This is a genomic window from Haloleucobacter ellipsoideus, assembly GCF_052491725.1.
Genome location: NZ_JBQWAR010000016.1, coordinates 56413 through 112976, shown reverse-complemented (window position 1 = coordinate 112976; position 56564 = coordinate 56413). Strand labels below are relative to the sequence as shown.

General features: G+C 61.2%; 53 protein-coding genes and 1 tRNA gene (2 of these 54 only partly in view). 33 read left to right on the top strand and 21 right to left on the bottom strand.

What is annotated here, in order from left to right; genetic code table 11:
• Positions 1–585, bottom strand: partial view of an aldo/keto reductase gene (locus ACT6QG_RS04985; protein ID WP_444976475.1) — the 5' portion only. 459 nt of this gene lie to the left of the window's left edge; the window shows 585 of its 1044 coding nt (coding positions 1–585); its start codon is at positions 583–585; the stop codon falls past the left edge of the window.
• A 155-nt stretch (positions 586–740) separates the two neighbouring features.
• Positions 741–2093 (bottom strand): 30S ribosomal protein S12 methylthiotransferase RimO, encoded by a 1353-nt coding sequence (rimO, locus tag ACT6QG_RS04980; RefSeq protein WP_444976474.1) that lies wholly within the window; start codon positions 2091–2093, stop codon positions 741–743.
• Positions 2094–2278: 185 nt separating this feature from the next.
• Between rimO and ACT6QG_RS04975 the strand changes: the two genes are divergently transcribed.
• From ACT6QG_RS04975 to rpsD, 4 genes are all read left to right on the top strand, one after another.
• Positions 2279–3343 (top strand): enoyl-CoA hydratase/isomerase family protein, encoded by a 1065-nt coding sequence (locus tag ACT6QG_RS04975; protein WP_444976473.1) that lies wholly within the window; start codon positions 2279–2281, stop codon positions 3341–3343.
• Positions 3340–3771 carry a DUF6163 family protein gene (locus ACT6QG_RS04970; RefSeq protein ID WP_507237414.1) on the top strand — a complete coding sequence of 144 codons (432 nt, stop codon included), beginning with the start codon at positions 3340–3342 and terminating at the stop codon, positions 3769–3771. Before ACT6QG_RS04975 ends, ACT6QG_RS04970 begins: the two co-directional genes overlap by 4 nt.
• Before the next feature lie 578 nt (positions 3772–4349).
• Entirely contained in the window at positions 4350–6767 is a 2418-nt protein-coding gene (locus ACT6QG_RS04965) for a DUF3141 domain-containing protein (protein WP_444976471.1), read from the top strand.
• A 284-nt stretch (positions 6768–7051) separates the two neighbouring features.
• On the top strand, positions 7052–7669 hold the full coding sequence (rpsD, locus tag ACT6QG_RS04960; RefSeq protein ID WP_444976470.1) for a 30S ribosomal protein S4: 618 nt from the start codon (positions 7052–7054) through the stop codon (positions 7667–7669).
• A 146-nt stretch (positions 7670–7815) separates the two neighbouring features.
• On the opposite strand, the gene ACT6QG_RS04955 is transcribed toward rpsD, so the two are convergent.
• A complete protein-coding gene (locus ACT6QG_RS04955) occupies positions 7816–8139 on the bottom strand; it encodes a DUF1476 domain-containing protein (protein ID WP_444976469.1) in 324 nt (107 codons plus the stop codon).
• A gap of 343 nt (positions 8140–8482) precedes the next feature.
• Here ACT6QG_RS04955 and purC point away from each other — a divergent pair, with 343 nt between their 5' ends.
• The 8 genes from purC (at position 8483) to ACT6QG_RS04915 (ending at position 16888) form a co-directional block, all read left to right on the top strand.
• Positions 8483–9277: a phosphoribosylaminoimidazolesuccinocarboxamide synthase gene (gene purC / locus ACT6QG_RS04950; RefSeq protein ID WP_444976468.1), complete on the top strand. Its 795-nt coding sequence runs from the start codon at positions 8483–8485 to the stop codon at positions 9275–9277.
• Positions 9278–9418: 141 nt separating this feature from the next.
• The gene (gene purS, locus ACT6QG_RS04945; protein WP_444976467.1) at positions 9419–9661 is read left to right on the top strand and encodes a phosphoribosylformylglycinamidine synthase subunit PurS; all 243 of its coding nucleotides are present in this window, start codon (positions 9419–9421) and stop codon (positions 9659–9661) included.
• A gap of 195 nt (positions 9662–9856) precedes the next feature.
• Complete coding sequence (purQ, locus tag ACT6QG_RS04940) at positions 9857–10555, top strand: phosphoribosylformylglycinamidine synthase subunit PurQ (RefSeq protein ID WP_444976466.1); 699 nt, start codon at positions 9857–9859, stop codon at positions 10553–10555.
• Positions 10556–10582: 27 nt separating this feature from the next.
• Entirely contained in the window at positions 10583–12796 is a 2214-nt protein-coding gene (gene purL / locus ACT6QG_RS04935; protein ID WP_444976465.1) for a phosphoribosylformylglycinamidine synthase subunit PurL, read from the top strand.
• 26 nt (positions 12797–12822) lie between these two features.
• The gene (locus ACT6QG_RS04930) at positions 12823–13062 is read left to right on the top strand and encodes a BolA family protein (RefSeq protein WP_444976464.1); all 240 of its coding nucleotides are present in this window, start codon (positions 12823–12825) and stop codon (positions 13060–13062) included.
• Between the two features lie 126 nt (positions 13063–13188).
• Entirely contained in the window at positions 13189–13527 is a 339-nt protein-coding gene (gene grxD / locus ACT6QG_RS04925) for a Grx4 family monothiol glutaredoxin (protein WP_444976463.1), read from the top strand.
• A gap of 46 nt (positions 13528–13573) precedes the next feature.
• Positions 13574–13891, top strand: coding sequence for a hypothetical protein (locus ACT6QG_RS04920; RefSeq protein WP_444976462.1), 318 nt, complete (start codon positions 13574–13576; stop codon positions 13889–13891).
• A gap of 213 nt (positions 13892–14104) precedes the next feature.
• A complete protein-coding gene (locus tag ACT6QG_RS04915) occupies positions 14105–16888 on the top strand; it encodes a valine--tRNA ligase (protein WP_444976461.1) in 2784 nt (927 codons plus the stop codon).
• Between the two features lie 254 nt (positions 16889–17142).
• Here the strand turns inward: ACT6QG_RS04915 and ACT6QG_RS04910 are convergent, their stop codons facing one another.
• From ACT6QG_RS04910 to ACT6QG_RS04885, 6 genes are all read right to left on the bottom strand, one after another.
• Positions 17143–18717 (bottom strand): bifunctional aminoglycoside phosphotransferase/ATP-binding protein, encoded by a 1575-nt coding sequence (locus tag ACT6QG_RS04910; protein ID WP_444976460.1) that lies wholly within the window; start codon positions 18715–18717, stop codon positions 17143–17145.
• A gap of 80 nt (positions 18718–18797) precedes the next feature.
• Positions 18798–19262: a hypothetical protein gene (locus tag ACT6QG_RS04905; protein WP_444976459.1), complete on the bottom strand. Its 465-nt coding sequence runs from the start codon at positions 19260–19262 to the stop codon at positions 18798–18800.
• A 7-nt stretch (positions 19263–19269) separates the two neighbouring features.
• Positions 19270–19902, bottom strand: a complete 633-nt coding sequence (locus ACT6QG_RS04900; RefSeq protein ID WP_444976458.1) for a hypothetical protein — start codon at positions 19900–19902, stop codon at positions 19270–19272.
• A 49-nt stretch (positions 19903–19951) separates the two neighbouring features.
• A complete protein-coding gene (locus tag ACT6QG_RS04895; RefSeq protein ID WP_444976509.1) occupies positions 19952–21016 on the bottom strand; it encodes an NAD(P)-dependent alcohol dehydrogenase in 1065 nt (354 codons plus the stop codon).
• A gap of 221 nt (positions 21017–21237) precedes the next feature.
• Positions 21238–22341 (bottom strand): lysine-2,3-aminomutase-like protein, encoded by a 1104-nt coding sequence (locus ACT6QG_RS04890; RefSeq protein WP_444976457.1) that lies wholly within the window; start codon positions 22339–22341, stop codon positions 21238–21240.
• An 89-nt stretch (positions 22342–22430) separates the two neighbouring features.
• Positions 22431–22916, bottom strand: coding sequence for a group III truncated hemoglobin (locus ACT6QG_RS04885; protein WP_444976456.1), 486 nt, complete (start codon positions 22914–22916; stop codon positions 22431–22433).
• A gap of 270 nt (positions 22917–23186) precedes the next feature.
• Between ACT6QG_RS04885 and ACT6QG_RS04880 the strand changes: the two genes are divergently transcribed.
• The 4 genes from ACT6QG_RS04880 to ACT6QG_RS04865 all read left to right on the top strand — a co-directional run bounded on the left by ACT6QG_RS04880 (position 23187) and on the right by ACT6QG_RS04865 (position 27182).
• Positions 23187–23858, top strand: coding sequence for a protein-L-isoaspartate O-methyltransferase family protein (locus tag ACT6QG_RS04880; RefSeq protein WP_444976455.1), 672 nt, complete (start codon positions 23187–23189; stop codon positions 23856–23858).
• Positions 23859–24016: 158 nt separating this feature from the next.
• Positions 24017–25405, top strand: a complete 1389-nt coding sequence (locus ACT6QG_RS04875) for a TolC family outer membrane protein (protein ID WP_444976454.1) — start codon at positions 24017–24019, stop codon at positions 25403–25405.
• A gap of 108 nt (positions 25406–25513) precedes the next feature.
• On the top strand, positions 25514–26260 hold the full coding sequence (locus tag ACT6QG_RS04870; RefSeq protein WP_444976453.1) for a DUF2497 domain-containing protein: 747 nt from the start codon (positions 25514–25516) through the stop codon (positions 26258–26260).
• A 145-nt stretch (positions 26261–26405) separates the two neighbouring features.
• Positions 26406–27182, top strand: coding sequence for an SGNH/GDSL hydrolase family protein (locus tag ACT6QG_RS04865; protein ID WP_444976452.1), 777 nt, complete (start codon positions 26406–26408; stop codon positions 27180–27182).
• 141 nt (positions 27183–27323) lie between these two features.
• On the opposite strand, the gene ACT6QG_RS04860 is transcribed toward ACT6QG_RS04865, so the two are convergent.
• The 4 genes from ACT6QG_RS04860 to ACT6QG_RS04845 form a co-directional block, all read right to left on the bottom strand.
• Positions 27324–27400: transfer RNA gene (locus ACT6QG_RS04860), tRNA-His, on the bottom strand.
• A 296-nt stretch (positions 27401–27696) separates the two neighbouring features.
• Positions 27697–29004, bottom strand: a complete 1308-nt coding sequence (purB, locus tag ACT6QG_RS04855; RefSeq protein ID WP_444976451.1) for an adenylosuccinate lyase — start codon at positions 29002–29004, stop codon at positions 27697–27699.
• A 132-nt stretch (positions 29005–29136) separates the two neighbouring features.
• Positions 29137–30429 (bottom strand): DNA polymerase IV, encoded by a 1293-nt coding sequence (locus ACT6QG_RS04850; protein WP_444976508.1) that lies wholly within the window; start codon positions 30427–30429, stop codon positions 29137–29139.
• 34 nt (positions 30430–30463) lie between these two features.
• The gene (locus ACT6QG_RS04845; RefSeq protein WP_444976450.1) at positions 30464–30790 is read right to left on the bottom strand and encodes a DUF3572 domain-containing protein; all 327 of its coding nucleotides are present in this window, start codon (positions 30788–30790) and stop codon (positions 30464–30466) included.
• Between the two features lie 86 nt (positions 30791–30876).
• Here ACT6QG_RS04845 and ACT6QG_RS04840 point away from each other — a divergent pair, with 86 nt between their 5' ends.
• Positions 30877–31245, top strand: a complete 369-nt coding sequence (locus tag ACT6QG_RS04840) for a response regulator (protein ID WP_444976449.1) — start codon at positions 30877–30879, stop codon at positions 31243–31245.
• Positions 31246–31564: 319 nt separating this feature from the next.
• Here ACT6QG_RS04840 and ACT6QG_RS04835 read toward each other — a convergent pair whose 3' ends face one another.
• On the bottom strand, positions 31565–32743 hold the full coding sequence (locus ACT6QG_RS04835) for a GNAT family N-acetyltransferase (protein ID WP_444976448.1): 1179 nt from the start codon (positions 32741–32743) through the stop codon (positions 31565–31567).
• A gap of 11 nt (positions 32744–32754) precedes the next feature.
• Positions 32755–33219, bottom strand: coding sequence for a RidA family protein (locus tag ACT6QG_RS04830; RefSeq protein ID WP_444976447.1), 465 nt, complete (start codon positions 33217–33219; stop codon positions 32755–32757).
• Between the two features lie 134 nt (positions 33220–33353).
• Here ACT6QG_RS04830 and ACT6QG_RS04825 point away from each other — a divergent pair, with 134 nt between their 5' ends.
• Positions 33354–34214, top strand: a complete 861-nt coding sequence (locus ACT6QG_RS04825; RefSeq protein WP_444976446.1) for an EipB family protein — start codon at positions 33354–33356, stop codon at positions 34212–34214.
• 18 nt (positions 34215–34232) lie between these two features.
• Here ACT6QG_RS04825 and trhO read toward each other — a convergent pair whose 3' ends face one another.
• From trhO to rpmG, 3 genes are all read right to left on the bottom strand, one after another.
• Positions 34233–35219: an oxygen-dependent tRNA uridine(34) hydroxylase TrhO gene (trhO, locus tag ACT6QG_RS04820; protein ID WP_444976445.1), complete on the bottom strand. Its 987-nt coding sequence runs from the start codon at positions 35217–35219 to the stop codon at positions 34233–34235.
• Positions 35220–35287: 68 nt separating this feature from the next.
• Positions 35288–37048, bottom strand: coding sequence for a glycosyltransferase family 2 protein (locus tag ACT6QG_RS04815; RefSeq protein WP_444976444.1), 1761 nt, complete (start codon positions 37046–37048; stop codon positions 35288–35290).
• 237 nt (positions 37049–37285) lie between these two features.
• Positions 37286–37453 (bottom strand): 50S ribosomal protein L33, encoded by a 168-nt coding sequence (rpmG, locus tag ACT6QG_RS04810; RefSeq protein ID WP_444976443.1) that lies wholly within the window; start codon positions 37451–37453, stop codon positions 37286–37288.
• A gap of 329 nt (positions 37454–37782) precedes the next feature.
• Between rpmG and secG the strand changes: the two genes are divergently transcribed.
• The 5 genes from secG (at position 37783) to parC (ending at position 44506) form a co-directional block, all read left to right on the top strand.
• The gene (gene secG, locus ACT6QG_RS04805; protein ID WP_444976442.1) at positions 37783–38157 is read left to right on the top strand and encodes a preprotein translocase subunit SecG; all 375 of its coding nucleotides are present in this window, start codon (positions 37783–37785) and stop codon (positions 38155–38157) included.
• Positions 38158–38266: 109 nt separating this feature from the next.
• Entirely contained in the window at positions 38267–39895 is a 1629-nt protein-coding gene (pyrG, locus tag ACT6QG_RS04800) for a CTP synthase (protein ID WP_444976441.1), read from the top strand.
• Positions 39896–40310: 415 nt separating this feature from the next.
• Positions 40311–41186: a VOC family protein gene (locus ACT6QG_RS04795; protein ID WP_444976440.1), complete on the top strand. Its 876-nt coding sequence runs from the start codon at positions 40311–40313 to the stop codon at positions 41184–41186.
• Positions 41187–41311: 125 nt separating this feature from the next.
• Positions 41312–42178: a 3-deoxy-8-phosphooctulonate synthase gene (kdsA, locus tag ACT6QG_RS04790; protein ID WP_444976439.1), complete on the top strand. Its 867-nt coding sequence runs from the start codon at positions 41312–41314 to the stop codon at positions 42176–42178.
• Between the two features lie 90 nt (positions 42179–42268).
• Positions 42269–44506 (top strand): DNA topoisomerase IV subunit A, encoded by a 2238-nt coding sequence (gene parC / locus ACT6QG_RS04785; protein ID WP_444976438.1) that lies wholly within the window; start codon positions 42269–42271, stop codon positions 44504–44506.
• Positions 44507–44596: 90 nt separating this feature from the next.
• Here the strand turns inward: parC and ACT6QG_RS04780 are convergent, their stop codons facing one another.
• Positions 44597–45175 (bottom strand): flavodoxin family protein, encoded by a 579-nt coding sequence (locus ACT6QG_RS04780; RefSeq protein ID WP_444976437.1) that lies wholly within the window; start codon positions 45173–45175, stop codon positions 44597–44599.
• Positions 45176–45436: 261 nt separating this feature from the next.
• Here ACT6QG_RS04780 and ACT6QG_RS04775 point away from each other — a divergent pair, with 261 nt between their 5' ends.
• The 10 genes from ACT6QG_RS04775 to ACT6QG_RS04730 all read left to right on the top strand — a co-directional run bounded on the left by ACT6QG_RS04775 (position 45437) and on the right by ACT6QG_RS04730 (position 54279).
• Positions 45437–45751 (top strand): FtsB family cell division protein, encoded by a 315-nt coding sequence (locus ACT6QG_RS04775; RefSeq protein ID WP_444976436.1) that lies wholly within the window; start codon positions 45437–45439, stop codon positions 45749–45751.
• A gap of 160 nt (positions 45752–45911) precedes the next feature.
• Positions 45912–46925, top strand: a complete 1014-nt coding sequence (gene pdhA / locus ACT6QG_RS04770) for a pyruvate dehydrogenase (acetyl-transferring) E1 component subunit alpha (protein ID WP_444976435.1) — start codon at positions 45912–45914, stop codon at positions 46923–46925.
• 174 nt (positions 46926–47099) lie between these two features.
• Complete coding sequence (locus ACT6QG_RS04765) at positions 47100–48485, top strand: pyruvate dehydrogenase complex E1 component subunit beta (RefSeq protein WP_444976507.1); 1386 nt, start codon at positions 47100–47102, stop codon at positions 48483–48485.
• 11 nt (positions 48486–48496) lie between these two features.
• Entirely contained in the window at positions 48497–49849 is a 1353-nt protein-coding gene (locus tag ACT6QG_RS04760) for a pyruvate dehydrogenase complex dihydrolipoamide acetyltransferase (protein WP_444976434.1), read from the top strand.
• A gap of 138 nt (positions 49850–49987) precedes the next feature.
• Positions 49988–50575 carry a nucleoside 2-deoxyribosyltransferase gene (locus ACT6QG_RS04755; RefSeq protein ID WP_444976433.1) on the top strand — a complete coding sequence of 196 codons (588 nt, stop codon included), beginning with the start codon at positions 49988–49990 and terminating at the stop codon, positions 50573–50575.
• A gap of 60 nt (positions 50576–50635) precedes the next feature.
• Positions 50636–52051: a dihydrolipoyl dehydrogenase gene (gene lpdA / locus ACT6QG_RS04750; RefSeq protein WP_444976432.1), complete on the top strand. Its 1416-nt coding sequence runs from the start codon at positions 50636–50638 to the stop codon at positions 52049–52051.
• A gap of 124 nt (positions 52052–52175) precedes the next feature.
• A complete protein-coding gene (locus ACT6QG_RS04745; RefSeq protein WP_444976431.1) occupies positions 52176–52451 on the top strand; it encodes a GlsB/YeaQ/YmgE family stress response membrane protein in 276 nt (91 codons plus the stop codon).
• 10 nt (positions 52452–52461) lie between these two features.
• Positions 52462–52719: a GlsB/YeaQ/YmgE family stress response membrane protein gene (locus ACT6QG_RS04740; RefSeq protein WP_444976430.1), complete on the top strand. Its 258-nt coding sequence runs from the start codon at positions 52462–52464 to the stop codon at positions 52717–52719.
• A 123-nt stretch (positions 52720–52842) separates the two neighbouring features.
• Positions 52843–53799 carry a lipoyl synthase gene (gene lipA / locus ACT6QG_RS04735; protein WP_444976429.1) on the top strand — a complete coding sequence of 319 codons (957 nt, stop codon included), beginning with the start codon at positions 52843–52845 and terminating at the stop codon, positions 53797–53799.
• Between the two features lie 6 nt (positions 53800–53805).
• Complete coding sequence (locus ACT6QG_RS04730; protein ID WP_444976428.1) at positions 53806–54279, top strand: type II toxin-antitoxin system RatA family toxin; 474 nt, start codon at positions 53806–53808, stop codon at positions 54277–54279.
• A gap of 70 nt (positions 54280–54349) precedes the next feature.
• Here the strand turns inward: ACT6QG_RS04730 and ACT6QG_RS04725 are convergent, their stop codons facing one another.
• Together ACT6QG_RS04725 and ACT6QG_RS04720 are read right to left on the bottom strand one after the other, a co-directional pair.
• The gene (locus ACT6QG_RS04725; protein WP_444976427.1) at positions 54350–55534 is read right to left on the bottom strand and encodes an acetate/propionate family kinase; all 1185 of its coding nucleotides are present in this window, start codon (positions 55532–55534) and stop codon (positions 54350–54352) included.
• A gap of 83 nt (positions 55535–55617) precedes the next feature.
• Positions 55618–56564 carry the 3' portion of a bifunctional enoyl-CoA hydratase/phosphate acetyltransferase gene (locus ACT6QG_RS04720; protein WP_444976426.1) on the bottom strand. 412 nt of this gene lie beyond the right edge of the window, so only the last 947 of its 1359 coding nucleotides appear in the window; its start codon lies off the right edge, out of view; it ends in the stop codon at positions 55618–55620.

Here is a 56564-nt window from a genome sequence, read left to right as displayed (position 1 = left end):
CTCCGCGCCCAGCAGATAGCGGTGAAGACCCCATGAGGTTTCATTGGAAACGCCGATATGGCGAACCTTGCCGGCCTTGACCAGATCACCCAGCGCCTCGAGTGTTTCCTCGATGGCAACCTCCGGAGCCCCATCGCGTTCGGAAGGGGCCGTGGAGCCGAACAGCGGGATATCACGATCAGGCCAGTGGACCTGATAGAGATCGATATAATCCGTCTGCAGGCGCTTGAGAGAGCCCTCGACAGCCTCGCGGATATTGGCCGCATCAGGACGCGCCGGGCTTTTATCCGCGCGATACCATGTGTTCTGGGTGCGTCCCACCACCTTGGTGGCCAGGATGACCTTGTCGCGGTTGCCGCGCGCCTTCAGCCAGGTGCCGATGATCCGCTCGGTGGAGCCCTGTGTCTCCGGCCGCGGCGGAATGGAATAGAGTTCTGCCGTGTCAATGAAGTTGATGCCGCGTTCCAGCGCATAATCAAGCTGGGCGTGGCCTTCCGATTCCGTGTTCTGCTGGCCGAATGTCATGGTGCCAAGCGTGATGGACGACACCTTGATGTCGGTGCGCCCAAGGGGGCGGTAATCCATGGAAATGCTCCGGGCTGGTGGGCCGGTACGGGACCGGCAACGGGCTGGTGGGAGAATGCGCGGAGCATAGAGCAGTTCACGCCGGAGCGGAACCGTACGGTCAATGGTATTTCAGTAGCACAGAAGGGACGGCGGGGCCTGCGCCCCGCCATATGTCACGCCCCGACAGCCGTCCCTGCCAGATCATAGGCATCCGAGGCGGTGATCTTCACCGTGGCGATCTGCCCGATCCGCATCGGCCGACGGGAGGATACGCGCACCGTGCCATCAATCTCGGGCGCATCGCCCATGGTGCGGCCAATGGCGCCACCGGGCACCAGCTTGTCGATGATGACCTGCTGGCGGGTGCCGACCTTCTTCTTCAGCAGACGGGCGGAAACAAGCTGCTGGGCGCGCATGAAGCGGTCATAGCGCTCGGCCTTCACCTCTTCCGGCACCGCATCCGGCAAGGCATTGGCTGCCGCACCCGAGACCGGCTCGAACTTGAAGCAGCCGGCGCGCTCGATCTGCGCTTCCTCAATGAAATCCAGCAGTTCCTGGAACTCGGCCTCTGTCTCGCCGGGGAAACCGACAATGAAGGTGGAGCGCAGGGTCAGGTTCGGCACCGCCTCACGCCAGGCCCTGATACGGGCAAGGGTCTTCTCCTGAGATGCCGGGCGCTTCATGCGCTTGAGCACACCGGGGCTGCCATGCTGAAGGGGCAGGTCGAGATAGGGCAGTACCTTCCCCTCGGCCATCAGGCGCATGATGCCGTCCACATGCGGGTAGGGATAGACATAATGCAGGCGCACCCATGCCCCCAGCTCACCCAGTGCCTCGGAAAGATCCACGAAGCGGGCGGCGACTTCCCTGTCCTGCCACATGCTCTGGGCGTAGCGCAGGTCCACGCCATAGGCGGACGTATCCTGCGAGATGACCAGCAGCTCCTTCACCCCGGCCTTCACCAGCTTTTCCGCCTCGCGCAGCACCTCATTGGCCGGGCGCGAGACCAGATCCCCGCGCAGGTTCGGAATGATGCAGAAGCTGCACCGGTTGGAGCAGCCCTCGGAAATCTTCAGATAGGCATAGTGGCGCGGGGTGAGCTTGATGCCCTGTTCGGGCACCAGATCCAGAAACGGATCATGCGCCGGCGGTACGGCGGCATGCACGGCCGCCAGCACGCTTTCATATTGCTGCGGGCCGGTCACGGCCAGCACGCCGGGATGGGCGGCGGTGATCTCTTCCGGGTTCGCGCCCATGCAGCCGGTGACAACCACCTTGCCGTTTTCCGCCAGCGCCTCGCCAATGGCGGAGAGGCTTTCGGCCTTGGCGCTGTCGAGGAAGCCGCAAGTGTTCACAATCACGAGATCAGCGCCATCATGCTTGCGCGTGAGCTCATATCCCTCCGCTCTCAGGCGAGTCACGATGCGTTCGCTATCCACCAGCGCCTTGGGGCAGCCGAGTGAGACAAAAGAGATGCGGGGCGTGGGCTTGTGCGTGCCCAGAGGGCTTTCGATCGTGTCAGCCATGGGGCGACTTCTTTTGAAATGTAATGAGGAAAGGGCAGGCGTTAAGGGAGAGCGGGCCTGCCGTCAATCCTGTTTACCGCATTGCCACTGTGCGGCAGGGTGACCTTTGACAGCGCATGCGCCCGCCTTTAACCCTGCCTGTGCCGGGGTATCGTCTACCCATGCGGCCAAAAGAGGGGGAAGGCATGGAACCGGAAGTTCTGCTGGAAACCAGAGGTGAGGCGGGCGTTATCACGCTCAATCGTCCCAAGGCGCTCAATGCTCTGAATCTCGACATGGTGCGGGAAATCCTGCCGCAGCTCAGGATCTGGGCGAAAGACCCGGCGGTGACACGTGTCATCATCAAGGGGGCAGGGGAGCGGGCCTTCTGTGCGGGTGGCGATGTGCGTGCCCTGCATGATCTGGGCCGGGCAGGCCATGTGGATCAGGCCGTGCAGTTCTGGCGTGAGGAATATGTCCTCAATGCCTATATCGGCTCTTTCCCGAAGCCTTATATCTCTTTGATCGACGGCATCTGCATGGGCGGGGGCTTCGGCCTTTCCGCACACGGGCAATACAGGGTGGCGGGTGATCGCTACATGTTTGCCATGCCGGAAGTGAATATCGGCCTGTTCCCGGATGTGGGCGGCAGCCATGTCCTGCCGCGCCTGCCGGGTGCGTTCGGCCTGTTCCTGGCGCTTACGGCTACGCGTATACATGCGGCCGAGGCCCATGCCTGTGGTCTGGCCACCCATGTGGCCCACACCGCGGCTTTCCCGGCGCTGGAAGAGGCGCTGTGCTCGGGCATGGATGTTGAAACCGCGCTGGCCGAGCACTGCATTGTGCCGGGTGACGGCGCATTTGCGGCCCATCTTGATTTCATTGCCGAAACCTTTGGCGAGAAGAGCCTGCCGGCCATTTTCTCCCGGCTGGAGGATGCGGCTGGCGCGGGCGGGGCCCATGCGGAATTTGCCGCCACCTGCCTCAAGGCCATGCGCGCGGCTTCCCCCACCAGCCTGCTGCTGGTGATGGAGCAGATGCGGCAGGGCGCCCAGAAGAATCTGGATGATTGCATGCGGATGGAACTGCGCATGGTCTCCCGCGTTGCGGCAGGCAATGACTTCTATGAGGGTGTGCGCGCCGTGCTCGTGGACAAGGACAACAAGCCGCAATGGAAGCCGGCACGTCTGGAAGATGTGAACCCGGCGGACATCGCCCACCATTTTGATCCCATTCCCGAAGAACTCCAGCTTCTGGCTCCCGGCGCATGACCAGCCACTATGACCCGATAGACGCCAGCGCACGGGCTCATTGGGCCCGGCTTACACCATGGAGACAGCGGCTGTTCCTGTTTCTGCGGGGGGCCGCGGTTTTCCTGATGTTTCAGGGGGTCTTGAGCTGGGGTACCGTTATCGGCATTGGCAGTGGCACGCCCTCCTATTTCGAGACGCTGCCCATGGTCGCCCAAGGGGCTGTCATCTGGGGGGCGATCGTTAATCCTGTCGCGGCTGTGGGTCTGTGGTTGCGGGCGAACTGGGCGATCTTCTTCTGGATGGCCGCCATTTTCACGCAACTGGTGCTGGCCATCTGGGCACCCGTGAGCGCCATGCTGCTGGTCGTGACACTGGTGGAAGTGGTGCTGATCGGAATCTACTGGGCCATTTATGTGCGGACCTTGCGTGAGACGCCGGTAGACTGACCGGAAAGATCAAGCCTGAAACAGAACTGGCCCGCATGATGCGGGCCAGTTTGCGTTCAGGGGGTGTGCTGGCCTGTCAGGACCAGGACCCCAGATAGGCCAGCGTCGCGATGATGAGAATGATCGCCACGACGATCCAGTGGCGGGCGGCAAATTTGTGAAGAATCATGAGCGGTCCACACTTTCGCAGAAGGGATTGAAGAGTGATGGACCTTGCCGGAAGCCATCCGTCAAGTGCTCCGGCTGGCACTCTTCATGCTCGCAATGGCCAGCCTGCCATGCCCGGGATATAGACGGCAAAGTAATTGAACATGAATATTTGCGAATTGCGTTTCTGGCATGGGTGTCATCCCGATTCAGCAATTCTGACGGCAACATGTTGCGATGCAACGGATTATTGGCGCAGCATCTGGATGCCGTTTTGTAGTTTCCATCCGCGTTTTCTGCAAAATTTATGTGCTCGCCATCGTAATGTAACATGAATATTCTATACCGTGCTGCAGCAAATGCGCCGGAATGAATTTCACGAGGGGAGCTGGGCAATCCTTCCCCGCGTCCTGCCCTTTGAGGAGGAACGATTGACCAAGCACCTCGAGCCGTCGGCTTTCCGTAACAATCCCTTCCTCTCCAAGGTGACGGACGGGAATGCGTGGACCATGCGCCAGCGCGCCATGGCCATGACCGCGCAGCTTTCAGAGCTGTCCAATATGGGCGATCTCATCTCGCGTGCGACGGGACGCCATTTTTCCAGCATCTCCGCCACCCATGGCCAGCGCCTGCGCCAGACCTTCAATGAGCTGACCAATCTGGTGGCCGAGGTCACGAAGGAGAACAACTCCTTCTCCTCCGTGATGAAGGATTTCCAGAGCTATGCGGTGGATCGCACCCAGCGTGCCCTCCTCACCGCCGATGTTCTGCGCGAGCGCGGTGACAACTTCTTCACCCATGAGGCCGCCGGGTGCCCGCCGGTGCTCATCTATGACTATGATGTGGTGATGAATGGCCGCGACCTGCCGCGTCCGTGCAATTATTCCCTGCTGAAGATCCGCGCGCCGGAAGGCGTGGAGACGGTGGATACCAAGCGGCCCTATATCATCATTGATCCGCGGGCGGGCCATGGCGCGGGCATTGGCGGCTTCAAGTCCGACAGCCAGGTCGGCGTCGCGCTCAAGAACGGCCATCCGGTCTATTTCGTCAGCTTCAGCCGGATGCCGGAGCCAGGGCAGACCCTTGCCGATGTCGGGCGTGCCGAGGCCGCTTTCGTCCGCTATGTGCAGGACCAGCACCCTGATGCCTCCAAGCCTGTGGTTATCGGCAATTGCCAGGGCGGCTGGGCGACCCTGATTCTGGGCGCCGCCAACCCGGATATCACCGGTCCTCTGGTACTGAATGGCGCGCCGGTTGAGACATGGTCCGGTGATGTGGGGGCCAACCCCATGCGCTATAATGCCGGTGTGCTGGGTGGCCAGATGCAGCCGATGTTCTGGTCTGACATCGGCGATGGCGTGTTCGATGGCGCCTGGCTGGTCCTGAATTTCGAGATGCTGAACCCGGGCCGTACCTGGTTCCGCAAATATTATGACCTGTTCGAGAAGGTGGACAGCGAGCGCGAGCGCTTTCTGGAGTTCGAGCGCTGGTGGGGCGGCTTCTTCCTGCTGAATGAGGCGGAGATCGTGTGGATCGTCCGCGAGCTGTTCGTCGGCAACAAGCTGGCGCGCAACGAGGCCCGCCTTGAGCATGGCCGGGTGCTGGATGTGAAGCAGATCCGCTCACCCATCATCGTGTTCGCCAGCCATGGCGACAATATCACGCCGGTGAAGCAGGCTATCAACTGGATCATGGATGCCTATGCCGACGAAACGGAAATCCGCATTCGCGGCCAGCGTATCGTCTATATGGTGCATGACAAGATCGGCCATCTCGGCATTTTCGTCTCGTCCTCCATCGCCAAGCGGGAGCATGCGGAGGTTTCCTCCACGCTGCGCACCATCGAGGCGCTGGCGCCCGGTCTTTATGAGATGAAGATCGACGAGATTCATGGCGAGGGCGAGAATGAGCACTTCACCGTCTCTTTCGCCGAGCGCAAGATGAGCGATCTGCCGGGCTATGCCGATGGGCGCGAGGATGAGGTGCCCTTCGCGGCGGTTCAGCATGTCTCGGAACTTCAGGCCGAGCTTTATGACGTGTTCATGCGTCCCTTCGTGCAGGCCAGCGTGACCCGCGCCAGCGCTGAAATCGGCCGCATGATGCATCCGTTGCGGTTGCAGCGTGCCCTGGTTTCCTCCCGCAATCCGTTCATGGCGCCCCTTGAGAGCATCACCCGCTCGGTGAACGAGGATCGCAAGACCGTTGCGAAGGACAATCCCTTCGTGCTGGCGGAAAAGCTGATGGCGGATGCCTTCGAGCAGACCATGGATATCGTCCGTGATGTGCGCGATGCCTGCTATGAGATGACCTTCTATTCCATCTATGCCACGCCCTACATGCACTGGTTCGGCCGGAACTACAGCTTCGACCGTACCCGCAAGAGCAAGGCGGAACTGCTCGGCCTGCCGGAGGTTCGCACGGCGCTGATGCATGTCAGGTCCGGCGGGTTCGCCGAGGCGGTGATCCGCATGCTCATCATGCTGGCGGGGGCCCGTGAGACGGTGCGCCGCGACCGGCTGGAGCGCTCCGCCCATGTGCTGACGCAGGATGAGCCTTTCAGCTCCCTGCCCAGCCAGCATCTGGCGCAGATCGTTCATGAGCAGACACTGATCGTGGAATATGCCCATGAGGAAGCTGTTGCGGCACTGCCGCACATGCTGAAGACCGAGGAAGAGCGCCTGAAGGCTGTCGAGGTGGTGCAATATGTGCCCGGCGCTCTGGATGAGATGGAGCCGCGCACTCTGGCCATGATCCAGCGCTTCCGTGAAGTGCTGGGCCTGGGACCGGTCACCACGGATATCACGGAAGATCCGCTTCAGGCCGTGACTGTGGAAGTCGCCGCCGAGTAAGGCAAAAAGGCATTCAGGCCAGCGACCGGCCCCGGCACTTCCGGGGCCGGTTTGCGTTTCAGCGGAAGTGTAGTCATGGAGAGGCGGCAAACATTGACACCATGCCGCCCAGCGCATAAAAGGCGACCACCTTGCGGGCCGGTCTGGCCCGCTTGGTATTTCACGCACCCGTGGTCTTGTTCGGCAGCGCGTCGGGCAGGCCTGTCAGCGGAAGGAGCTTGCTCCATTCGCAGAGGAGGGGCGCGGAATCCAACTAACCAATATGACGCAAGGATTCGCGCGACATGAGCAAGCGCATTGCAGCCAAGCATAAACTCGACCGCCGTATGGGCGAGAACATCTGGGGTCGTTCCAAGAGCCCGGTGAATCGTCGTGAATATGGCCCGGGTCAGCATGGCCAGCGCCGCAAGGGCAAGCTGTCGGACTTCGGTGTCCAGCTGCGCGCCAAGCAGAAGCTGAAGGGCTATTATGGCTCCATCGGCGAGAAGCAGTTCCACGCCATTTATGAGGAAGCCGCCCGCCAGAAGGGTGACACCGGCGCCAACCTGATTGGCCTGCTGGAGCGTCGTCTGGATGCGGTGGTTTACCGCGCCAAGTTCGTGCCCACCATCTTTGCCGCGCGCCAGTTCGTGTCGCATGGCCATGTGAAGGTGAATGGCCAGCGGGTGAACATTCCCTCCTATCGCCTCAAGGTTGGCGATGTGGTTGAGGTGAAGGAAGCTTCCCGTCAGCTCACTCTGGTTCTCGAAGCTGCCCAGCTGGGCGAGCGCGATGTGCCGGATTATCTCGAAGTGGACCACGGCAAGATGACCGCCACTTTCAACCGTGTGCCGGAACTGAATGAAGTTCCCTATCCGGTGCAGATGGAGCCGAATCTGGTCGTCGAATTCTATTCGCGCTGATTTCCGGTTCTGTTGCGAGATTGGAAAAGGCCACCTTCGGGTGGCCTTTTTGCTGTCAGCTCGCCCGCCATAGGCGATAGCCCAAAAGAAAAGGCCCTCTCCATGCAGAGAGAGCCCATATCTTGGCCGCGGGTGATTCCCGGCAATCAGCCGACTTCCTGCACCTCACGATTCGCTTCGGCCAGAAGCTCATCCATGGTGCGGCGAATCTGGTGGTCGGACACCTGGACACCCTTCGCATCGAAATCCTTGCGCACCTTGCGGAACACATCCTCATCGCCGGCCTCTTCGAGATCCGCGACGACGACTGCCTTGGCATAGTCTGCTGCGGCATCTCCGCTCAGGCCCAGCTTTTCAGCGGCCCACAGGCCCAGCTTCCTGTTGCGGCGGGCGAGAGCCTTGAACCGGATCTCTTCGTCCAGAGCGAAGCGTCGTTCGAAGTCCTTCTCGCGCTTGTCGAACGTGGTCATTGCAGCCCTCTTTTGCGTGATCGTGCACCGGCTTGGAACCGGGATTGTTTTGCGCGGGCCGGAGTTGATCCACGTTCCGCGCGCGTCACCTGAATATAGGGCGCTTCCGTACAGATCAACGCCGCCGATGGGCCGGAGTTCCATGAAAGATGCCGAAAGGGCAGGTGGGGGATAAAACGCGGCTGAATCCAGCCCTTCCCCATGCACAGGTCTGCTCCCCGTTCAGGGGTGTCGCTGTCGCGTTGTATCCTGAGGCGCGATCGGCTAGTATCCCAACGGACGCGATACACAGATCATCTGCGCCCCGCCGAGGAGCGTCACCCGAACGGAGCCTTGGCATCCCATGGATTTTCTCAACCAACGGTATACCCCCATGAGCCGCCGCCGTCGCATCTATGAAGGCAAGGCGAAGGTCCTCTATGAAGGTCCTGAGCCCGGCACCTTGATCCAGCATTTCAAGGATGACGCCACAGCCTTCAACGCCAAGAAGCACGAAGTCATCGATGGCAAAGGCGTGCTGAACAACCGGATTTCGGAGTATGTCTTCTCCCGGTTGAACGATATTGGTGTGCCCACGCACTTCATTCGCCGCCTGAACATGCGCGAGCAGCTCATCCGCGAAGTGGAAATCATTCCGCTTGAAGTGGTGGTGCGCAACGTTGCCGCAGGCTCCATCGCCACGCGGCTGGGCATCGAGGAAGGCACGCAGCTGCCGCGCTCGATCATCGAATTCTATTACAAGAACGATGCGCTCAACGACCCGATGGTCTCGGAAGAGCACATCACCGCCTTTGGCTGGGCCAACACCCAGGAGATCGACGACATCATCGCGCTGGCTATCCGCGTGAATGACTTCCTCTCCGGCCTGTTCCTCGGCGTCGGCATCCGCCTTGTGGATTTCAAGATGGAATGCGGTCGTCTGTGGGAAAACGACATGATGCGGATCGTGGTGGCGGACGAGATCAGCCCCGATTCGGCGCGCCTGTGGGACATCAAGTCGAACGACAAGATGGATAAGGATCGCTTCCGTCGCGATATGGGCGGTCTGGTCGAGGCCTATAGCGAGGTGGCTCGCCGCCTTGGTATTCTGGTGGAGAACGAGGCTCCCCAGGCCGATGGCCCCACTCTTGTGAAGTGATGCGGTTGAGCTGCATCATGGAATAATGCTAGGCGGGGGCCTCGAAGGCCCCCGTTTGCATGTTTGGTCATTCATGGCCTGCCGCGAGGTCGGGTCAGCAGATCTGAGGCCGCAAGGCCCAATGTGAGAGCAGAAGGTGTCATGAAGGCGCGCGTCACCGTCACTTTGAAATCCGCTGTGCTGGACCCGCAGGGCAAGGCCATCGAGGGTGCGCTGCGCAGCCTCGGTATTCAGGGCATCGACAGCGTCCGTCAGGGCAAGGTCTTTGATGTGGATCTGGCAGGCTCAGATCGCGCGCAGGCCGAGGCTACCCTGAAGGATGCCTGTGAGCGCCTTCTGGCCAATACCGTGATCGAGACCTATCGGATCGAGTTCGTGGACTGATGTGGGAAGCTGGCCACTGTCATCGTGGCCGGATGGGCTTTTCGCCGGATACCTGATCAGGCGGCGCGGCTTCGGGCTTGTGCCCTCGCGAACAGGGCGGGTATCCAGAAATTCATTGTCCGCCGGGGCGGCCCTTCGGCCGGTATCCGGGACGGAACGCAGGCCGGCGCATATGCGTCGATGGCATGAGAGACCATGAAAGCTGCCGTCATCCTTTTCCCCGGCTCCAATCGTGAGCGAGACGCGGCCCGTGCGCTGACCCTGGTGACAGGTGCCCAGACGCAGATTGTGTGGCATGCGGAACATGAGCTGCCGGCAGGCACGGATATCGTGGTGCTGCCGGGTGGCTTCTCCTATGGTGACTATCTGCGCTGTGGAGCCATTGCCGCCCGCGCCAACATCATGAACGCCGTGCGCGCGCATGCCGAGCGTGGCGGGCTGGTGCTGGGCATCTGCAACGGCTTCCAGATTCTGTGTGAGGCCGGGCTGCTGCCGGGCGTGCTGGTGCGCAATGCACAGCTGCGCTTTGTCTGCCGCGAGGTGTTGCTGCGTGTGGAGCGCGCGGATACCGATTTCACGCGCGCCTATCGCAAGAATGATCTCATCCGCATTCCTGTCGCCCATGGCGAGGGGAACTATACGGCTGATGAAAGCACCATTTCCGCGCTTGAGCATGAAGGCCGTGTCGCCTTCCGCTATGCCCGCGCGGATGGGCAGATTGATGTGGCGGATGGACCGAATGGCTCCATCAACGGAATTGCCGGCATCTATTCGGAAAAATTCAACGTGCTGGGCATGATGCCCCACCCGGAAAACTATATCGAGGCAGCCATCGGCCCCACGGATGGCCGTGGCCTTTTCGAAAGCCTTGCCGGTGCCCTGAAGGCGGCGTGAGACGCGCCTCAAGTCGGATCGAACGCTGTGACCCATCTTCCCAATACGCCCCGCATCACCCCGGAACTCGTGGCCGAGCACGGCCTGAAGCCGGAAGAATATCAGCACTTCGTGGAGCTGATCGGCCGCGAGCCCTCCATTACGGAACTGGGCATCGTTTCCGCCATGTGGAATGAGCACTGCTCATACAAGTCCTCGAAATTCTGGCTGAAGACGCTGCCTGTCACCGGGCCGCGCGTCATTCAGGGGCCCGGCGAGAATGCCGGCGTGGTGGATATTGGCGATGGCATGGCTGTCGTCTTCAAGATGGAAAGCCACAACCACCCTTCATTCATCGAGCCTTATCAGGGGGCGGCGACAGGTGTGGGCGGTATCCTGCGAGATGTTTTCACCATGGGTGCGCGTCCCGTTGCGGCGCTGAACGCCCTGCGTTTCGGTGATGTGAAGAATCCGCGCACCCGTCGTCTTCTGGCGGGTGTGGTGGCCGGCATTGGCGGCTATGGCAACTCCTTCGGCGTGCCGACCGTGGGTGGCGCTGTCGGCTTCCACAAGCGCTATGACGGCAATATTCTCGTCAATGCCATGGCTGTTGGTCTCGCCAAGACGGATGAGATCTTCTACGCCGCCGCGACCGGTGTTGGCCGCGCGATCGTCTATCTCGGTTCCAAGACCGGGCGCGATGGCATTCACGGCGCCACCATGGCTTCCGCCGAGTTCGGCGAGGATGCGGAGGAGAAGCGCCCGACCGTGCAGGTGGGTGACCCCTTTGCCGAGAAGCTGCTGCTGGAAGCCTGCCTCGAAATCATGCAGGCTGGCTGCGTGGTCGCGATTCAGGACATGGGTGCGGCGGGCCTGACCTGCTCGGCCGTGGAAATGGGCGCGAAGGGGGATCTGGGCGTCGAGCTCAACCTGGATGCCGTGCCCTGCCGCGAAACCGGCATGAGCGCCTATGAGATGATGCTGTCCGAAAGCCAGGAGCGCATGCTCATGGTCATCGCGGATGGCAAGGAGGAGGAGGCCGAGGCCATCTTCCGCAAGTGGGGGCTGGATTTCGCAATCGTCGGCCGTACCACCGATACGCTGCGCTTCGTGGTGAAGCATCAGGGCGTTGTGGAAGCGGATCTGCCGATCAAGGAACTTGGCGACGAGGCTCCCGAATATCAGCGCCCCTATCATGAACCCGTGGCCCGCCCGGTCATCCGTCCCGAGGGCGTGCCGATGCCGGTCTCGCTCACCGAGGCGCTGGAGCAGCTCATCGCTTCACCGGACCTGTGCTCCAAGCGCTGGGTGTGGGAGCAGTATGACCATCTCATTCTGGGCAATACCGTCCAGCGCCCGGGCGGGGATGCGGCTGTGGTGCGGGTGGAGAATGGCCCGAAGGCCCTTGCCCTGACGACGGACGTGACCCCGCGCTATTGTGAGGCCGGGCCATTTGAGGGTGGCAAGCAGGCGGTGGCCGAAGCCTGGCGCAACCTGACAGCGGTTGGAGCCGAGCCTCTGGCGGTGACCGACAATCTGAATTTCGGCAACCCTGAGAAGCCGGAAATCATGGGTCAGTTCGTGGCCTGCATCAAGGGTATCGGTGCGGCTTGCGAGGCGCTCGAATTCCCCATCGTCTCCGGCAATGTCAGCCTGTACAACGAGACGAATGGCCAGGGCATTCTGCCCACTCCGGCCATTGGCGGCGTTGGACTTATCGATGATCTCGAGGATTCCATGACCCTCGACTTCAAGGCCGAGGGTGAAGAGATCTTCGTGGTCGGTGAAACCACGGGCTGGCTCGGCGCCTCTGCCTTCCTGGCGACGGTCTGCGACCGGGAGGAGGGTGCGCCGCCTCCGGTCGATCTGGCCATCGAGAAGCGCAATGGCGATTTCGTCCGCCAGATCATCCGCGCGCATCAGGTGAGCGCGGTGCATGATGTTTCCGACGGGGGCCTGCTGGTGGCTGTGGCTGAAATGGCCATGGCTGGCCGGATTGGCGCACGGCTGGAGGAAGGCCCTGCAACCGTGCCCGCGCATGGCTACTGGTTCGGTGAGGATCAGGCCCGCTATGTGCTGAGCATTCCGGCCGCAAAGGTGGCTGAGGTGCGCGCTCTGGCCGGGAAGGCCGGCGTACCGCTCACCCGCATCGGCGTGACTGGCGGCGCGGATCTGGCCATTGCCGGAACACTGGCTGTTTCGGTGGAAGCCCTGCGGACCCGCAGCGAAAACTGGTTGCCTGAATATATGGGCGCGGCCTGAGCCCGCACGCGAAGGAGCATGCTGCCATGGCAATGGATGCACATGAGATCGAGACCCTGATCAGGTCCGCTTTGCCGGATGCGCAGGTGGAGATCACGGATCTGGCCGGGGATGGTGACCACTACGCCGCCACCATTGTTTCTGAAGCCTTCCGGGGCAAGAGCCGGGTGCAGCAGCACCAGATGGTTTATGCGGCCCTGCAGGGCAATATGGGCGGCGTTCTGCATGCCCTGGCCCTGCATACGAAAGTGCCTGAAAAGGCCTGAGCGCGAGTGGTTGCGGGCTTTTGCCCGCGGCCATGAGCCGGTGCAAGGCTTGCGTTTTCAGGAGCCAGCACCAATCTTCGGCAAGACGTGGCCGGCTGTTTCGGTGCGCAGACTGGATGAAATCTCATGAGCATTCGCGACCAGATTGAAAATGTCCTGAAGTCCAACGATGTCGTTCTCTTCATGAAGGGCACGCCGAATTTCCCGCAGTGCGGTTTTTCGGGTCAGGTGGTTCAGATCCTCGACCATCTGAACGTGCCTTATGTGGGCGTGAATGTGCTGGAAAACGCGGAAGTGCGTGAAGGCATCAAGCAGTATGCCAACTGGCCGACCATTCCCCAGCTTTATGTGAAGGGCGAATTCATCGGCGGCTGCGATATCGTGCGCGAGATGTTCCAGGCGAATGAAATTCTTCCGCTGCTGGAAGAAAAGGGCATCGCCCTGCGGGATCCCGCGGCGAACTGAGTGCATCCCAGCGCCTTCGCGCATCATGACTGAAGGACGAAGTGCCTTGAACAAGGAACATTCGGCTCCATCTCAGGGGGCGCGGGGCGCATTTGGCTGGTTGCTTGCCCTGCTCATGGGTGCCGGCTTTCTGGCAGATCTTGCCCTGATCGTGCTTTTGCTGGGGGTGGGCGGCCCTGTCATCGAAGGCAACTCCAGCGCCGAAACCGGGACGATCATTGCCTGGGCTATCGCGCTGGCTGTCAGCATCATTGCGCCCATATTCGGTCTGCGCCAGTGGAAACGTGGCCGGAAGGATCTGGCGATTGCCGGTGTCTGGCTGCCGATTCTGGGTCTTCTTGCCGGGGCGGTCTTCGCCATCTAGCGGCGCTCATGGGCGGCTTCCGCTACTGTTGAAGCCACCTTTGCATCGACCAGCCCTCATTTCCTGCGCGCGAAATGAGCGAGACGGTTGACGCATCGCGCCCCATCCGGCTTAAACCCTTTCAGTCCCCGATCGGTTGCCTGATGCGCCGATCCGCCCTGTCCCGCATCTGGCGGACAGAGGCTTGCCCTATTGTCGCGGAGCTGTAAGCCCATGCTTGAGAAAGTGTTCGATCCCGCATCCGTGGAAGCGCGCATCAGCGCGGCTTGGGAAGCACAGGACGCCTTCAAGGCCGGGCGGCCGGAGCGCAAGGACAAGCCGGGCTTCTCTATCGTCATCCCGCCGCCGAATGTCACCGGCTCCCTGCATATGGGCCATGCGCTCAACAATACATTGCAGGATATTCTGGCCCGCTATCAGCGCATGCTCGGCAAGGATGTGCTGTGGCAGCCGGGAACAGACCATGCCGGCATTGCCACGCAGATGGTGGTGGAGCGCCAGCTCGCCGCGCAGAACCTGCCCGGGCGCAGGGAAATGGGGCGTGATGCCTTCATTGAGCGGGTGTGGGCATGGAAGGCTGAATCCGGCGGCACCATTGTGGGCCAGCTCAAGCGTCTTGGCGCTTCCTGTGACTGGTCACGCGAACGCTTCACCATGGATGAGGGGCTGTCTCGCGCGGTTCTCAAGGTTTTCGTCCAGCTGTATCGTGAGGGGCTGATTTACAAGGACAAGCGCCTTGTGAACTGGGACCCCAAATTCATGACCGCCATTTCAGATCTTGAAGTGGTGCCGGTGGAGGTGAAGGGGAATCTCTGGCATCTGCGTTATCCGGTGGAGGGCGAGAAGGGCCGCTTCATCGTTGTCGCGACCACACGGCCGGAGACGATGCTGGGTGATACGGCCGTGGCCGTGCACCCGGAAGATGAGCGCTACAGGGATCTCATTGGCAAGAATGTCATTCTGCCGCTGGTTGGCCGTCGCATCCCTATCGTTGCCGACGAGTATTCCGACCCGGAGAAGGGCTCCGGCGCCGTGAAGATCACGCCCGCGCACGATTTCAACGACTTTGAAGTGGGCAAGCGCCACAGCCTGCCGATGATCAATGTGCTGGACGCAGAGGCGCGCATTGATATTGCTGGCATCCGGGATGATCAGGCCGCCCGGCCCGAGGCTTATGTGAAGGAGCCAGACGGTGCCGGCACCCTTGCCCATTTCAAGGGGCTGGACCGGTTCGAGGCGCGCAAGCAGATCGTTGAGCTGCTGACCAATCTCGAACTGCTGGAGAAGATCGAGCCGCACGGCCATGTGGTGCCGCATGGAGATCGCTCCAATGTGGTGATCGAGCCCTGGCTGACAGACCAGTGGTATGTGGATGCCAAGACTCTGGCGCAGCCGGCCCTTGAGGCTGTGCGCACGGGGCGGGCCCGTTTCGTGCCCAAGAACTGGGAAAAGACCTATTTCGAGTGGCTGGAGAATATTCAGCCCTGGTGCGTTTCGCGCCAGCTCTGGTGGGGCCACCAGATCCCCGCCTGGTATGATGCCTTCGGCAATGTCTTTGTGGCGCTGGACGAGGATGAGGCTTTCGAGCAGGCGATTGCCCATAATGTGGGGAATGAGAATCTTTCGCCCGAAGAAGCTGAAGCGCTGATTCAGGATGCGGACAAGCGCGCCCAGTTCCTCACGCGGGATGAGGATGTGCTGGACACATGGTTCTCTTCCGCCCTGTGGCCATTTTCCACCATGGGCTGGCCGGACGAGACGGAAGAGCTGAAGAAGTTCTATCCCACCAGCGTGCTGGTGACCGGCTTTGACATCATCTTCTTCTGGATTGCGCGGATGATGATGATGGGCCTGCACTTCATGGACGATGAAGTGCCCTTCAAGGATATCTATATTCACGCGCTCGTCCGGGACGAGAAGGGCGCGAAGATGTCCAAGTCGAAGGGCAATGTCATCGATCCGCTGGATCTCGTGGAAAAATATGGCGCGGATGCGCTGCGCTTCACGCTGGCCGCCATGGCGGCGCAGGGGCGCGACATCAAGCTCGCCACTTCCCGGGTTGAGGGTTATCGCAATTTCGCGACCAAGCTGTGGAATGCGGCACGCTTTGCCCAGATGAATGGCTGCGTGCGCGTGGATGGCTTCGACCCGGCAAAGGTGGAAGGCACGCAGAGCCGCTGGATCATCGGGGAAGCCGCCCGCGCCACCCGTGAGGTGAGCGAGGCGATCGAGGCCTATCGCTTCAATGATGCGGCAGGCGCCATCTATCGCTTCCTGTGGAATGTCTTCTGTGACTGGCATCTGGAACTGGCCAAGCCCATCCTTTCCGGCCCCGATGGTGCGGCAAAGGATGAGTTGCGCGCCACAACGGCGTGGGTTCTGGATGTGGCCATGGCGCTGCTGCACCCCTTCATGCCCTTCCTGACCGAAGAGCTGTGGGCGGAGACCGGAAAGGAAGGCCCGGCGCGGCAGAGCCTGCTGGTGCTTTCGCAGTGGCCGGATCTCTCCGGTCTGGATGCGCCGGAAGCCGAGGCCGAGGTTGGCTGGGTGGTGGATCTCATTGCGGAGATCCGTTCCGTGCGGGCGGAGATGAATGTGCCGGCTGGTGCGCAGGCTCCGCTGGTTCTGGTGCAGGCCAGTGCGGAAACCAAGGCCCGCGCGCGCCAGTGGGATGATGCGCTGCGCCGCCTGGCACGGCTGAGCGAAATTTCCTTTGCCGATGCCATGCCTTCCGAGGCTGTGCAGATGGTTGTGCGTGGTGAGGTGGCCGCCCTGCCTCTCGCCGGCGTTGTGGATCTGGCTGCTGAACGTGTCCGTCTCCAGAAGGAGGAGGACAAGCTTGGCGGGGAGATCAAGCGCATCGACAGCAAGCTGGCCAATGAAAGTTTTGTGGCCCGTGCGCCGGAAGAGGTGGTGGAAGCCGAGCGTGAAAAGCGCGAGGAATATATCCAGCGGCGTGAGAAAGTCCGCTCTGCCATCGCGCAGCTTGCGAGCTGAGGATCAGGGCCCGGCCATTGGCCGGGCCTTTTTCTTTCAGCCTTTGGTGCCTGAAAGAGGATGACGCCACTGCCATCATGGTGACAGGGGGGCGCTGATGGAGGAAAGTGGAGCCACAGCCTGCTGATGACAGGACGCTCAGGAAACATGCCGGGTTAAATCCCGCGCACGCATACAAGCGCTGAAGCCCTTGTGAGGGTGCGGGTCAAGACATGATACGGATGGAATTGGCAGCCAGCAAAGGTGGCGAGGATTTAGCCCGTTTTGACGACAAGCCACTCGCCGAGCGGGCCGATATCATAGCTCTGCTGACGTCGCGCAATATCTGCATCCGCATCGGAGGCGTCACCGGTGCGCTGGTCTATCCGTTCTATGCGGGTGGAGACATCGGTTTCAAGCCAGATCCCGGTGAAAGCGACTCCGGCTGCCTGCGCCACTTTCTCAATTGCCGCCCGCTCTGCCGGGAGCGCATGAACCGCATCGACAATCACGCTCTGGCCTGTTGCCAAGACCCGGGCAGCAAGAGAGGCGAGCCGGGCATAGACCTGCTCTGTCACTTCCGGCCTATAGGCGGAAGAGGGGAGCGGCTCGGTTTCCGCAACGCCAAACATCAGCTTGCGCTCAATATCGCTGCGGAGGATGAGAGCGCCGGGCGCGCGACCGATATAAGGTGCCCATGCCATGGCGCAGGTGCTTTTTCCTGAGCCGGACAGGCCGCCAATGGCCACCAGAAGCTGTTGATCCGTCGTGAGAGCCCGAGGTGGAGCGGGAGTTCTTGCACTCTCCGCTGGTGCAATGAGGCTGGCGGAAGAAGGACAGATGAAGGCGCGGGCCGTATGGAACAGATGGATGACGCGCTGTTCCGCAGCCTGACGCTTGGCTCCGGAGAGGTGTTCCAGCCCCGCGGCTTCCACCTTGGCGCGAATGGCGGCGCGCATGCTCAGGAAGAAGGGCAGGGCGGCGATACCATCCAGATTCTCACTGTCATCGCCAATGCGCATATAGCGGTTGAACAGGCCGTTCGCCGTGCCATGGAGCCCGCGCTCCCACAGATCCATCAGCAGGAAGGAGAGGTCATAAAGAATATCGCAGATCGCAATATCCTTATTGAACTCAATGGCATCGAACAAAACAGGGCGCCCCTCAAGCATCACGATATTGCGCAGGTGCAGGTCCCCGTGACACCAGCGCACATAGCCCTGTTCACTGCGCTTGTGCAGCAGGGGGCGCAGGCGTGCGAAGCTTTGCTCCATCTCATCACAAAGACGCGAAGCCTGCCCGGCTGGAAACAGGGAGGGATGCCGCAAAAAGGCGCTGCGGTTATCCGCCAGAAAATCCAGAAAAGCGGCGCCCGTATCATAGCCTTGTGAAACGGAAGCCTTCTGGTGGGAGGCGCTGATGGCCTGCGCCAAGGCTGCCACAAGCTGGGGGGAGAATTCGCCCCGGGCGGCAAGATGGTCCAGTGTGTCATTCACATCGAACCGATGCATCCGGACCGCATATTCGCACACCATGCCGGCCCCGTTCAGGCTGAACCCGGCTTCCGTGCGCGTGATCGGCACAACATCAAGATAGAGTTCCGGGGCATTGGTCTGGCCAATACGGAACTCGGCCTCACAGGCCGCGCGACGCTTCTCCAGTGTCGAGAAGTCCATGAAGGGAAAGAAGACGGCCCGCTTCACCTTGTAGGCATAGGGACCGGCCAGAAACACCACAGCGCCATGCGTATCAATGCGCTGAACCACGTCCCCGGCAGGGAGGTCATAAGTCCGCGGGTTGGAGAGGAAAGAAAAAACCGCATCCTGATCAGCCACGACATGGCTGTTCATGCCCGAAGCCCTGGGAGAGGCCATAGCATCCTCGCAATACGGTTTTTCTATTCCAGCTGAGGCGGAAGGCCGTCTCAGTTTCAGGAGGAGCGGTGCCCGTGCAGCAGGGCAATGGACAGCGCCTGTGTGAACAGGGTTGCTGCCGGCCCACCCAGATTGCCGCGCTTCATCTGCAGGAAGCCGCCAATGACGAGAACGAGGAAGGCGATATTGACAGCGTCCAATCGCCCGCCTGTTGCCCGTCCGAGCCCGTCATTCAGCGCCTTCAGAACAGATGTTGTCTGGTCGATGGGGCTGCTGTTGGCGGGCTGGGGCACCACGATGATGCCGGCTTCGGCAAGGGTTTGCTCAAGCACGGTCCATGGCTGAACATGGTTGATGACAAGGCTGCGCGAAGCCGGCCTTACCTCAACACGGACCTGATCCGCTTTTGCGATATGATTGCTACAGGCAATCAGGTCCGCCGAAGCCACCGTATCGGTCGCAACAAGGCGGGTCCGCCCATTGGTTTGATGGGCGATCCTCATCTGGATGGCTTCAGGCATTTAGGTTTCAGCCTTCAGAAGTGTTGTCCGTCGCGGGTGCATCTGCGGCAGGAGCATCTGCCGCGGGAGCCGCGGTCGCTGCCGTGGAGACGGCGGCTGCGCGCTTGCGGGTGGATGCACGACGGCGAACGGGCTTGGCCTCTTCCTTGGCGGCTTCAGCCTTTGCATCGGCAGCCGGCTCGGCCTTGGCCGTTGCAGTGCCTGCTGCGCGGGTGGTGCGCTTCGCTGCCACCGTGCGGGCCGAGCTGGCGCGCGAGGTGGTGCGGCGTGCCCGGGCAGCCGTCTTCTTGATTTCACCCACAGCCTTGTCAGCGGTGGCCTTGGCCTCGTCGACAGCCACCTCGGCGGCTTCGCTCACAGCCTCGGCAGCCTCCTCGACGGAAGAGCCGGAGATGCTGTCTGTCGCGCGGGCCGCGGCAGACTTGATGCCGGACGCTGCATCAGAAAGCAGGTCCTTCACCTCTCCACCAGCCTTCACGACGGCGTCACGGGCAACACCATACCCGGTCTTGCCGGCTTTTGCGGCATCCTTCGCCACCGGACGCGCGACGCGCGCCAGTTTCGGAGCAACCGCAACAACGCCTGCGCCAATAGCGAGGCCGAGCAGAAAGCCGCCACGAACCAAGATGAGTGGATACATGCTCAATGTTCCTTGTTGTTGTCTTTCCAAGTGACGACTTACCAACACTTTACGGCGTAATTGCCACTTTGAGAACACCGTCGCGCTGATGTCCGAAAAGATCATAGGCCTTTTCGATATCGTCCAGTTTGAAACGGTGGGTGACAAGCGCGGTCGTATCCACACGTCCTGAGGCGACAACCTCCATGAGACGGCGCATGCGCTCCTTGCCACCCGGGCACAGCGTATTGACTATTGTGGTGTTGCTCAGCCCGGCGCCAAAAGCATTCAGCGGAATCGTCAGGTCTTTTGAGTAAACGCCAAGTGAAGACAGGGTTCCGCCGGGACGCAGAACACGCAGGCCGCTTTCAAACGTCGTCTGTGTTCCAAGCGCCTCGATGGCAACATCTACGCCACGACCATCGGTCAGGCGCATGATCTCTTCCACGGGGTTCACCTTGTTGAAGTTCACCAGATCGGTCGCGCCCATGGTGCGGGCCACCTGAAGACGCTCGTCAAGACCGTCCACCACGATGATGCGGGTGGCACCCATCAGGCTTGCGCCCGCAGTTGCACACAGGCCAATCGGCCCCTGCGCGAAGACGACGACCGAATCACCGATGTGAACCTTGCCCCGCTCCGCCCCGGAAAAGCCGGTGGACATGATGTCCGGGCACATCAGAACCTGTTCGTCGGTCAGCGCTTCCGGCACGACTGCCAGATTGGCCATGGCATCCGGCACCAAGAGATATTCGGCCTGAGCGCCATCAATCGTGTTGCCAAAGCGCCAGCCGCCGGCAACCTGGAAGCCATGCTTGGTGCGCGGGCCATCCTGCGAGCCGCACCCGCACAAACAGGCATTGGAGTAGCCCGAAGGGGTGATGGCGCCGGCAATGACGCGCTGGCCTTCCTCGAACCCCTCGACGGCGGACCCCAGCTTCTCGATGATGCCAACAGGCTCATGGCCAATGGTGAGGCCCTTGGCGACCGGATACTCACCCTTGAGAATATGGATATCCGTGCCGCAAATGGTGGTGGTGGTGACGCGGATCAGGGCATCCAGCGGTCCGACATCCGGCACCGGCTTTTCATCCAGCACGATCCGCCCATTCTCGACGAAGATGGCCGCCTTCATCATCTTCTTCTGGGGGGATGGACGAGATGCGTGCGCAGCAGCTTTTTCCAAGATGTCAGACATGATCTGTTCTCCCTGTGATATGCTTGCGCTGAGGTTGCCCAGCGGCATGAAGCATAGCATTGACGTCTATCAACATGCGACCATGTAATTCTGTCATTTTTCACTTTGTAATAATGACATGAATTCGCATGTGCAGAAGATGTCGCGGCTCCCGAACGTCAGGATGAGGGAGGGTAAATGTGTGCACCGCCACAATTGTCGGTGACGGTGAAGCCGTTTTCCTGCTCTGAGAGGTAATTGGGTGTGAGTGGAATCTTGCCAGCGCCGCCGGGAATATCAAGGATATAGGTTGGAATCGCCAGGCCGGAGATGCGTCCGCGCAGGGTCTGCATCAGAGCCTGCCCCTCCTGTATCGAAAGGCGGAAATGACTGGTGCCGGGAGCAAGATCCGGGTGGTGCAGATAATAGGGTTTCACCCGGCATTCCACGAGCCGGCGAAACAGATCCGCCAGTATTTGCGCATCATTGTTCACGCCGCGCAGAAGTACGGTCTGCGAAACCAGTGGCACTCCTGCATCTGCAAGACGGGCTATGGCCGCGCAGGCCGTCGGGGCAAGTTCCCGCGCGTGGTTTACATGTATGGCTACATAGGATGTCAGCGCGCTGGCCTTCAGGGATGTGATCAGTTCCGCGCTGACCCGCTCCGGTGCGGCTATGGGTATACGTGTATGAAAGCGCACGACCCGCACATGTGGAATGGCGCTGAGCTGCGCCATGATTTCGCGCATGCGGCGGGGCGAGAGCATGAAGGGGTCGCCGCCGGTGAGGATCACCTCCCATATTTCAGGATGCGCGCGAATATAGGAGAGGGCGTTTTCAAGGGCGGGTGCTGAAAGCGTGTGCTCGGATCCCGGCCCCACCATTTCGCGCCGAAAACAGAAGCGGCAATAAACTGCGCATACGCCGATGATCTTGAGCAGGACCCGGTCCGGGTAACGGTGCACGATACCGGGAACGGGGGAGAATGCGTCATCTCCAATGGGGTCGGCGCGTTCCTGCGGTGTGGTTTCCAGCTCGGCGGTCTGGGGCACGAATTGCAGGGCGATGGGGTCCGCCGGATCATCCCGGTTGATGAGGCGGGTCAGCTCTGGCGTCACGGCTATGGCATAGCGCGCCCCGACGGCCTCGCAGCCGGGGCGGTGCGCGGCGGGGATGAGGCCCGCCTTTTCCAGTTCATCCGGGGTTCTCAAGGTGGTCTGCACGCTTTGGCCTGCGACTGGGGCAGGGCGGGGCGCGCAAGGTGCTGTGATTGGGCGGGGCATTGCACACTCGGCGTGGTCATGTCGCGGGCAGGCCGGAACAGGCCGTCACTCATGCGCACAGGAGCGCATTCTATAAGGCCCCGCGGGGCTTACGCCAAGTTCGGATCAGCTTCCGGCTCCCGGGGCAGGGGCTTCATGCCGGTAATGTCATCACCACGCTGGAAAGCCATGCTCATGCGAAAGCTGTCCGCCATCCGTTCGGCCTGCTGGATTGCGCGGGTGGCATGAACCGGAGGCAGGGTACGGCGCGCAACGGGGCGAAAAAGGGCAAGCCAGCGCGCAAACTGCTCATCGCTGATGGTGCCGAGCGCGAGATGCGGAGGCAGGGGGCGTCCATTATAGCGCCCGCTCCTGAGAATGACGGAGGACCAGAAATCGCACATTCTGGCCAGATGCTCGGGCCATGCGGCGCTGGCGATATGGGCATTGAACACCGGGCCGATGAGCGGATCGCTCCGCACCTCATCATAAAATCCATGCACCAGATCATGGATCGCCTGCTCGGCCCGCTTCTGCACCTCGGGCGAAACAGCGGTTTTGGGAGGCGGGCCAGGATGCTCACCCGGAATAGACATGCCTGCGCTCCTTGCATACGAAAGCCAGTTTATATGCCGTAGAAGATGGTGCTTTGCGCCGCGGATGCAATCTTCTTCAGGCATGATGCGACGGGCTGTCACAAGGTCCATGCGGCCCGGTTGACTGGGGACATGCGATTTTTTAGGTGCGTGGGGAACCCAAGAGAGGTGAAGCCCGCCTTGCAAAAGCGCGTGCGATGTGGCTCTTGAACCAGATGCTGAAGCCCGCCTGGCGCGGCTTATGGGGACGAGTGTGTCCGGAGGGATGAGATGATTGATTTTGTCGAGCTGCGTCGCGGAATGGTAGACAGTCAGGTCCGCGCCAATGACGTGACAGACCATCGCATCGTCGGGGCCATGCTGGAAATTCCGCGTGAGCGTTTCGTGCCCGAATCCCTGCGCTCCTTCGCCTATATTGATGATGATCTGGTCCTTCGCCCGGCTGCCGAGGGCAAGCCCGCCCGCTATCTGCCGGAGCCGATGGTGCTCGCCCGTCTGGTGCAGCTTGCCGATGTGCGTGAGACGGATCATGTGCTCGATATCGGGGTTGGCACGGGCTATTCCTCCGCCCTGCTCTCGCGCCTTGCCCAGCAGATTGTCGCGCTGGAAGAGGATGAGGCGCTGGCCGCGACCGCCGCACAGACGCTGAGCGATCTGGATGTGGACAATGTGGCCGTGATGACGGGCCCGCTGGCCGAGGGCTGGTCGCCAGAGGCCGGCTATGATGTGATTTTCCTCAATGGCGCTGTCGATGCCGTGCCTCCGGCGCTGCTCGGTCAGCTCAAGGATGGGGGCCGTCTCGTTTGTGTTGTCGGCCGTGGGGGCGCTGCACGGGCAACCGTGTTCACCAATGTCGCCGGGCATACGGGTGAGCTGGCCGGGTTCAATGCCTCCCTGCCTTTGCTGCCGGGCTTTGAAACTGAGCCGGGGTTTGTGTTCTGAGGTGAGCTGTGGCGAGATTGCCGCGGTACCGTAAAAAAGGTTCATACAATCGAACCGGTCGGTTTCGTGACGCGGCATGATCGAATAAGCTTCACATCCGTTCTTGCGCGACGGGGGCGCCGCGTCACTTTTGTTCTATGCCGGTCCAGGAGATCTAGATGTCGCTTGCGACAAGCATTCGTCGAAACGTCGCTCTCTTCCTGGTAGGTGTTGGAGGGGTTGCTCTTTCGGTTGCCAACGCTTCTGCTCAGCCGCTCGATGCTGCACTGGCTACGGCCTATGTCAGCAACCCGACTCTGAACGCCCAGCGCGCGGGTACCCGCGCGACAGATGAGAATGTGCCGATGGCACTTTCTGGCTATCGCCCGGTCGTCAATGGTTCGATCATTGCCGGGTTTGATGCCACGAACGCACGTACGACACAGGGCAATGCCTACGCCAACACGTGGCCCCGCTCTTTCGCCCTGACAGTTGCCCAGAATCTGTTTGACGGTTTCGTTACCGCCAATTCGACAGAGATGGCCGAATCGCAGGTGCGCGGTGCGCGCGAAACCCTGCGCAATACAGAGCAGATCGTGCTCCTGCAGGGTGTGACGGTCTATATGAACGTCATTCAGGCTATTGCCCTGCTGGACCTCCAGAATGAAAACCTGCTCGCATTCGAGCAGGAATTGCGCGCCACCCGTGACCGCTTCAATGTGGGTGAAGTGACCCGTACCGACGTGGCGCAGGCCGAGGCGCGGGTTGCCGATGCGCAGTATGGGGTGAGCCAGGCCGTGGCGAATCTCAGCTCGGCGCGGGCCGCCTACAGGCAGGTCATTGGCGTTGAGCCGGGCAAGCTCTCCTTTCCCCGCTCGATCGAGCGGATGATTCCCAAGAATGTCGGGCAGGTCATTTCTGCCGGCCTTGCCTCTCACCCGGCCATCAAGGCCTCGCAGTTCGCTGTGGATGCCTCGCTCTTCCAGGTGAAGGTTGCTGAAGGTGCGTTGCTGCCGAATCTGAGCCTGCAGGGTCAGATTGCTCAGTCCTATGAGAGCAACATGAACACCCAGCGCACGGGTAATGCCGCTGTGGCCCTGAACCTGACGGTGCCGATCTACCAGGGCGGTGTTGAGTACGCGAATATCCGCCAGACCAAGGAACTGCTCACGCAGGCCCGGATCGAGGTGGATGTGAACCGCGATACCATTCGCGCCCAGGCCGTCCAGTATTGGGGGGCTCTTGAGGCCGCGAAGGCGCAGATCACTGCCGCCCAGGCTGCTGTTGCCGCCAACACGCTGGCCCTTCAGGGTGTCCGTGAAGAATGGCGTGTGGGTCAGCGCACCACGACGGACGTCTTGAACGCCCAGCGTGACCTGACCAACTCCCGCTCTTCTCTCGTGGTGGCGCAGCGTGACCGGGTTGTGGCGGCCTATTCCCTTGTCGCGACCATCGGCCGGATGGATGCTGCCTCGCTCAATCTGAAGGTGCGCAATTATAATCCTGTTGTGCACTACAATCAGGTGCGTGACAGCTGGGCAGGGGTCCGCACGCCGGACGGTCAGTGATACTCTCCCGTCACGGCCCATGATGGGCCGTGATATGGGTGCCGGAAACCAGATCCGACTTTGCATTGAGCCATGCCGGGCTGAGTGCTGATCAATTGAGGGTGCGCGATGCCAGTCCAGTCGAAGGCAAAGGAACCGTCGATTGATGAGATTCTGGATTCCATCCGGCGCATCATCGCGGATGAGGAACTCGCCCCGGAAAACGTCGTCCAGAGCCAGCCGCAGGTCGCCAGACCCTATCCGGCGCATGCGCCTGTAGCGGCGGCAACACATGTTGCGGGTCGCAAGGGGGGGCAGGGTCGTCCCGCCCCTGTTCAGCCTGAAAGGCAGGCGGTGCGCGAACCGCGATATGCGCCGATAGACAGTGCTTCGCGGACTGCTCCCCATGTCTCGCAGGCACCTGTGCGTGAACCGGCAAGACAGGCGGCGCGGTATCAGTCTGCCACTGTTCGCAATACGCCCCCCGAAGTGATGGCTGAGCGCCCAACTGCACCGGCCGGGGTTCAGCCGGGTGCTCCGGCACAAGGAGTTGCTCCCATGAACAGCACGGTGTCCTCCTCATCCGGGCCGAAGCCTCAGGCGCCTGTGAAGCCCTCTGTTTCCGGCGCTCCTTCGGAAACGCGGCATCCACCCGTGCGCCGAGATCTGCTTTCGCCGGCCGTTGATGCCGCGGTGGCGGCGGCTTTCCAGTCTCTGGGAGATCTGGTTCTGCCGCAGCAGGAGAGAACGGTTGAGGATCTCGTGAAGGAGATTCTCCGGCCGATGCTCAAGGAATGGCTGGACCAGAATCTGGCAGGCATTGTCGAGCAGCTTGTGCGTGCCGAAATTCAGCGGGTCACGGCGAATATTCGCTGATCTGGTGATATTCACCGGCTTGCCTTGAGCCTGACCTTGCGGCAGAATCAGCAGGATACCAATTGTCCTGTTGATCGCGGTGGCGATGTTTAAAAGATTTTTGTCGGGCACCAGTGCTTTTGCGCGCCACAGGGCAGGGCAGAGTGTGCGTATCACATGTCTGGCCGGGGTGATTGCCGCCGCCGGAGCCTTTCAGGCAAGTGCGTGCCCGGTTTCCACGCGCCCCATACCGGCCCCTGTTCTGGAGAGAGCGCAGAGTGCGCTTGCTGAGGGGCGGCCCCTTTCGGTTCTGGCCATAGGCTCATCGAGCACGGCCGGTTTCGGAGCCTCCAGCCCGCAGAAGAGCTATCCCGCCCAGTTGGCGCACTATCTCTCCACGGCTCTTGGCGCGCCTTCCGTACATGTCATCAATGCCGGTGTCTCCGGCGAGCGCGGCGGCTCCACCCTGCGACGCCTGAATGCGTTTCTGGCACAACCGGACAAGCCGGATCTGATCATCTGGCAGGTTGGCACCAATGATTATGTGTTTGGCGGGCAGCCCCGGAGGCTGGCCGATATTGTGAGCAAGGGGCTTGCCGCCGCGAAGGCCGCGGATGTGCCTGTCATCATTGTCGACCAGCAGTATTTTCCGCTGATTGTGAATGTGCGCCGTTATGAAGGGTTTGTCGGTGCGGTGAATGAGACGGCACGCGCCTATGGCACGCCCGTTCTGCCCCGCTATGCCATGATGAAGGAGATGGCCGCGCGCGATCCTGAAGGGTTTCGCGGCCTTCTGGCATGGGATCGCTTCCACATGAATGATGCGGGCTATGCCTGCCTGGCGCGCTTGCTGGGAGACAGTATTCTGGAAAGCCTGAAGCCGGGCCAGAAGCGGGTCGATGCCGCCGCCCGCGCGCCCTCTGCCAGCATAGGGCTGCATTAAATCTGGTGCGCGAAATTTTGCGCGCCAGCGTGCATCCAGGCCGCAGCTCGCGTCCAGGTCATAGATGATCATTCAGCAGCCGCGCATTCGCGCAACTGACCGGAATGATTCATAATTTCTGGAAAAACAGTATCTGTCACATGGTACAGGTGGGTGGACTTGAACCACCGACCTCCGGTTCCACAGACCGGCGCTCTAACCAACTGAGCTACACCTGCATCCCTTGAGGTTGCCCTCAATGTGAGGGGGGAACTTAGTCGGGCTTTTTGACGAATGCAAGTGGGGAAGGCCAAAGTCTCCACAGGCTTTCGGGATGATTTTCTCGGGCCGGCTCATCTTCTCCACAAACCGGGATTTTAAAGGCGGGCCAATGCTCTGGCCAAGGCCGGCGCCATTGGCGACAGCTCTTTTCCACGGGGAGGCGGCATTCCGCCCGCATCACAATGCCTGAAGGTGCTGAAACAGAAATGGGCCCCGGAAGGGCCCATTTCATATGCATGCGTGCGATACGCAATCAGGCGTGGCCAAACACCCGGCTGAAGATGGTATCGACATTCTTCAGGTGGTAGCCGAGATCGAACTTCTCGGCGATGTCGTCCTCGGACAGATATTTGCGCACATCGGCATCAGCCAGAAGGAAGCTCTGGAAGTCGCCTTCGCCACGCCACACCTTCATGGCGTTGCGCTGTACCAGACGATAGGCATCCTCGCGGCTGGCCCCCTTCTGGGTCAGCGCCAGAAGCACGCGCTGGGAATGCATCAGGCCACCCAGACGGTCCATGTTCTTCTGCATGTTGTCGGTATGCACCACCAGCTTGTCCATCACTCCGGTGAGGCGGGCGAGGGCGAAGTCGAGTGTCACGGTGGCATCCGGGCCGATCATGCGCTCGACGGAGGAGTGGGAGATGTCCCGCTCATGCCACAGGGCGACATTCTCCAGCGCGGGCGTCACATAGGCGCGCACCATGCGGGCAAGGCCGGTGAGGTTCTCGGTGAGAACGGGGTTGCGCTTGTGCGGCATGGCCGAGGAGCCCTTCTGGGCCTCGGAGAAATATTCTTCGGCTTCCAGCACTTCGGTCCGCTGCAGGTGGCGCACCTCGATGGCCAGCCGCTCCACGGAGGAGGCCACCACGCCGAGCGTGGCGAAGAACATGGCGTGCCGGTCCCGCGGGATGACCTGGCTGGAAACGGGCTCCACATGCAGGCCCAGCTTCCTGGCCACATGGGCCTCAACGCTGGGATCAATATGGGCGAAGGTGCCCACGGCGCCGGAAATGGCGCAGGTCGCAACTTCCTCACGGGCGGCGACAAGGCGGGCGCGATTGCGCTGGAACTCAGCCGCCGCCATGGCCAGCTTCAGGCCAAAGGTGGTCGGTTCGGCATGAATGCCGTGGGAGCGGCCAACGGTGGGGGTGAGCTTGAACTCGAAAGCGCGACGCTCCAGCACCTTCAGCAGGGCATCGATATCCGCAATCAGCAGATCCGCCGCGCGCACCAGCTGCACGGCAAGGCAGGTGTCCAGCACGTCAGAGGAGGTCATGCCCTGATGGACGAAGCGGGCTTCCGGCCCAATAAACTCGGCCAGATGCGTCAGGAAGGCGATGACATCGTGCTTCACTTCCAGCTCGATCTCATCGATCCGGTCGATATTGAATTCCGCCTTCGAGCCGAGTTCCCAGATCTTGGCAGCAGCTTCCTTGGGCACGATGCCAAGTTCCGCCATTGCTTCTGCTGCATAGGCCTCGATCTCGAACCAGATGCGGAAGCGGCTTTCGGGGGACCAGATATTGGCCATTTCCGGCCGGCTGTAACGCGGAATCATCGACACTCTCGTTTATTGGGACGCCAGAGGAAGAGACGCCATGTGCGCTCTAGCAGATCATGGCCCGGTTGAGTAGCGCAGGGGGTGTTTTAGGGCCATGGGGAAGGGCAGATTCTAGCCGCACAGGAGGTTTCAGCGCCCTTTTCGACGCTGTGCGCCGATCATGATGCCATGGGAGACGGCATCCGGCCCGAACTTGGCTTTCAGCAGATCCATGGCGGCCTCGGCGGCCTTTCGGCGCCCCAGCCCGTCATCGAGCAGATCGGCGGGGTCTGCATCCGTTGCCGGCCCCAGCTCCGAGACGCCAACGCCAAGCAGGCGGTAGCGGGTGCCATCTGTTTCACGCACCAGCAGATCATGCGCCTCGGCATAGATGCGGCTGGCAAGGCAGGTGGAATTGTCCAGCGTGCGGGCGCGGGTGCGCAGACGGAAATCAGCGCTTTTCAGCTTGAGCGTGACGGTGCGGCCGGCAATCTGGCCCTTCTTCAGCCGCGCGCTCACTTCCTCTGCAAGTTTGTACAGGGTTTGTTCCAGAGGGCGCAGATCCGCAATATCGCTCTCAAAAGTGGTTTCCGCAGAAACGCTTTTGACGACCCGCTCCGGCTTCACCGGGCGGTGATCGACACCATGGGCAAGACGGGAGATGCGCAGCCCTTCCGCACCATAGCGCCGCGCGAGATCCGATGCCTCCGCGCGCTGGAGATCTCCAATCGTGCTGAAGCCATCGCGGGTGAGACGATCGCCAAAGGCTTTGCCCACCCCCCACAGAAAGGTGACAGGCCGTGGCGCGAGAAAAGCTGCCGCCTCTTTCTGTCCGAGCACCGAGAAGCCCCGTGGCTTGTCCAGATCCGAGGCTGTTTTCGCCAGAAACTTGTTGGAGGCCAGCCCGACAGAAACAGTGATTCCGACCTCTCGCTCCACCTCCAGCGCAAAGCGGGCCAGCGTGCGGGAGGGAGGCTGGCCATGCAGGGCCTGTGTGCCGGAAAGGTCCAGAAACGCCTCGTCAATGGAAAGCGGTTCCACCAGAGGGGTCAGAGCCTGCATCATGGCCCGCACCTCACGGCCGGCCTTGCGGTATTTTTCGAGATTCGGCGCGATCACCACCGCCTTGGGGCATAATTGCAGGGCCTTGAACATGGGCATGGCGGAGCGGACGCCATGAATGCGGGCAATGTAGCAGGCGGTGGCCACAACGCCGCGCTTGCCGCCGCCAATGATGACCGGGACATCCGCCAGCTCCGGATTGTCGCGCTTTTCGACGGAGGCGAAGAAGGCATCACAATCCACATGCGCCAGACAGAGCGTATCAATCTCAGCATGGCGCACCATGCGGGGGCTGCCGCACCGCACGCAGCGCGGACCGGGGCCGGCATCGGCCAGGCAATCACGGCAGAAGCCGGGCAGGGCATGGGGCTGTGTGGTCATCATGCGCTATCCGAATCAGGCGGCAGGTTCAGGCTTATTCTGCGCGTTGTACGGGAGCATCCGGGTCAAAACCGGGTGAAAGCAGTTCATGGGCCGCAACGACATGGTGCGGGTCCAGCCCCTGTTGCGCGGCAAACTCCAGCAGCAAGGGCTCATCCGCGAGAATGAAGGCCAGAATCCCGGCTGCGAATCCCTTCTGTGTCGCCGCCTCGCGCAGGCCTGCGGGGGTGAGTCCGGTCTCTTCAAGAAAGCGCACCAGATGGTCAGGGTCTGCCGCAAGGTAAGATAATGCCCTGATGGCAAGATTCTGGGCGGCGTCATGCTGGGCGAGACCGGATTTTCGCTTATCTTTGAAAGTCATTTGCTGTTCCGCAAGGTTTGGGCTCTAGCTGTTTCCATTCCAGCACGTTCAAGGCGCGCTGCGAAGGGCATGGAGCAGGATGGGGCATGGCGAAAACGGTGATGATCGTGGAAGACAATGAGCTGAACATGAAGCTCTTCCACGACCTTCTGGAGGCGCATGGCTATAAAACGGTGGAAACCCGCTCCGGTGTCGAAGCGGTGGAGCTGGCGCGCGCACACCGGCCAGATCTCATCATCATGGATATCCAGCTGCCGGAAATCTCCGGGCTGGATGTAACGCGCAAGCTGAAGGCGGACCCGGAGCTGAAGGTCATCCCCGTTGTCGCCGTGACAGCTTTCGCCATGAAGGGCGATGAGGAGCGGATTCGCGCCGGCGGGTGCGAGGCTTATCTCTCCAAACCCATCTCTGTCATGAAATTTCTGGAAACCGTGCGCGAATTCACCGGAGGATAAGGGCCGGCGGGCGGTATATGCATGCCTGCCATTCCAGTGCTTTTCCTTCGCTGCGCATTAGGATATGGTGCCTCGCAGATGCGGGCATATTCTGCGTGTTCCGGCCTATGGATTTGATGTCCATGGTCTTTCTTCACAGAATGGGACACGTGTTCCGGTTTCAGACAACCCTGCGGAGTGCTCAGGTCCGCCGCATCTCCTGGGTCCGTAGGGTTTGGCCGATGGGTTCGGGTTTCGGGAGGCCTCCCCGTCCCACCCATCGGCCAGCCTCTTTTCCATTCCGCTCTCCAGATCATCGCCACTGCGTCTGCCGGCAGGTTCAGTCCTGCTCGGGCAAAGGCTCGCCGCGTCGGAAGGGGCCGAGTCTGGCGAGGAGGGCGGCGTCTTCCTCCATATAGGCCCGCTCGTGGACGAGATAATCCGCCACGGCCCGGCGTAATCCGCCATGTTCGATATGGTGCGCCGAAAAGGTTGGAACAGGCATATAGCCGCGCGCCAGCTTGTGTTCACCTTGGGCGCCGGCCTCCACGGTTTTCAGGCCGTGGGCAATCGCAAAATCAATGGCCTGATGGTAGCAGACCTCGAAATGGAGGCTGGGATGCGCCTCGATACACCCCCAGTAGCGGCCATACAGGGTTTCCGCGCCGATGAAATTGAGAGCGCCAGCAATATAGCGCCCCGCCCGACGGGCCATGACCAGCAGTATCCGGTCCGCCATCCTCTCCCAGATGCGAAAAAAGAATGCCCGGTTGAGATAGGGCGATCCCCATTTCCGGCTGCCTGTATCCAGATAAAAATGGAAGAAGGCATCCCACGCCTCTTCGCTCAGGCTGGAGCCGGTGAGCCATTCTATCTGGATGCTGGGCGAGAGCGCCTCCCGGCGCTCTTTCCTCAGGGCCTTGCGCTTGCGGGAGGCGAGTGTTTCGAGAAAACTCTCATAATCCGCATAGCCTGCATTCACCCAGTGGAACTGCCTGTCCATGCGCAGCAAAAACCCCAGCTGCTCCAGATTCCGGCACTCCTCGCGCGTGGCGAAGGTGATGTGGGCCGATGATGCGCCCCGCAGGCGCACAAGCTCTTTCAGCCCATGGACCAGTGCGGCTTCACGCGCCTCGCCCTTCTCACCCGCGCGCACCAGCAATCTGCGGCCGGTCACAGGCGTGAAGGGAACCGCGATCTGGAGCTTGGGGTAATAATCGCCACCGGCCTGCTGAAAGGCATCGGCCCATCCATGGTCGAAGACATATTCACCACGGGAATGGGACTTCAGATAAGCGGGCGCTGCGGCCAGCGCTTCTCCCTCTTCACTCTCCACAAGCAGATGCTGCGGCAGCCAGCCTGTCCGCGGCGCGGCGCATCCGGTTTCTTCCAGTGCGGAGAGAAAGGCATGTGAAACAAAAGGCTCCGGCCGCACGCCATCTCCCGCGGCACAGGCATCCCATGCCGCGGGGGAGATGGCGTCGAGGCCGGGCAGAACGCGAATCCGCAGGTCCCTCACCTCTGATGACCTCAGGCGACTTGGACGATCGCCTCGATTTCAACCGCGGCATTCAGGGGCAGGGCGGCGATGCCGACTGCCGAACGGGCATGGCGCCCCTTGTCGCCCAGAGCTTCCACAAGGAAATCCGAGCAGCCATTGACCACGCTGGCCTGATCGTAAAAATCAGGTGTGGAGTTCACAAAGGCGGTGAGCTTGGTGACGCGCACCAGCTTGTCGAGATCGCCGATCGCCGCGCGCACCTGAGCCAGCAGATGAATGGCACACAGCTTCGCCGCCGCCTGTCCGGTCGTGACATCGACATCAGCACCCAGATGGCCGGTGATGAGCTTGCCGTCCGCATCCCGCGGGAGCTGGCCGGAGATGAACAGCAGGTTGCCCACGCGCGTGAAGGGAACATAATTGGCGAGCGGGGCCACCGGCTGCGGCAGGGTGATGCCCAGTTCGGCCAGCTTCTTTTCCACGGAAGAGGTCATCACAATCTCCTTGAGGCACATGTTTGCCATATGGTTCTCTTAAGTCACACACTCTTCGCCGAACCGGATGCCCGGTGCAAGCGAACATGACGGGAATGAAAGTGCCACGGCGCCGTAATGAGGGCGGAGAGAAAATGATGCCAGCACGTGCGGCGCATTGCGTGATTGCGGGCCTGACCCTGTGGAGCCTTCTCGGGGCGGCAATGGCGCAGGAGACTGCCTCATCTCCCCAGCTGCCGGAGCTGCTGCCCCATCATGTCGTCTATGAACTGCGTCTGGATGACACCCGTCCGAGCGGGCAGGTGGATTATGTGGCCGGCAAGATCGACTATCGCATCACCGGCAACCGGTGCGCGGGCTATGAAACCGAAACGCGCCAGACAAGCGAGATCAGCACCGGCGCTCTTCCCAACCGGCAGCAGGTTCATGCCTCATCCTGGGAGGATGGCGCGGCCCGCGCCTATCGTTTCACCAGCACCACAACAGCCAGCGATGCGCCCCGCAAGCAGATAGGGGCGGATGTGGAGCGGGATGCAAGCGGGGTTCTGGAGGTCAGCGTCACCCGCCCGGAGGCGCGGACATTCAGCCTTGAGGGGCATGTGCTGCTGCCGACAGAGCATGTCCGCCGCATTCTGGTCGCGGCGGGGGATGACCAGCGCCAGTTCTCCGCACGGGTCTATGACGGGGCGAGTGACATCGAGCGGGTTTACCAGTCCCTCGCCGTGATCGGCCGCAAGCAGACAGGCGTGGCAACGGAGGCCCCCAGCGCTCGGGGATTGAGCGAGGATGCGGCCAGCGCACTGGAGGGGGTGGCCTTCTATCCCGTCATCGTCAGTTATTACGATGAGAACGGAAGCGATGACACGCCTGCCTATGTCATGTCCTTCGCGCTCTATGAGAATGGGGTGCTGGGCAAGCTGAAGATAGATTATGGCCGCTTTGCCATATTGGGCACGATGACCGGCTTTGAGACACTCGGCCGCAAGGGATGCTGAAGAAGGTGTGTCAGGGGGTCACTTCTCCCCCTGATACACCTCGCCAATATGTGTCTGGCCGCGTTCCACCGCCAGCATCTGCTGGCGGTGGCGTTCGCGATAACTGGCGCGTTGCTCGTCGCTGCGCTCGCCATGGCAGGCCGGGCAGCTCACACCCTCCTCATAAAGGGGGGAGGCGCAGTCTTCCTGCGAGACAGGGCGGCGACAGGCATGACAGAGCAGGTGAGAGCCCGGCTCCAGTCCATGTCCTACCGAAACGCGCTGATCGAAAACAAAGCATTCGCCCTGCCAGAGACTCTCTTCCTCGGGAACCGTCTCCAGATATTTCAGAATGCCGCCCTTGAGGTGGAAGACATCCTCAACACCTTCTCCTTTCAGGAATGCTGTCGATTTTTCGCAGCGGATTCCACCCGTGCAGAACATCGCCACTTTCGGTTGCCTGCCCTGTTCCAGCAGGGCCTGGCGGTGCTCCCGAAACCATGAGGGAAACTCGCGGAAGGTGCTGGTTTGCGGATTGATCGCGCCAGAGAAGGTTCCGATCGCGACCTCATAGTCATTCCGGGTATCGATCACGACCGTATCCGGATCGGAGATGAGAGCGTTCCAGTCTTCCGGGGCAACATAGGTGCCAACACTGGCCAGTGGATCAATCCCCGGCACGCCCAGAGTGACGATCTCGCGCTTCAGCCGCACCTTCATGCGGTGGAACGGCATGGCTTCAGCACCGGAAAACTTGACATCCAGCCCGGCGCAGCCGGGCAGGGCGCGGATATGTTCCAGAACGCGCAGGATGCCGCTTCGCGGGCCGGCGATGGTGCCGTTGATGCCTTCCGCGGCCAGCAGAAGGGTGCCTTTCACGCCCCCCTCGCGGCAGATCCGCTCAAGCGGCGGGCGCAATGCGGCGCAATCCTCAAAGGGAGTGAACTGATAGAGCGCCGCCACGCATACCGGTGCGCTGTCATCCCTTTCATGCGGGACTGCAACTATGGGGTGATCCTGTTCCATGCCCGGTCCATATCCTCATTTCTCCCGGAATCATACAGCGCGCTTCCCGGTGCCGGGGGCGCCGACCTTCAGGTGACGAGGGTCGGGTCGCTGTCATTGCGCGGGGGCCAGGCCAGGGAGAAATCCTCCCTGTCCCGGGTGAGGTTGGGGTTATAGGCCGGGTCTTTGGCGAGCATGTCACCCCAGCGCTCTTCCATGAAGGCGATCTCGGCGAGAAAGCGCTTCTGCTTCTCCGGCGTATCCTCGCGCCCCCGCGTGGCGGACTCGTGATGATACAGCTCCGCATGGGGGGTCCAGATGTTCCGATAGCCTGCGGCATGCACTCTCAGGCAGAAATCGACATCATTGAAGGCGATCTTCAGATGCTCGGCATCAAGCCCGCCCACGGATTCATAAATGCTCTTGCGCACGATGAGGCATGCGGCCGTGACGGCTGTCAGCGCATGTGTGAGTCTGGCGCGCTTCATATATCCGTTTGACTTGCGCTTGAGGAATTTGTGCGCGTGCCCGGCAACCCCTCCAAGGCCCAGCAGAACGCCGCCATGTTGCAGGCGCCCATCCGGGTACAGAAGCCGCGCGCCGACAGCACCCACGCCGGGCTGAATGGCAAGGCTCACCATTTCGCTCAGCCAGTCCGGCGCAATCACCTCAATGTCATTGTTCACCAGACCAATGATTTCGCCCCGGGCATGCTGAACGGCATCATTGTTGATGGCGGAATAATTGAAGGGCTGCTCATCCCTCAGGACCCGGATGCGGGGATGGCCCTGAAGGGATTCGAAGTAGCGCAGCGTTGCCGGATCATCCGAATTGTTGTCGACAAGCAGGATCTCGTAATTCGGATAAGTGGTCTTTTCCAGAATCGAACTGATGCATTGGCGGGTCAGGGCCAGACCATTCCGGGTGGGAATGATCAGGCTCACCAGAGGCGGGTTCTGCGGGAGATGGTACCGGATACGGTACACCCCATCGGATATGACCTCGACATCACCCTGCACATGGGTGCGTGCAAGATGGTCCTGAATGGCCCGTTGCCCGGCGCTGGAGGCATAGTTCTTGTTGCTGCCCTTCTGCGCGGTGCTGCCCTTATGGCTGCGCCAATGGTAAAGCACCCGCGGAATGTGGCAGATGGAGCCGGCGGGCAGGTCTTCCGTATAGCGCAGCGCGAGATCATGGTCCTGCGCGCCCTCATATCCCTTGCGGAAACCGCCAAGCGCCCGCACCCGGGATGTGCGGTAGACGCCCAGATGGGAAATGATATTCAGCCCGCGCAGAAAATCCGGGTTCCAGTCCGGCTTGAAGCCCGGATCGTAACGCTGGCCATTGTCCCGGATCTTGTCTTCATCCGAATAGATGAGCTGCACATCGGGCTGGGCGATGATGGCACGGGCCACATAGAAGAGAGCGTCTTCCGTCAGCAGGTCATCCTGATCCAGCAGGGCGATCCACTCGCCTGTGGCCAGTTCGATGGCGGAGTTTGAAGCCAGCGAGATGTGGCCGTTTTCCGGGCGATACACCACCTGAATGCGCGAATCCGCCGCCGCATATTCCTCCAGAACCGGGCGGATATCGGCATGGGTGGAGCAGTCATCGGCGATGCAGAGCTGCCAGCGCGGGTAGAGCTGCCGGCGCACGGAATCAATCGCCTGCCGCAGATACCGGATATCGGCATTGTAGACCGGCATGATGACGGAGAGGAGAGGGGGCGATTCCCAGCCGGATATCTGTGAGCGGATCAGTTCGCGATGCGTGTCATCAAGCCTGGCATAGTGCTTCAGCCAGAGGGCATAATCATTCCGGTTGAACGCATCCCTCTTGAACTTGCTCAAAGGATGCCGCCAGAAGGCCTGCAGGCGGAGCTTTAACGATTGCATGCGTCATCCGCACTGTTTCGGGTCCATATCGGACAGAACATGATCATGGCTGCAATACTATACCAACCGGCAGGACGGTGCATCCGTACCCGGCCTAAAAAGAAAGGCGCCGGATGGCGCCTTCTTGTTCTGTACCCAACCCAGAAGGGCGGTATGGTCGATCAAGACGTGCGACGCTGGGCGTCGCACCCGTCACTTGATCTTGGTCTCGCGGAATTCCACATGCTTGCGGATGACCGGATCATACTTCTTGAGCACGATCTTGTCGGTCTTGGTGCGAGAGTTCTTCTTGGTCACGTAGAACGAGCCGGTGTCCGCGGTGGACAGGAGCTTGATCTTGATGGTTGCAGCCTTGGCCATGTTCTTAATTCCTTGGGCCCGCTTGTGCGGCGCGCGGCCTTCTCGGTCATAAAATAGAAATACGGACGCGCTGCCAAAGCGGCCGCTCGTGGAGCGCGAAGTAGCCTTAACAGGGGCTGGATGTCAAGGCAGACCTCTTCCACGCAGATGTGAATGCGGATGGAAACAGCGCCATAATACATGGAAGGGGATCAGTGTCCGCATGGCACCTGTGTTGTGGACATGGGTGAACTTTGGGCAGCGGGCTTCCATCCTGAAGTATGATGTTGTAGAGACGCCCAACTGGCGCACCCCGGCTTTCCGCCTGTGGTGTGAACGTGATGGATTCAATGCAGACGGTTCTGATAGTCATTCACCTATTGGTGGTGCTCGCGCTTATCGGCGTGGTGCTGATCCAGCGCTCCGAGGGCGGTGGACTTGGCGCGGGCGGTGGAAACAGCTCTGGCGGGTTCTTCAGCGCGCGTGGCTCCGCGAATGTGCTGACGCGCACGACGGCCATTCTCGCGGCGCTGTTCTTCATCACATCGCTGGTGCTCACGATGTCAGCCGGGTGGAATCGCTCGCCGACATCCATTCTGCAGCCGGGCGCACCCTCCCAGGGCGCACCTGCGACATTGCAGCCGGGCAGCACGATTCTCGACCAGATTCAGCCGCAGGGTGGCGCACAGCCGCCTGCCGGCCCGCAGGTTCCGCAGTCTCAGTGAGTTTCATGCCGCGGGCATCGTGTTCGCGGCATAAAATTTGAGTGGCGAGGCGAAGCTTCAATGGCTTCGGCTCGCCGAGTCGCGTTTGTATCGATGTGAGGTTCAGTTCATGGCGCGCTATATCTTCATCACCGGCGGCGTCGTGTCTTCACTGGGCAAGGGCCTGGCCTCCGCGGCTCTTGGCGCCCTGCTCCAGGCGCGTGGATACACGGTGCGCTTGCGCAAGCTGGACCCCTATCTGAATGTCGATCCGGGCACGATGAGCCCGTATCAGCATGGTGAGGTCTTCGTTACGGATGATGGTGCGGAGACAGATCTTGATCTCGGCCATTACGAGCGGTTCACCGGTCGTCCGGCCACCCGGCAGGATAACATCACCACCGGCCGCATCTATATGGACATCCTCACCAAGGAGCGTCGTGGCGACTATCTGGGCGCCACCGTTCAGGTGATTCCGCATGTCACCAATGCGATCAAGGATTTCGTTCTTGATGGCAATGAGGGTTACGATTTCGTGCTGGTCGAGGTGGGCGGCACGGTTGGCGATATTGAAGGGCTGCCCTTCTTCGAGGCGACCCGCCAGCTCAAGAACGAGCTTCCGCGCGGACATGCCATTTTCATCCACCTCACCCTCATGCCCTATATTCCCTCCGCCGGCGAGCTGAAGACCAAGCCGACTCAGCATTCGGTGAAGGAATTGCGCTCCATCGGAATCACGCCGGACATCCTGCTGTGCCGGACAGACCGCGAGATTCCGCGCGAAGAGCGCCGCAAGCTCTCACTCTTCTGCAATGTCCGCGAGAGCGCTGTCATCGATGCGCGCGATGTGGACAATATCTATGCGGTGCCTTCAGCCTACCATGCGGAAGGGCTGGACCGCGAAGTGCTGGCCGCCTTCAATATCGAGCCTGCGCCCGCACCGAATCTGAGCCGCTGGACCAATATCGAGTCGCGCGTGCGCAACCCGGAAGGTGAGGTCACCATTGCCATCGTTGGCAAATATACCGGGTTGAAGGATGCCTATAAGTCCCTGATCGAGGCGCTCGCCCATGGCGGAATCGCCAATCAGGTGAAGGTCAATCTCGACTGGATCGAGAGTGAGACCTTCGAGCGCGAGGACCCCGCGCCCTTCCTGGATCATGTCCACGGCATTCTTGTTCCGGGCGGATTCGGCAAGCGTGGCGCGGAGGGCAAGATTCGCGCAGCCCGCTTTGCCCGTGAGCGGGAGGTTCCCTATCTGGGAATCTGCTTTGGCATGCAGATGGCCGTGATCGAGGCCGCCCGCAATCTTGCCGGCATCCAGAATGCTGATTCCACCGAGTTCGGTCCGACGGATGAGCCGATCGTGGGTCTGCTGACGGAATGGGTGCAGGGCGAGGAGCTTCAGCGCCGTTCCGCGCAGGGGGATCTGGGTGGCACCATGCGGCTCGGGGCTTTCCCGGCACAGTTGGAAGAGGGCAGCCGGGTGGCGGATATCTATGGCCGCACCCGGATTTCCGAGCGTCATCGTCATCGCTACGAGGTCAACACCGCCTATCGCGAGCGGCTTGAGGCGCATGGCCTGAAATTCTCCGGCATGTCTCCCGATGGCCTGCTGCCGGAGATTGTCGAGTATCGCGACCATCCGTGGTTCATTGGCGTTCAGTTCCACCCGGAGCTGCGGTCGCGCCCGTTTGAACCGCATCCGCTCTTCGCGTCATTCGTGAAGGCGGCGATGGTGCAGAGTCGCCTTGTGTGATGAGTTCAGCGTCCGGTTTCCCCTTCGGAATGAAGGAAAACCAGATGATGCGTGAATTTTAGAAGTCGTCTCATCAGATGATATGCAGCGTCACATTGTTGAATGTGCGCTGCATATTCTTTTTTATTTCAGTTATTTGACTCGCCTTCTCAAGCGTGGCCCCGCCCATGCGTGTGTCATGTGACGCTTGTGTGGGGGTGCGTGCGGAATGAGGGGATAATCTTTTTCACAAAATTGCCCTTTTGCCGTTAAGCTCCCGGTGCCCGCACCGGATGTGCATGCGCGTGAGAGCTTTGCTGCGCCGCACACAAGGCACGGGCCAGCACCAGGCTTCATGGTCTGTGCGGTCTGGTGACCCGGCTGGGCACATGCCTTCTGCACTCATGAAGCCGGTTTTTGCGAAAAAGGAGAGTTCATGAGACGCGGCCTCGATCATGTCGTCCATCTTGTTGGTGATCTGGATGCGGCCGGGGAGGTTTATGACCTGCTCGGATTTACGGTGGGGGTTCGCAATGTTCACCCATGGGGAACAGCAAACAGGATCATCCAGACCCCGGGCTTCTTTATCGAGCTCTTGCAGATTACAGACCCCGAGAAGCTGCCCGCCCGCGAGGAAGGCAAATTCTCATTCGGCGGGTTCAATGCCGATTTCTTCAAGGCGCGCGGTGAAGGCCTGTCGATGATGGTGCTTGAGGGCAGCGATGCCGCCGCGGAAAAGGAAGTGTTTGATGCTGCCGGCTTTGGTGGCTTCGAAACGGTTCACGCCACACGCCTCGGTCGCCGCTCAGATGGCGAGGAGGTGGAGGTATCCTTCTCGCTGGCCTTTGCCCATGATCCGCGCTCCCCGGATTTCGGTGCCTTTACCTGCACCCAGCACCGGCCCGAGAATTTCTGGTCCGAGAATTTCCAGCGTCATTCCAATGGCGTCACCGGGCTTGCGGGCCTGAGCCTGGTTGCGGATGAGCCCGCGTCCCATCAGGATTTCCTCAACACACTGACAGACGTGCCGCTTCTGCGCGCGCGCGATGACTGGTATCTCGCCCAGACACCCCGTGGCGAAATCGAGGTGATGACCCGAGGCCTGTTTACCGACCGCTATGGCGTGCCGGCACCGGAAGGCGAGGGGCTCCACATTGCGGCGGTGCGTTTCACCACCCCCAATATTGCTGAATTGCGTCGCTCCCTTGAAGCCCGCCGCATGGTGGAAGAAGCTGTGGAAGGCATCATCGTTGTGCCGCCGCGTGCTGCCATGGGCGCCACGCTGGTCTTCGAGCAGGTGCGCGAAGGCTGATTCCAGTCTATTTTACAGATCATCAGATATTTGGGACGAATGTGCACGCGGTGCAGGTTCGCCCCAAATATGGAACAATCCGCCATTATGCGTGGCGCTCCCTCCCGAACAGATGAGCCAGGGTCATGACTGCCGCAACGCCGATCTCACAGCCGGACCAGATCGTTACCGTGGGTGACGTTCGCATCGGCAACAGCCTGCCTCTGGCATTGATTGCCGGCCCCTGCCAGATGGAAAGCCGCGACCATGCGCTGGAGGTGGCCGCAGCGCTGAAGGAGATCACCCGGCGGCTCGGCATGGGGCTGATTTTCAAGACCTCTTTCGATAAGGCGAATCGAACCTCGGCCAATGCGGCGCGCGGCATGGGGCTGAAGGCAGCCATACCTGTGTTTGCGGAAATACGCGAGAAGCTGGGCCTGCCGGTTCTGACCGATGTGCATGAAATCGAGCATTGCGCGCCTGTCGCCGAAGTGGTCGATGTACTTCAGATTCCGGCCTTTCTCTGCCGCCAGACGGACCTGCTGCTGGCAGCGGCGCAGACAGGCCGCGTGGTGAATGTGAAGAAGGGGCAGTTCCTGGCCCCATGGGACATGAAGAATGTCGTCGCCAAGCTCACAGGCGCCGGAAACCCGCATGTGCTGGTGACAGAGCGCGGGGTCTCGTTCGGCTACAACACGCTCATTTCCGATATGAGGGCGCTGCCCATTCTGGCCAAGACCACGGGCGCGCCTGTTGTTTTTGATGCGACACATTCCGTGCAGCAGCCGGGCGGGCAGGGCACCTCATCGGGCGGGCAGCGGGAGTTCGTGCCGGTTCTGGCGCGTGCGGCGGTGTCCATTGGTGTGGCAGCCGTCTTTATCGAAACGCATCCGGACCCGGATCAGGCACCTTCTGATGGGCCGAACATGGTGCCGCTGGCCCAGCTGGAGGCGCTGCTGAAGATGCTTCAGGCGTTCGATGCTGTCGCGAAGGCGCATCCGGTCACCATCTGAACGGGATCATGGTGGGAAAGGGCCGGGGAAGTTCTGTCCTGAGGGGCACAAGCGCCTTGTTCCCATTGCTTTTGCGGGGTACTGGCAGCTATGGCAACCCGTACGACTCCTCCCGGTGACGGTCATATCGAAACCGTGCAGCTGAAGGCAGCGCTTGAAGAGCGCTACCTCGCCTATGCCCTTTCCACCATCATGCACCGCGCATTGCCCGATGCGCGCGACGGCCTCAAGCCGGTGCACAGGCGTATTCTCCACGCCATGCGCCAGCTCAAGCTGGACCCGGGGCAGGGCTTCAAGAAGTCCGCCCGTGTGGTGGGCGATGTGATCGGCAAGTTCCACCCGCATGGAGACCAGTCCGTTTATGATGCCCTTGTCCGTCTGGCGCAGGAATTTGCCCAGCGCTATCCGCTGGTGGACGGGCAGGGCAATTTCGGCAATGTGGACGGCGATAATGCTGCCGCAATGCGATACACCGAGGCCCGCCTGACAGAGACCGCGCGTCTGCTGCTGGATGGCATCGATGAAAATGCGGTGGACTTCCGCCCCACCTATGATGGCTCGGAAGAAGAGCCGCTGGTGCTGCCGGCGGCTTTCCCGAACCTTCTGGCAAATGGCTCGCAGGGCATTGCGGTGGGTATGGCCACCTCCATTCCCCCGCACAATGCCGCCGAGCTCCTGGATGCCGCCCTCCATCTGATCGACCATCCCAATGCGCTTTCGGCGGACCTTCTGCGCATTGTGCCGGGGCCGGATTTTCCCACGGGCGGCATTCTGGTGGATGACCCGGTGGGCATTGCCGAAGCCTATGCCACCGGGCGCGGCTCGTTCCGCGTGCGCTCACGCTGGCATAAGGAAGAGGCCGGACGTGGCGGTTATGTGGTGGTGGTGACCGAGATCCCCTATGGCGTGGCCAAGTCCCGTCTGGTGGAGAAGATCGCCGAACTGCTGACAGACAAGAAGCTGCCTCTTCTGGCCGATGTGCGCGATGAAAGCGCCGAGGATATCCGCCTTGTGCTGGAACCGCGCGCCCGCACGGTGAATGCCGAGGTGCTGATGGAAAGCCTGTTCAAGCTGACCGAGCTTGAGGCGCGGGTTTCCCTGAACATGAACGTGCTGGTGCGCGGGCAGGTGCCGAAGGTGCTCTCGCTCGCCGAAGCCCTGCGCGAGTGGCTCGATCACCGGCGCGAGGTGCTGCTGCGCCGCTCCCGCTACCGCCTCGAAAAGATTGCGCATCGGCTGGAAGTGCTGGGCGGTTATCTCATCGCCTATCTCAATCTTGATGAGGTCATCCGAATCATCCGCGAGGAGGATGAGCCCAAGGCAGAGCTGATGCGCGCCTTCGGCCTGAGCGATGTGCAGGCGGAGGCCATCCTTAATATGCGTCTGCGCTCCCTGCGCCGCCTTGAGGAAATGGAAATCCGCAAGGAACATGATGCGCTGAGCAAGGAGCAGGATGGCCTGAACAAGCTGGTGGCCTCCGAGGCCGCGCAATGGAAGGCGATTGGCAAGGAAATCCGCGAAACGCGCAAGACCTATGGCCCGGAAACCGCCCTTGGCAAGCGGCGCACCACCTTTGCCGGCGTGCCGGAATTTGGCGAGGAAGCCTTTACCGAGGCACTGGTGGAGCGTGAGCCGATTACGGTTGTCGTCTCGCAAAAAGGCTGGATCCGCACCCTCAAGGGGCATGTGCAGGATCTCTCCAGCCTCCAGTTCAAGACGGATGACGCGCTGGGGCATGCCTTCTTTGCCGAAACGACATCCCGCCTTATCCTGTGTGCTTCAAACGGGCGTTTCTACACGCTTGATGCCTCCAGGCTTCCGGGCGGCCGCGGACATGGCGAGCCGGTGCGGATGATGATCGATCTGGAGCAGGAGATCGAGATCGTCTCGATCTTCCCGCATCAGGCCGGCCGCAAGCTGCTGGTTGCCTCACGGCAGGGCAGGGGCTTCGTGGTGGGCGAGGATGATTGCATCGCCAATACCCGCAAGGGCAAGCAGGTGCTGCTGGTGGATGCCCCGGATGCCTTGCAGGTTGTCCGCATCGTGGAAGGCGATACGGTTGCAATCATTGGCGAAAATCGCAAACTGTTGCTGTTCCCGCTTTCCCAGGTGCCGGAGCTGACGCGCGGACGCGGTGTGCGTCTCCAGCGCTATCGCGATGGTGGGCTTTCGGATCTCAAGCTGTTCACCTTGAGCGATGGGCTGACCTGGGAGGATACATCCGGGCGCACATGGACGGTGACAGAACTTCTGGAGTGGCAGGGTGAGCGTGCCGCAGCCGGGCGTATGCCACCGAAGGGTTTCCCCCGCACCAACAGGTTTTCCTGAGTGATCGTCTACAGCAAGGCTGGCTGATGAAGAAAAAAGCGCGCTCTCATGTGGAGCGCGCTTTTTCATTTTGTCCATCTGGCCAGGAGGTCAGGCGCCACGGGTCCAGCGCAGGGCCGCTTCAGCGACGCGCTTGCCAAGATGGGCGGCCGTGCGCTGATCTGCCTCCGGCGGCACAATATCGGCCCCCTGATCGACATTGGACTGGGCAAATGCCCCGGAAAAGCTGCCCAGACGGTTGAGGTCATTCACTGAGCCGGCTGAATTGTTGTTCCCCGGCATCAGGCCGAGGCCAACCCAGATCATGCCATGCTGCTGGGAGAGGGTGAAAAGGGCATTCAGTGCCTGTACCTTGTCGCCATTCTGGCTGCCGGAATTGACGAAGCCTGCGGCAAGCTTGTCCCTCCACTTGCTTTCAAACCAGCGCTTGGAGCTTTTCTCGGCAAAGGTCTGAAATGCCGCCGCGACATTGCCCATATAGACGGGGGAGCCGAAAATGATGGCGGCAGCCTCATCCAGCTGCTCCCAGTGCTCATCCACCTTTTCGGCCTGAACCAGAAGTCCCTCGACGCCGGAGACTTCGCGGATGCCTGCAAGAACGGCCTCCGCCTGCACTTTTGTATGTCCATAACCCGAGTGATAGACGATGGCGACGACAGGCTTTGTCATGGGAGGTCTCCCCAAAAAGATCTGGCTGCAAGGATATTCATCGCGCGGTTGGCATGCCGTGCGAGAAACAGCTTTCCCCTCCTTTGTGCCTTGCATTCGGGAAGAGTGCCATGCCAGATTTCGCAAGCCTCAAGTGCATTTCTGCAATGACGATGGGTTCATGCACCCCGCGTCTGAAATCGCCGGTTTCGACATGTCCCCCCGACCCGTGGCGCGCGGTTTTTAACAGGACAGAAACCGAAGCAGCCTAGAGTGTCAGGCATGCAAAGCCGCTCTCGCCTCCGCACCATACTGGCCACGCTGACCCTCCATCTGGGAGCGGCGGCCCTCATCGGCTATTTTGCCTATCACGCCTATACGGGTGATCACGGGCTCGTGGCAAAACGCAACTATGAGAATGAGCTGAAGCAGCTTGAGGCGGAGCTGGCAGACCTGCGCGCGCAGCGCACCTCCATCGAGCACAAGGTCTCCCTTCTGGCTGCGAGCCGACTCGATCCCGACATGCTGGATGAGCAGGGGCGGCGGCTGCTGAATTTCATTCATCCAAATGACATTGTGTTGCTACGCAACAATTGAACTGGAAAATAGTTCATCATACACATGAACCATATTTGGGTTCATTCGTTTAAAATCAAGCTTTTACAATATGTTGCAGTGCAATAAATAGATTTGAGGCTTTGAAGCTCGAAGGAGGTGGGGTACAAAAATACAACTCCAGCACTTCTCGAGGATGCCAATGGCCCCTAGAAAGTCTACCGCCCGCCCCGCCGCCGCTTCACAGGAAGCTGCAACCTTCACGAAGGATGATGATCTCCTCGCCTATCGGGAGATGTTGCTGATCCGCCGGTTCGAGGAAAAGGCGGGCCAGATGTATGGCATGGGCCTCATCGGCGGTTTCTGTCACCTTTATATCGGTCAGGAAGCTGTCGTTGTCGGCATGCAGATGGCGATGGAAGAGGGTGACCAGGTCATCACCGGCTACCGCGATCATGGCCACATGCTGGCTGTTGGCATGGAAGCCAATGGCGTGATGGCCGAGCTCACCGGCCGCCGCGGAGGCTACTCCAAGGGCAAGGGCGGCTCGATGCACATGTTCAGCATCGAGAAGCAGTTCTTTGGTGGCCACGGCATCGTTGGCGCTCAGGTTTCTCTCGGCACCGGCCTCGGCTTTGCGGATCGCTACCGCAACAATGGCAAGGTCTCCATCACCTATTTCGGCGATGGCGCGGCCAACCAGGGCCAGGTTTATGAGAGCTTCAACATGGCGGAGCTCTGGAAGCTGCCCGTCGTGTATGTCATCGAGAACAACAAATATGCCATGGGCACTTCGGTGACCCGCTCCTCCGCCCAGACGGACTTCTCCAAGCGCGGCGTTTCCTTCAACATCCCCGGCGAGCAGGTGGATGGTATGGATGTGCGCGCCGTGCGCGCCGCCGCCGAGCGTGCGCTCTCCTTCGCCCGTTCCGGCAAGGGGCCCTATATTCTGGAAATGCAGACCTACCGCTATCGCGGTCACTCCATGTCCGATCCCGCCAAGTACCGCTCCAAGGAGGAGGTGCAGAAGATGCGGACCGAGCATGACCCGATCGAGCAGGTGCGCGTGCGCCTGCTGGAAGAGCACAATGTGGCCGAGGAAGAGCTGAAGAAGATCGACGCGGAAGTCCGCGAGATCGTCGCAGCTTCCGCCGAGTTCGCGACGAATGATCCCGAGCCGGATGTGTCCGAGCTGTACACGGACATCCTGCGCTGAGCGGGCACGAGATGGCGCGCATGGATACGCTGATGGTCGGGCGCGCTGTTTCTCCTTCTTTCGTTGTCGCGGCGTGTTGCGCCGCTACCTCTCTCATCATGGCGCGGAATGACCGGCGATATGCAGGCCAGATGCCTGATCGCCCCTTCCGCCGCCCAGCAAGAGCTGACTGCCATGGCCATTGATGTACTCATGCCGGCCCTCTCCCCGACCATGGAGAAGGGCAACCTCGCCAAATGGGTGAAGCAGGAAGGCGACAAGATCCAGCCCGGTGACGTGATCGCCGAAATCGAGACCGACAAGGCCACCATGGAAGTGGAGGCGGTGGATGAGGGCGTTCTCGCCAAGATCCTCGTGCCGGAAGGCACGCAGGATGTGGCCGTGAATACGCCTATCGCCATCATTGCGGCAGAAGGTGAGGATGTCAGCACGGCTGCCGCATCCACGCCGGCAGCAGCACCGGCCCCGGCCGCTGCCGTGGAGGCACCCGCCGCCGCAGCTTCCCCTTCCGCTCCCGCTATTGCCGCAGCGCCTGCCGCCGTGGCCCATGTGGACCCGGAAGTGCCGGCCGGCACCGAATATGTCACGCAGACCGTGCGCGAGGCGCTGCGTGATGCGATGGCCGAGGAAATGCGTCGCGATGGCGATGTGTTCGTGATCGGTGAGGAAGTGGCCGAATATCAGGGCGCATACAAGATCACCCAGGGCCTGTTGCAGGAGTTCGGGGATCGTCGCGTCGTGGATACGCCCATCACCGAGCACGGCTTTGCCGGTCTGGCGACAGGTGCGGCCATGGCTGGTCTCAAGCCCATCGTCGAGTTTATGACCTTCAACTTCTCGATGCAGGCCATTGACCACATCATCAACTCTGCCGCCAAGACGCATTATATGTCTGGCGGGCAGGTAGGCTGTTCCATCGTGTTCCGCGGCCCGAACGGTGCTGCCGCGCGCGTGGCTGCCCAGCACAGCCAGGATTATGCCGCCTGGTACAGCCATATTCCGGGCCTGAAGGTCATCGCGCCCTATTCGGCGGCAGATGCCAAGGGGCTCCTGAAAGCGGCGATCCGCGATCCCAACCCCATCATCTTCCTTGAGAATGAAATTCTCTACGGCCACTCTTTTGAAGTGCCGAAGCTGGAAGATTTCGTGCTGCCCATCGGCAAGGCCCGCATCGCCCGCCCCGGCAAGGATGTGACGCTGGTGTCCTTCTCCATCGGCATGACCTATGCGCTGAAGGCGGCCGAGGAGCTGGCCAAGCAGGGGATTGATGCGGAAGTCATCGACCTGCGTACCATCCGCCCGATGGATGTCGAGACGATTGTGGCTTCTGTTCAGAAGACGGGTCGTTGCGTCACCGTGGAAGAGGGCTGGCCGCAGTCCGGCATCGGTGCCGAGATCGCCGCCCAGCTGATGGACAAGGCTTTCGATTATCTGGATGCGCCGGTGCTGCGCGTCACGGGCAAGGATGTGCCCATGCCTTACGCCGCAAACCTTGAAAAGCTGGCCCTGCCTTCGGTCGCCGAAGTGATCGAGGCCGTCCATGCCGTGACCTATCGCTGAGGAGACGGCCCATGCCTGTCGAGATTCTGATGCCGGCCCTGTCTCCCACCATGGAGAAGGGCAATCTGGCCAAGTGGGTGAAGCAGGAAGGCGATACGGTGAAGTCTGGCGATGTGATCGCCGAGATCGAGACCGACAAGGCCACCATGGAAGTGGAGGCGGTGGATGAGGGCGTTCTCGCCAAGATCCTCGTGCCGGAAGGCACGCAGGATGTGGCGGTGAACCAGGTCATCGCCGTTCTCGCCGTGGAAGGTGAGGATGCCAAGGCCGTTGCGGCCACAGCCGGGCAGGGTGGGGCTTCCGTGCCTGCGCCATCTGCGCCGGCCCCGGCCGCCGCTGCCCAGCCTGCTTCGGCCGCACCGGCTCCATCCGTGAGTGCGCCGGCTCCCGTCGCTGCGGCCCCGGCCGCCGCTCCGGCGGGTGGACGGTTGTTCGCCTCCCCGCTGGCGCGTCGCCTTGCGAAGGAAAAGGGTATTGATCTGGCCGCCCTGAAGGGTTCCGGCCCGCGTGGGCGAATTGTTGCACGCGATGTGGAAGGCGCACAGCCCGGCCTGCAGGTTGCAGCCGCCGCTCCCGCTCCCGCGGCGGCGAAGGAGGCTCCCAAGAGCGCTGTCGCCACGGCCCCCGGCGTGGATGCGGTCAAGGCTCTGTATGAAGCCGGCACCTATGAGGAAGTCCAGCTCGACGGCATGCGCAAGACCATTGCGCGTCGCCTTGTCGAGAGCGAGCAGGTGACCCCCACCTTCTTCCTCACGGTTGATTGCGACCTGGATGAGCTGATGGCCCTGCGTGAGCAGGTGAACAGGAATGCCGCCCTCAAGGAGGATGGCAAGCCGGTCTATCGCCTTTCGGTGAATGACTTCATCATCAAGGCCCTCGCTCTGGCGCTTCAGGCCGTGCCGGCCGCGAATGCCGTCTGGGCCGAGGACCGTGTGCTGCGCATGAAGCATTCGGATGTGGGTGTGGCTGTCGCCATCGATGGCGGCCTTTATGCCCCGGTGGTCAAGAAGGCCGAGCAGAAGACGCTTTCCGCCATCTCGAACGAGATGCGGGATCTTGCCACCCGCGCGCGCAACAAGAAGCTGAAGCCGGAAGAATATTCCGGTGGTTCGACCTCTGTGTCGAACCTCGGCATGATGGGCATTCGCAACTTCACCGCCATCATCAATGCCCCGCAGTCCTCCATCTTCGCCATCGGTGGATCCGAGAAGCGGGTGGTCGCGCGTGGCGATGAGATGAAGATCGTCACCCAGATGACCGTGACCATGACCTGTGACCATCGCGTCATGGATGGCGCACTGGGAGCCGAGCTTCTGGCGGCATTCAAGGGCTTTATCGAAAAGCCCATGTCCATGCTCGTCTGAGCCTTTCCGGCTCCATGAATGGGGATGTGGGGCGGTCGATGCCGCCTCACATCACTGCCCTGAGCCATCGCTCTTCCATATGGGGAAGTTTGCGGTTGAGGGGATTGGCGGAACGTAAAGCAAGGCGGAAAAGCCGGGATGAAGCTCTATCTGGCTGGCCCCGAGGTCTTTCTGGATGACGCGCGCGCGCAAGGCCGGCGCAAGCTGGATCTGTGCCGGGCTTATGGCTTTGAGGGGCTGTTTCCGCTGGATGGTGAGCCGGTGATGGAGGGGGCGGGCATGAGCGCCGCCATCTTTTTCGCCAATCTGGACATGATCCGCGCGGCAGACGCCATTGTCGCCAATCTCACCCCGTTTCGCGGGCTGAGCGCTGATCCGGGCACGGCTTTCGAGCTGGGATACGGTTTTGCATCAGGCAAGACGGTGGCGGCCTACAGCAACCTGCCGGGAGACCTTCTCACCCGCGCCCGCCATACCATTGGCGCGGCGGAAGATATTGACGCTCCGCCGACCCTGATGCGCGATGGCATGCATGCCGAGGATTTCGGCCTGTTTGACAATCTGATGCTTGCAGAGGCCCTCAAGGCCAGCGGCTTTCCCGTCCTGCAGGCGCAGAGTGAACCGGCGGACCCCATGCGCGACCTGGAACTTTTTCAACGCACGCTTGAGGCACTGGCGCAGACCGGGGCCGCGGGCACACGCAAAGAACAGGTGTGCCGCCGCTGAGGCTGGCGCGCCACCCTTTTCCAAACCCCGCCGGAAAAGCCGGTGGCGAGGAGGCATTCCATGGCTGAGTCCTACGATATCATCGTCATTGGTGGCGGCCCCGGCGGCTATGTGGCGGCCATCCGTGCGGCGCAGCTTGGTTTCAAGACCGCTGTTGTCGAGAAGAGCCATATTGGCGGCATCTGTCTGAACTGGGGCTGCATTCCCACCAAGGCACTGCTGCGTTCGGCCGAGATTTACCATTATCTCCAGCACGCCAAGGATTATGGCCTCTCTGCCGAGAATGTCAGCTTCGATCCGGCGGCCGTGGTGAAGCGTTCGCGCGGTGTTTCCGCCCAGCTCAATTCCGGTGTCGGCTTTCTGCTGAACAAGAACAAGGTGGATGTCATCTGGGGCAAGGCGACCCTGACAGCGCCGGGCAAGATCAAGGTGGAAGCTGCGCAGAACCCGCCCAAGGGCGCCAAGGGCGGCGGGGACTACACCGCCAAGCACATCATCATCGCCACTGGCGCCCGCCCGCGCGCCTTGCCCGGTATCGAGCCGGACAAGAAGCTGATCTGGACCTATTTCGAGGCCATGGTGCCGGAGAAGATGCCCAAGAGCCTGCTGGTGATGGGCTCCGGTGCCATCGGCATCGAGTTTGCCTCCTTCTATCGCACTATGGGCGCCGAGGTGACCGTGGTGGAGGTGATGCCGCAGATCCTGCCTGTCGAGGATGAGGAAATCGCCGCCATCGCCCGCAAGCGCTTCGAGAAGCAGGGCATGAAGATCATGTCCGGAGCGAAGGTCAACGGTGTCACCAAGCATGCGGATAGCGTGACCGTGCATGTGGTGGATGCCAAGGGCGCCAAGCATGACATCACCGTGGAGAAGATGATCTCCGCCGTCGGCGTCGTGGGGAATGTCGAGGGGCTGGGCCTTGAGGCGCTGGGCGTGAAGCATGAGCGCGGCATCATCACCACGGATGGCTATGGCCGCACCAATGTGCCGGGCATCTATGCCATTGGCGATATCGCCGGCGCACCGATGCTGGCCCACAAGGCCGAGCATGAGGGCATGACCTGCGTGGAGACCATCAAGGGGCTTCACACCCACCCGCTGGACAAGCTCAAGATCCCCGGCTGCACCTATTGCACGCCGCAGGTCGCCTCCGTTGGCCTGACCGAGAAGAAGGCCAAGGAAGGCGGGCGCGAGATCAAGGTGGGGCGCTTCCCCTTCATCGGCAATGGCAAGGCGATTGCGCTGGGCGAGCCGGATGGCCTTGTGAAGACCATCTTCGATGCCAAGACCGGCGAGCTTCTCGGTGCGCACATGGTGGGCGCGGAAGTGACCGAGATGATTCAGGGCTTTGTCATCGCCATGAATCTGGAGACGACGGAAGAGGATCTGATCCATACCGTCTTCCCGCATCCCACCCTGTCTGAAATGATGCATGAGAGCGTGATGAGCGCTTATGGCCGCGCCATTCATGTGTGACGTGATGGGGTGGAGGGGCAGGCATGCGCTTCCACCCCGCGCATCCGGTTGCATTCTCGTGTAAGGATGCTCAAGGCCATCACAAGCCGCATGGGCGGCAAGGCTGGCTGATGAGAGGGGTCTTATGGACGAATCCTATGCCTTCCTGAATCAGCCGGGTGTCGGCTTTTTCTCGATGATCATCATTGGCCTCATCGCCGGATGGGTTGCCGAAAGGGTCACGGAAAGCAATCACGGGCTGCTGACGAACCTGTTCATCGGCATCATCGGCGCATTTGTTGGCGGAGAGCTGGCCTCCTTGCTGGATATTCCGGTGTTCGGCTTTTTCCGCACACTTGTTGCCGCGATTGTCGGCGCCATCATCCTGTTGTGGGTGTGGCGCGCCATTCGTTCTCGCTGAAGGAGCCGGAATGGGCCTTATCACGTCTGTCATAGTCGGCATCATCGCCGGTTTCATCGCCGCAAAGGTGATGCGCTCCAGTGGCGGCCTGTTCACCAATCTGGTGGTGGGCATTCTGGGCGGCATGCTCGGCCGCTGGGTGGCGGAACTGCTGAACCTGACCTATATCAGGCCGGATCTTCTTCTGGATCAGATTGTCGTGTCCTCCTGTGGCGCCATTCTGCTGCTTGCGATCTGGCGCACAGTCAAGGGTTCAAAGCCGGCCTGATCCGGCAGCAACAGGCCGCTGCGTGCGGCTGGCGTGACGCCGGGGTTCTCCGGCGTCACTTGGCCTGAGGTGCTGGCAGGCGCGGTATTCAGCCGGGCATGCTCTCGTGTTTGGAAAGTCTCGATGGTCACTCTGATCGATACGCTGAAGCAGCGTCCGCGCCACCCGGAAAAGGCACATCGGCCCATGACCGAGGTGCTGCGCAAACCGGACTGGATCCGCGTGAAGGCACCGGGTTCGGCCGGGTGGTCCGAGACAGCCGGCATCGTGCGCGCCAATGGCCTGCATACGGTGTGTGAAGAGGCAGGCTGCCCGAATATTGGCGAGTGCTGGGAAAAGAAGCACGCCACTTTCATGATCATGGGTGACACCTGCACCCGTGCCTGCGCCTTCTGCAATGTGCGCACCGGCATGCCGGCTCCGCTGGATGTGGATGAGCCGCAGAAGGTGGCGGAAGCGGTGGCCAAGCTGGGCCTGTCCCATGTGGTGATCACGTCTGTGGACCGGGATGACCTGGCGGACGGCGGGGCGCAGCATTTCGCCGAAACCATTCTGGCCATACGCGAGCACAGCCCTAAAACCACGATCGAGATTCTCACTCCCGACTTCCTGCGCAAGGATGGCGCATTGGAAGTGGTGGTGGCGGCGCGGCCGGATGTGTTCAACCACAATCTGGAAACCGTGCCCTCAAAATATCTGAAGGTGCGCCCGGGTGCGCGCTATTTCCACTCGCTGCGCCTGTTGCAGAAGGTGAAGGAGATTGATCCTGCCATCTTCACCAAGTCCGGCATCATGGTGGGGCTCGGTGAGGTGCGCAATGAGGTGCTCCAGCTGATGGATGATCTGCGCTCGGCCGATGTGGATTTCATCACCATCGGGCAATATCTCCAGCCCACACGCCAGCACCACAAGGTGGAGGCCTTCGTGACGCCGGATGAGTTCAAGGCATATGAAACCGTGGCATATGCGAAGGGCTTCCACATGGTGTCATCCAGCCCGCTCACCCGTTCATCCCACCATGCGGGTGAGGATTTCGAGAAGCTGCGCGCGGCCCGCGCGGCCCGGCAGGGGCGGGCCTGATCTGCAGTGCCTGCCTTTTCGAACACACGCCTCGTGAAGCATTCCGCCGCCGATATGTTCGATCTGGTGGCGGATGTGGAGCGCTATCCCCAATTCGTGCCGCTGTGCCAGGCCCTGCGGGTCAAGCGACGCACGCAGTCGGATGAGGGTGTCGAGATCCTGGTGGCGGACATGACCGTCGCCTACAAGATTGTCCGTGAAACCTTCACCTCCCGTGTGATGCTCGACAGGCCGCGACTGGTGATCCATGTCGAATATCTGGACGGGCCCTTCAGCCGGCTGGACAATCGCTGGGAGTTCGTGCCCAAGGGCGAGAAGGCATGTGAGGTGAAGTTCCACATCTCCTACGAGTTCCGCTCCCGCACCCTTGCGGCCCTGATGGGCGCGATGTTCGATGCCGCTTTCCAGCGCTTTGCCGGCGCTTTCGAGGCGCGCGCGGATGAGGTTTATGGAATTGCCGGATCTGCCGGCACAGCCTGAGAACAGGGCTGGTTTGAAAAAAGGCCGGAAGAGCGCTCTTCCGGCCTTTTTCATCTGGCGTATGCTAGGCTCAGGCCTTGCCGACAGTCAGGTCATGGGTGTGCTGGGCAATCATCAGCTCTTCATTGGTCGGGATGACCAGAACCTTCACCCTGCTTTCCGGCGTGGAAATGGTGATGGCGTTGGCCTCATTGGCCTTTTCATCAATCTGCACACCCAGCCATGCCAGCTTCTCGCACAGCGCGGCGCGCACGGGGGATGAATTCTCGCCAATGCCGGCCGTGAACACCAGAACATCCAGCCCGCCCAGAAGGGCCGTATAGGCCCCCACGGTCTTGGTCAGCGTATAGACGAAATAGTCAACCGCCAGCCGGGCATTCGGGTCCGTGCTTTCCTGAAGCGCGCGCATGTCGCCGGTTATGCCGGAGAGGCCCAGAAGCCCACCTTCAGCATAGAGGGCCTTCTCAAGGCTGGCCGTGTCATAGGCGCCGGAGCGGATCAGATAGAAGAGGGCATCGGCCGGCACATCGCCGGAGCGGGTGGCCATGGGAAGGCCCGTGAGGCCGGCAAAACCCATCGTGGTTTCAATGCTCTTTCCATCGAGCAGGGCGCACATGGAGGCCCCGCCGCCCAGATGCCCCACAATCACGCGCCGTGCCTCCGGCGCATATTTGGGCACCTGCCGGTGGATATAGTCATAGGAAATGCCGTGATAGCCCCAGTGGCAGGCTCCGGCATCCCGCGCCTTTTTCGGCAGGGCGTAGATCTGTGCCACTTCCGGCATGGTGCGGTGGAAGGAGGAGTCAAAAACGGCAACCTGCGGCAGACCGGGGAAGACCTCCGCGATAGCGCGTGCGCCCAGCACTTCATAAGCCTGATGCGAAGGCTCCATACGCTTGAGGTCATCAAGATAATCGATGATCTCGGCTGTCAGCACGGTGGGGCCGCTGAAGCGTGTGCCACCCAGCACCACGCGGTGGCCCGCCGCCTTTACCTTGATATTGTCCTCATGCTGCTCCAGCCAGTTGATGATAAAGTTCAGCGCCTGCTTGTGGCTGATGGCGTTATCCTTACCCCATTCATGGGCATCAATCGGCTTGCCATCGGCGGTCTTTGCAATGAAATGGGGATCGGTGGACATGCTGTCGATACCGCCACGACAGAGCAGTGGCAGGCTCTTGCTGTCATCCAGCTTGTAGGCACCGAATTTCAGGCTGGTGGAACCAGAGTTCACCACGAGAATGGCGTCGGTCATCAGATACTCCGTGAGATGAAGGGTGCGATCCAGACTATGCGGCCCGTCCGCGCGGATGGTGAGGCGCGAACGGGCCGGCCGGCTCAGTCGGCTGTGGCGGGCAGGATCGCGGAAGGGTTGCGGACCAGTGCATCTGCGTAAAGAACGGCTGCTGCTGCGGAGAAACGGCGCGCCTGGGCCGTATCCGCACGGCTTGTGAGCATCACCGGCACGCGCGCACCAACGACAAGGCCGGCCGTCTGCGCATCCGCCATGAAGACGAGATTCTTGTAGATCATGTTGCCGGCTTCGATATTCGGCACGAGGAGCACATCCGCGACACCTGCAACCGGAGACGTGATGTGCTTGATCTTTGCCGCCTGTGCATCCACGGCTGCATCAAGATCCAGCGGGCCATCGACAATGCCCCCGACAATCTGCCGGCGATCCGCCATCTTGGAGAGAATGGCGGCATCCGTCGTGGCTGCCATGCGGGTGCGGACCATTTCAACCGCGGCCAGAACGGCGACCTTTGGCTGTTCAATGCCAAGAGCAATCGCAAAGCCGATGGCATTCTGGCAGATGTCGCGCTTCTGGTCCGTATCCGGTGCAATATTCAGCGCCACATCAGTCACCACCACGCGGCGGGCATAGGTGGGGATGGAGAGCAGCGCGCAATGGCTGAGCAGGCGGCCCGTGCGGAGCCTGTTCTCCTTCTGCACCACGGCATGCAGCAGCACATCCGTATGCAGGCTGCCCTTCATCAGCGCGGCGACCTCGCCATTGCCCGCGGCCTGAGCGGCCTTGGTGGCGGAATCTTCCTCACTCTCCGTGGAAATGATCTTGCAGCCGGAAATATCCAGATTCGCGTCCGCGGCGATTTTCCGGATTTCGGTTTCCGGGCCGAACAGCACGGGGACGATGAGGCCGGCAGATGCGGCATCCAGCGCCCCTTCCAGCGCATCCACGCTCAGGGGATGGACAACAGCGGTAGGCATGGGCTTGAGGCCCTTGCAGCGCTCCAGCAGACCTTCCAGCCGGTGTCCGGCCA

Excerpts from the sequence above, each read along its gene's own strand:
- rimO (WP_444976474.1), bottom strand. The coding sequence starts at position 2,093 with ATGGCTGACACGATCGAAAGCCCTCTGGGCACGCACAAGCCCACGCCC.
- ACT6QG_RS04975 (WP_444976473.1), top strand. The coding sequence starts at position 2,279 with ATGGAACCGGAAGTTCTGCTGGAAACCAGAGGTGAGGCGGGCGTTATC.
- ACT6QG_RS04970 (WP_507237414.1), top strand. The coding sequence starts at position 3,340 with ATGACCAGCCACTATGACCCGATAGACGCCAGCGCACGGGCTCATTGG.
- rpsD (WP_444976470.1), top strand. The coding sequence starts at position 7,052 with ATGAGCAAGCGCATTGCAGCCAAGCATAAACTCGACCGCCGTATGGGC.
- ACT6QG_RS04955 (WP_444976469.1), bottom strand. The coding sequence starts at position 8,139 with ATGACCACGTTCGACAAGCGCGAGAAGGACTTCGAACGACGCTTCGCT.
- purC (WP_444976468.1), top strand. The coding sequence starts at position 8,483 with ATGGATTTTCTCAACCAACGGTATACCCCCATGAGCCGCCGCCGTCGC.
- purS (WP_444976467.1), top strand. The coding sequence starts at position 9,419 with ATGAAGGCGCGCGTCACCGTCACTTTGAAATCCGCTGTGCTGGACCCG.
- purQ (WP_444976466.1), top strand. The coding sequence starts at position 9,857 with ATGAAAGCTGCCGTCATCCTTTTCCCCGGCTCCAATCGTGAGCGAGAC.
- ACT6QG_RS04930 (WP_444976464.1), top strand. The coding sequence starts at position 12,823 with ATGGCAATGGATGCACATGAGATCGAGACCCTGATCAGGTCCGCTTTG.
- grxD (WP_444976463.1), top strand. The coding sequence starts at position 13,189 with ATGAGCATTCGCGACCAGATTGAAAATGTCCTGAAGTCCAACGATGTC.
- ACT6QG_RS04915 (WP_444976461.1), top strand. The coding sequence starts at position 14,105 with ATGCTTGAGAAAGTGTTCGATCCCGCATCCGTGGAAGCGCGCATCAGC.
- ACT6QG_RS04910 (WP_444976460.1), bottom strand. The coding sequence starts at position 18,717 with ATGAACAGCCATGTCGTGGCTGATCAGGATGCGGTTTTTTCTTTCCTC.
- ACT6QG_RS04905 (WP_444976459.1), bottom strand. The coding sequence starts at position 19,262 with ATGCCTGAAGCCATCCAGATGAGGATCGCCCATCAAACCAATGGGCGG.
- ACT6QG_RS04900 (WP_444976458.1), bottom strand. The coding sequence starts at position 19,902 with ATGTATCCACTCATCTTGGTTCGTGGCGGCTTTCTGCTCGGCCTCGCT.
- ACT6QG_RS04895 (WP_444976509.1), bottom strand. The coding sequence starts at position 21,016 with ATGAAGGCGGCCATCTTCGTCGAGAATGGGCGGATCGTGCTGGATGAA.
- ACT6QG_RS04890 (WP_444976457.1), bottom strand. The coding sequence starts at position 22,341 with ATGCCCCGCCCAATCACAGCACCTTGCGCGCCCCGCCCTGCCCCAGTC.
- ACT6QG_RS04885 (WP_444976456.1), bottom strand. The coding sequence starts at position 22,916 with ATGTCTATTCCGGGTGAGCATCCTGGCCCGCCTCCCAAAACCGCTGTT.
- ACT6QG_RS04880 (WP_444976455.1), top strand. The coding sequence starts at position 23,187 with ATGATTGATTTTGTCGAGCTGCGTCGCGGAATGGTAGACAGTCAGGTC.
- ACT6QG_RS04875 (WP_444976454.1), top strand. The coding sequence starts at position 24,017 with ATGTCGCTTGCGACAAGCATTCGTCGAAACGTCGCTCTCTTCCTGGTA.
- ACT6QG_RS04870 (WP_444976453.1), top strand. The coding sequence starts at position 25,514 with ATGCCAGTCCAGTCGAAGGCAAAGGAACCGTCGATTGATGAGATTCTG.
- purB (WP_444976451.1), bottom strand. The coding sequence starts at position 29,004 with ATGATTCCGCGTTACAGCCGGCCGGAAATGGCCAATATCTGGTCCCCC.
- ACT6QG_RS04850 (WP_444976508.1), bottom strand. The coding sequence starts at position 30,429 with ATGACCACACAGCCCCATGCCCTGCCCGGCTTCTGCCGTGATTGCCTG.
- ACT6QG_RS04845 (WP_444976450.1), bottom strand. The coding sequence starts at position 30,790 with ATGACTTTCAAAGATAAGCGAAAATCCGGTCTCGCCCAGCATGACGCC.
- ACT6QG_RS04840 (WP_444976449.1), top strand. The coding sequence starts at position 30,877 with ATGGCGAAAACGGTGATGATCGTGGAAGACAATGAGCTGAACATGAAG.
- ACT6QG_RS04830 (WP_444976447.1), bottom strand. The coding sequence starts at position 33,219 with ATGACCTCTTCCGTGGAAAAGAAGCTGGCCGAACTGGGCATCACCCTG.
- ACT6QG_RS04825 (WP_444976446.1), top strand. The coding sequence starts at position 33,354 with ATGATGCCAGCACGTGCGGCGCATTGCGTGATTGCGGGCCTGACCCTG.
- trhO (WP_444976445.1), bottom strand. The coding sequence starts at position 35,219 with ATGGAACAGGATCACCCCATAGTTGCAGTCCCGCATGAAAGGGATGAC.
- rpmG (WP_444976443.1), bottom strand. The coding sequence starts at position 37,453 with ATGGCCAAGGCTGCAACCATCAAGATCAAGCTCCTGTCCACCGCGGAC.
- secG (WP_444976442.1), top strand. The coding sequence starts at position 37,783 with ATGCAGACGGTTCTGATAGTCATTCACCTATTGGTGGTGCTCGCGCTT.
- pyrG (WP_444976441.1), top strand. The coding sequence starts at position 38,267 with ATGGCGCGCTATATCTTCATCACCGGCGGCGTCGTGTCTTCACTGGGC.
- ACT6QG_RS04795 (WP_444976440.1), top strand. The coding sequence starts at position 40,311 with ATGAGACGCGGCCTCGATCATGTCGTCCATCTTGTTGGTGATCTGGAT.
- kdsA (WP_444976439.1), top strand. The coding sequence starts at position 41,312 with ATGACTGCCGCAACGCCGATCTCACAGCCGGACCAGATCGTTACCGTG.
- parC (WP_444976438.1), top strand. The coding sequence starts at position 42,269 with ATGGCAACCCGTACGACTCCTCCCGGTGACGGTCATATCGAAACCGTG.
- ACT6QG_RS04780 (WP_444976437.1), bottom strand. The coding sequence starts at position 45,175 with ATGACAAAGCCTGTCGTCGCCATCGTCTATCACTCGGGTTATGGACAT.
- ACT6QG_RS04775 (WP_444976436.1), top strand. The coding sequence starts at position 45,437 with ATGCAAAGCCGCTCTCGCCTCCGCACCATACTGGCCACGCTGACCCTC.
- pdhA (WP_444976435.1), top strand. The coding sequence starts at position 45,912 with ATGGCCCCTAGAAAGTCTACCGCCCGCCCCGCCGCCGCTTCACAGGAA.
- ACT6QG_RS04765 (WP_444976507.1), top strand. The coding sequence starts at position 47,100 with ATGGCCATTGATGTACTCATGCCGGCCCTCTCCCCGACCATGGAGAAG.
- ACT6QG_RS04760 (WP_444976434.1), top strand. The coding sequence starts at position 48,497 with ATGCCTGTCGAGATTCTGATGCCGGCCCTGTCTCCCACCATGGAGAAG.
- ACT6QG_RS04755 (WP_444976433.1), top strand. The coding sequence starts at position 49,988 with ATGAAGCTCTATCTGGCTGGCCCCGAGGTCTTTCTGGATGACGCGCGC.
- lpdA (WP_444976432.1), top strand. The coding sequence starts at position 50,636 with ATGGCTGAGTCCTACGATATCATCGTCATTGGTGGCGGCCCCGGCGGC.
- ACT6QG_RS04745 (WP_444976431.1), top strand. The coding sequence starts at position 52,176 with ATGGACGAATCCTATGCCTTCCTGAATCAGCCGGGTGTCGGCTTTTTC.
- ACT6QG_RS04740 (WP_444976430.1), top strand. The coding sequence starts at position 52,462 with ATGGGCCTTATCACGTCTGTCATAGTCGGCATCATCGCCGGTTTCATC.
- lipA (WP_444976429.1), top strand. The coding sequence starts at position 52,843 with ATGGTCACTCTGATCGATACGCTGAAGCAGCGTCCGCGCCACCCGGAA.
- ACT6QG_RS04725 (WP_444976427.1), bottom strand. The coding sequence starts at position 55,534 with ATGACCGACGCCATTCTCGTGGTGAACTCTGGTTCCACCAGCCTGAAA.